Source organism: Desulforhopalus singaporensis, assembly GCF_900104445.1.
Lineage (GTDB): Bacteria > Desulfobacterota > Desulfobulbia > Desulfobulbales > Desulfocapsaceae > Desulforhopalus_A > Desulforhopalus_A singaporensis.
Window position 1 is genome coordinate 173,015 of sequence record NZ_FNJI01000002.1, and the last position, 57,671, is coordinate 230,685.

At 54.5% G+C, this 57,671-nt stretch carries 47 protein-coding genes (2 of these 47 running past the window's edge); 22 read left to right on the plus strand and 25 right to left on the minus strand.

Annotated elements, in window-relative coordinates; translation table 11 throughout:
* The 4 genes from BLQ17_RS01890 to BLQ17_RS01905 form a co-directional block, all read left to right on the plus strand.
* Positions 1-588, plus strand: partial view of a ketopantoate reductase family protein gene (locus BLQ17_RS01890; RefSeq protein WP_092219206.1) — the 3' portion only. It extends 351 nt beyond the left edge of the window; the window shows 588 of its 939 coding nt (coding positions 352-939); its start codon lies beyond the left edge, outside the window; it ends in the stop codon at positions 586-588.
* Between the two features lie 80 nt (positions 589-668).
* A complete protein-coding gene (locus BLQ17_RS01895) occupies positions 669-1,175 on the plus strand; it encodes a ferritin family protein (protein WP_092219208.1) in 507 nt (168 codons plus the stop codon).
* A 127-nt stretch (positions 1,176-1,302) separates the two neighbouring features.
* Positions 1,303-1,980 (plus strand): metal-dependent hydrolase, encoded by a 678-nt coding sequence (locus tag BLQ17_RS01900; protein WP_092219210.1) that lies wholly within the window; start codon positions 1,303-1,305, stop codon positions 1,978-1,980.
* Positions 1,981-2,039: 59 nt separating this feature from the next.
* Positions 2,040-2,495: a tellurite resistance TerB family protein gene (locus BLQ17_RS01905; protein ID WP_092219213.1), complete on the plus strand. Its 456-nt coding sequence runs from the start codon at positions 2,040-2,042 to the stop codon at positions 2,493-2,495.
* 104 nt (positions 2,496-2,599) lie between these two features.
* Here BLQ17_RS01905 and BLQ17_RS01910 read toward each other — a convergent pair whose 3' ends face one another.
* The 7 genes from BLQ17_RS01910 to BLQ17_RS01940 form a co-directional block, all read right to left on the minus strand.
* Positions 2,600-2,812, minus strand: coding sequence for a dodecin family protein (locus BLQ17_RS01910; RefSeq protein ID WP_092219215.1), 213 nt, complete (start codon positions 2,810-2,812; stop codon positions 2,600-2,602).
* A gap of 378 nt (positions 2,813-3,190) precedes the next feature.
* Positions 3,191-3,871 (minus strand): hypothetical protein, encoded by a 681-nt coding sequence (locus BLQ17_RS01915; RefSeq protein WP_092219217.1) that lies wholly within the window; start codon positions 3,869-3,871, stop codon positions 3,191-3,193.
* 340 nt (positions 3,872-4,211) lie between these two features.
* Positions 4,212-5,444: an ABC transporter permease gene (locus BLQ17_RS01920; RefSeq protein ID WP_092219219.1), complete on the minus strand. Its 1,233-nt coding sequence runs from the start codon at positions 5,442-5,444 to the stop codon at positions 4,212-4,214.
* A gap of 12 nt (positions 5,445-5,456) precedes the next feature.
* Positions 5,457-6,146 carry an ABC transporter ATP-binding protein gene (locus BLQ17_RS01925; RefSeq protein ID WP_176761034.1) on the minus strand — a complete coding sequence of 230 codons (690 nt, stop codon included), beginning with the start codon at positions 6,144-6,146 and terminating at the stop codon, positions 5,457-5,459.
* Positions 6,130-7,569, minus strand: coding sequence for an efflux RND transporter periplasmic adaptor subunit (locus BLQ17_RS01930; RefSeq protein WP_092219223.1), 1,440 nt, complete (start codon positions 7,567-7,569; stop codon positions 6,130-6,132). Before BLQ17_RS01930 ends, BLQ17_RS01925 begins: the two co-directional genes overlap by 17 nt.
* Positions 7,570-7,579: 10 nt before the next feature.
* Positions 7,580-9,160: a TolC family protein gene (locus BLQ17_RS01935; protein ID WP_143005413.1), complete on the minus strand. Its 1,581-nt coding sequence runs from the start codon at positions 9,158-9,160 to the stop codon at positions 7,580-7,582.
* A 43-nt stretch (positions 9,161-9,203) separates the two neighbouring features.
* Entirely contained in the window at positions 9,204-10,178 is a 975-nt protein-coding gene (locus BLQ17_RS01940; RefSeq protein ID WP_092219331.1) for a radical SAM protein, read from the minus strand.
* Between the two features lie 208 nt (positions 10,179-10,386).
* Here BLQ17_RS01940 and aroC point away from each other — a divergent pair, with 208 nt between their 5' ends.
* Positions 10,387-11,484: a chorismate synthase gene (gene aroC, locus BLQ17_RS01945; protein WP_092219227.1), complete on the plus strand. Its 1,098-nt coding sequence runs from the start codon at positions 10,387-10,389 to the stop codon at positions 11,482-11,484.
* 372 nt (positions 11,485-11,856) lie between these two features.
* A complete protein-coding gene (locus BLQ17_RS01950) occupies positions 11,857-13,944 on the plus strand; it encodes a chloride channel protein (protein WP_092219229.1) in 2,088 nt (695 codons plus the stop codon).
* 34 nt (positions 13,945-13,978) lie between these two features.
* Here the strand turns inward: BLQ17_RS01950 and BLQ17_RS01955 are convergent, their stop codons facing one another.
* Positions 13,979-15,256, minus strand: coding sequence for an MFS transporter (locus tag BLQ17_RS01955; protein ID WP_092219231.1), 1,278 nt, complete (start codon positions 15,254-15,256; stop codon positions 13,979-13,981).
* A 154-nt stretch (positions 15,257-15,410) separates the two neighbouring features.
* Here BLQ17_RS01955 and BLQ17_RS01960 point away from each other — a divergent pair, with 154 nt between their 5' ends.
* The gene (locus BLQ17_RS01960) at positions 15,411-16,292 is read left to right on the plus strand and encodes a DMT family transporter (protein WP_092219233.1); all 882 of its coding nucleotides are present in this window, start codon (positions 15,411-15,413) and stop codon (positions 16,290-16,292) included.
* Between the two features lie 16 nt (positions 16,293-16,308).
* Here BLQ17_RS01960 and BLQ17_RS23630 read toward each other — a convergent pair whose 3' ends face one another.
* The 6 genes from BLQ17_RS23630 to BLQ17_RS01985 form a co-directional block, all read right to left on the minus strand.
* Entirely contained in the window at positions 16,309-16,452 is a 144-nt protein-coding gene (locus BLQ17_RS23630) for an XdhC family protein (RefSeq protein WP_176761035.1), read from the minus strand.
* Between the two features lie 64 nt (positions 16,453-16,516).
* Positions 16,517-17,362 (minus strand): selenium cofactor biosynthesis protein YqeC, encoded by an 846-nt coding sequence (gene yqeC, locus BLQ17_RS01965; RefSeq protein ID WP_092219234.1) that lies wholly within the window; start codon positions 17,360-17,362, stop codon positions 16,517-16,519.
* The gene (locus BLQ17_RS01970; protein ID WP_092219333.1) at positions 17,274-19,586 is read right to left on the minus strand and encodes a molybdopterin cofactor-binding domain-containing protein; all 2,313 of its coding nucleotides are present in this window, start codon (positions 19,584-19,586) and stop codon (positions 17,274-17,276) included. Before BLQ17_RS01970 ends, yqeC begins: the two co-directional genes overlap by 89 nt.
* Complete coding sequence (locus BLQ17_RS01975) at positions 19,586-20,035, minus strand: (2Fe-2S)-binding protein (protein ID WP_092219335.1); 450 nt, start codon at positions 20,033-20,035, stop codon at positions 19,586-19,588. Before BLQ17_RS01975 ends, BLQ17_RS01970 begins: the two co-directional genes overlap by 1 nt.
* Entirely contained in the window at positions 20,025-20,849 is an 825-nt protein-coding gene (locus tag BLQ17_RS01980; RefSeq protein WP_092219236.1) for an FAD binding domain-containing protein, read from the minus strand. The genes BLQ17_RS01975 and BLQ17_RS01980 overlap by 11 nt, the downstream gene beginning before the upstream one ends.
* A 221-nt stretch (positions 20,850-21,070) precedes the next feature.
* A complete protein-coding gene (locus tag BLQ17_RS01985; RefSeq protein WP_092219238.1) occupies positions 21,071-23,494 on the minus strand; it encodes a hypothetical protein in 2,424 nt (807 codons plus the stop codon).
* A 407-nt stretch (positions 23,495-23,901) separates the two neighbouring features.
* Between BLQ17_RS01985 and BLQ17_RS01990 the strand changes: the two genes are divergently transcribed.
* The 6 genes from BLQ17_RS01990 (at position 23,902) to BLQ17_RS02015 (ending at position 32,518) form a co-directional block, all read left to right on the plus strand.
* Entirely contained in the window at positions 23,902-25,098 is a 1,197-nt protein-coding gene (locus BLQ17_RS01990; RefSeq protein WP_092219240.1) for an MFS transporter, read from the plus strand.
* A gap of 336 nt (positions 25,099-25,434) precedes the next feature.
* Positions 25,435-26,583: an iron-containing alcohol dehydrogenase gene (locus BLQ17_RS01995; protein WP_092219242.1), complete on the plus strand. Its 1,149-nt coding sequence runs from the start codon at positions 25,435-25,437 to the stop codon at positions 26,581-26,583.
* The gene (locus BLQ17_RS02000; RefSeq protein ID WP_092219244.1) at positions 26,583-27,776 is read left to right on the plus strand and encodes a two-component system sensor histidine kinase NtrB; all 1,194 of its coding nucleotides are present in this window, start codon (positions 26,583-26,585) and stop codon (positions 27,774-27,776) included. The genes BLQ17_RS01995 and BLQ17_RS02000 overlap by 1 nt, the downstream gene beginning before the upstream one ends.
* Complete coding sequence (locus tag BLQ17_RS02005) at positions 27,776-29,110, plus strand: sigma 54-interacting transcriptional regulator (protein WP_092219338.1); 1,335 nt, start codon at positions 27,776-27,778, stop codon at positions 29,108-29,110. The genes BLQ17_RS02000 and BLQ17_RS02005 overlap by 1 nt, the downstream gene beginning before the upstream one ends.
* 406 nt (positions 29,111-29,516) lie before the next feature.
* Positions 29,517-30,698 carry an iron-containing alcohol dehydrogenase gene (locus BLQ17_RS02010; protein WP_092219246.1) on the plus strand — a complete coding sequence of 394 codons (1,182 nt, stop codon included), beginning with the start codon at positions 29,517-29,519 and terminating at the stop codon, positions 30,696-30,698.
* A 92-nt stretch (positions 30,699-30,790) separates the two neighbouring features.
* Entirely contained in the window at positions 30,791-32,518 is a 1,728-nt protein-coding gene (locus BLQ17_RS02015; RefSeq protein WP_092219340.1) for an aldehyde ferredoxin oxidoreductase family protein, read from the plus strand.
* A gap of 76 nt (positions 32,519-32,594) precedes the next feature.
* On the opposite strand, the gene BLQ17_RS02020 is transcribed toward BLQ17_RS02015, so the two are convergent.
* Positions 32,595-34,010 carry an FAD-dependent oxidoreductase gene (locus BLQ17_RS02020; protein ID WP_092219248.1) on the minus strand — a complete coding sequence of 472 codons (1,416 nt, stop codon included), beginning with the start codon at positions 34,008-34,010 and terminating at the stop codon, positions 32,595-32,597.
* A gap of 152 nt (positions 34,011-34,162) precedes the next feature.
* Positions 34,163-38,629: a glutamate synthase large subunit gene (gene gltB / locus BLQ17_RS02025; RefSeq protein ID WP_092219250.1), complete on the minus strand. Its 4,467-nt coding sequence runs from the start codon at positions 38,627-38,629 to the stop codon at positions 34,163-34,165.
* Between the two features lie 554 nt (positions 38,630-39,183).
* Between gltB and BLQ17_RS02030 the strand changes: the two genes are divergently transcribed.
* From BLQ17_RS02030 to BLQ17_RS02040, 3 genes are all read left to right on the plus strand, one after another.
* Complete coding sequence (locus BLQ17_RS02030; protein WP_092219252.1) at positions 39,184-40,608, plus strand: serine/threonine protein kinase; 1,425 nt, start codon at positions 39,184-39,186, stop codon at positions 40,606-40,608.
* A gap of 126 nt (positions 40,609-40,734) precedes the next feature.
* Positions 40,735-42,720 carry an acetate--CoA ligase gene (acs, locus tag BLQ17_RS02035; protein WP_092219254.1) on the plus strand — a complete coding sequence of 662 codons (1,986 nt, stop codon included), beginning with the start codon at positions 40,735-40,737 and terminating at the stop codon, positions 42,718-42,720.
* A gap of 159 nt (positions 42,721-42,879) precedes the next feature.
* A complete protein-coding gene (locus tag BLQ17_RS02040) occupies positions 42,880-43,341 on the plus strand; it encodes a flavodoxin family protein (protein WP_092219256.1) in 462 nt (153 codons plus the stop codon).
* Positions 43,342-43,443: 102 nt separating this feature from the next.
* Here the strand turns inward: BLQ17_RS02040 and BLQ17_RS02045 are convergent, their stop codons facing one another.
* From BLQ17_RS02045 to BLQ17_RS02065, 5 genes are all read right to left on the minus strand, one after another.
* Positions 43,444-44,481 carry an omptin family outer membrane protease gene (locus tag BLQ17_RS02045; protein WP_176761036.1) on the minus strand — a complete coding sequence of 346 codons (1,038 nt, stop codon included), beginning with the start codon at positions 44,479-44,481 and terminating at the stop codon, positions 43,444-43,446.
* 433 nt (positions 44,482-44,914) lie between these two features.
* On the minus strand, positions 44,915-45,427 hold the full coding sequence (locus BLQ17_RS02050) for a rhodanese-like domain-containing protein (protein ID WP_245694941.1): 513 nt from the start codon (positions 45,425-45,427) through the stop codon (positions 44,915-44,917).
* Between the two features lie 2 nt (positions 45,428-45,429).
* Positions 45,430-45,894: a DoxX family protein gene (locus tag BLQ17_RS02055; protein ID WP_092219262.1), complete on the minus strand. Its 465-nt coding sequence runs from the start codon at positions 45,892-45,894 to the stop codon at positions 45,430-45,432.
* A gap of 347 nt (positions 45,895-46,241) precedes the next feature.
* The gene (hypD, locus tag BLQ17_RS02060) at positions 46,242-47,327 is read right to left on the minus strand and encodes a hydrogenase formation protein HypD (RefSeq protein WP_092219264.1); all 1,086 of its coding nucleotides are present in this window, start codon (positions 47,325-47,327) and stop codon (positions 46,242-46,244) included.
* A complete protein-coding gene (locus BLQ17_RS02065; RefSeq protein WP_092219266.1) occupies positions 47,320-47,556 on the minus strand; it encodes a hypothetical protein in 237 nt (78 codons plus the stop codon). The genes hypD and BLQ17_RS02065 overlap by 8 nt, the downstream gene beginning before the upstream one ends.
* A 348-nt stretch (positions 47,557-47,904) precedes the next feature.
* On the opposite strand from BLQ17_RS02065, the gene BLQ17_RS02070 reads away from it, so the two are divergent.
* Positions 47,905-48,093, plus strand: coding sequence for a tautomerase family protein (locus BLQ17_RS02070; protein ID WP_092219268.1), 189 nt, complete (start codon positions 47,905-47,907; stop codon positions 48,091-48,093).
* Between the two features lie 178 nt (positions 48,094-48,271).
* Here BLQ17_RS02070 and BLQ17_RS02075 read toward each other — a convergent pair whose 3' ends face one another.
* On the minus strand, positions 48,272-50,248 hold the full coding sequence (locus BLQ17_RS02075; RefSeq protein WP_245694942.1) for a helix-hairpin-helix domain-containing protein: 1,977 nt from the start codon (positions 50,246-50,248) through the stop codon (positions 48,272-48,274).
* 134 nt (positions 50,249-50,382) lie between these two features.
* On the opposite strand from BLQ17_RS02075, the gene ltaE reads away from it, so the two are divergent.
* The gene (ltaE, locus tag BLQ17_RS02080) at positions 50,383-51,402 is read left to right on the plus strand and encodes a low-specificity L-threonine aldolase (protein ID WP_092219272.1); all 1,020 of its coding nucleotides are present in this window, start codon (positions 50,383-50,385) and stop codon (positions 51,400-51,402) included.
* 10 nt (positions 51,403-51,412) lie between these two features.
* Here ltaE and BLQ17_RS02085 read toward each other — a convergent pair whose 3' ends face one another.
* Genes BLQ17_RS02085 through BLQ17_RS02095 form a run of 3 tightly spaced genes read right to left on the minus strand, consistent with a single transcriptional unit; the run spans position 51,413 to position 55,364 of the window.
* Positions 51,413-52,777 carry a protein kinase domain-containing protein gene (locus BLQ17_RS02085; protein WP_092219274.1) on the minus strand — a complete coding sequence of 455 codons (1,365 nt, stop codon included), beginning with the start codon at positions 52,775-52,777 and terminating at the stop codon, positions 51,413-51,415.
* 29 nt (positions 52,778-52,806) lie between these two features.
* Positions 52,807-53,532, minus strand: a complete 726-nt coding sequence (locus BLQ17_RS02090; protein WP_092219276.1) for a metallophosphoesterase family protein — start codon at positions 53,530-53,532, stop codon at positions 52,807-52,809.
* Positions 53,529-55,364: an ABC-F family ATP-binding cassette domain-containing protein gene (locus BLQ17_RS02095; RefSeq protein ID WP_176761037.1), complete on the minus strand. Its 1,836-nt coding sequence runs from the start codon at positions 55,362-55,364 to the stop codon at positions 53,529-53,531. Before BLQ17_RS02095 ends, BLQ17_RS02090 begins: the two co-directional genes overlap by 4 nt.
* Before the next feature lie 234 nt (positions 55,365-55,598).
* On the opposite strand from BLQ17_RS02095, the gene BLQ17_RS23360 reads away from it, so the two are divergent.
* The 4 genes from BLQ17_RS23360 to BLQ17_RS02115 all read left to right on the plus strand — a co-directional run.
* Positions 55,599-56,537 carry a M23 family metallopeptidase gene (locus tag BLQ17_RS23360; protein ID WP_092219278.1) on the plus strand — a complete coding sequence of 313 codons (939 nt, stop codon included), beginning with the start codon at positions 55,599-55,601 and terminating at the stop codon, positions 56,535-56,537.
* Between the two features lie 66 nt (positions 56,538-56,603).
* Positions 56,604-57,032, plus strand: coding sequence for a bactofilin family protein (locus BLQ17_RS02105; RefSeq protein WP_245694943.1), 429 nt, complete (start codon positions 56,604-56,606; stop codon positions 57,030-57,032).
* A gap of 38 nt (positions 57,033-57,070) precedes the next feature.
* Complete coding sequence (locus tag BLQ17_RS02110) at positions 57,071-57,316, plus strand: hypothetical protein (RefSeq protein ID WP_176761038.1); 246 nt, start codon at positions 57,071-57,073, stop codon at positions 57,314-57,316.
* Positions 57,313-57,671 carry the 5' portion of an ATP-grasp domain-containing protein gene (locus BLQ17_RS02115; protein WP_092219282.1) on the plus strand. 427 nt of this gene lie beyond the right edge of the window, so 359 of the gene's 786 nt are visible here — the first part of the coding sequence; it begins with the start codon at positions 57,313-57,315; its stop codon lies off the right edge, out of view. Before BLQ17_RS02110 ends, BLQ17_RS02115 begins: the two co-directional genes overlap by 4 nt.

Here is a 57,671-nt window from a genome sequence, read left to right on the forward strand (position 1 = left end):
ATCATCCCCAGAGAAAATATTCTTATGGGGATCACCTTCATGTCCGGGACAGCGCTCACCGAGGGCAAGGTCAGCAAGGGCGCGGGGAACAAGACCTACATCGGTGAAATCAACGGTACCTTCTCCTCGAGGCTGGAGAAGATCAACACCATGTTCAACCGGTGCGGAATAGAGACCCAGATGGTGAAGAGGATAATCGGCCGTCTCTGGTGCAAGGTGCTCACCTACTCTGCGATAAACCCGGTATCGGCAATACTCCAGGTTCCCAACGGGGTTCTTGTCTCCAGGATGGAATCGATCACCCTGATGAAAAGACTTCTGGATGAAGGCCAGGACGTAGCACGGGCGCATTCGATAGAACTGGTCTATCCCGACCTTTACGAGCTCCTCTTTGACGCGTGCGAGAACAGAGCCAACAATCTTTCGGCGATGCTCCAGGACATTCTCAACGAGCTGCCGACGGAGATCGACGCGCAAAACGGTGCCATCGTGAGATACGCCAAAGAACGCAACATCAGCGTCCCTACCCACCAGACCATGGTGGAGCTCATCAAGCTGCAGGAATGTTGGAAACCGGAGTCGAGATAACTGCCTAACGATCCGCCATGGGACACCATTTTGCAGTTGTCACCACCACAATACCTGCGACACAACAAGGGAGAATCCCAATGACATCACAGGAAATTTTTACCAGCGCGCTTGTTTATGAAAGGAAAATTCGTGACCTTTACCGGCAGGCGGTCACCGTCATAGACGACCGGCGGGGCAGGCAGATCTTCGACGCCCTGGCCAGAGACGAACAGTCCCACGTGGATTTTCTTGAGTACAGCCTTGAACAACTGAAGAAAAACGACAATATCGACATTGAAAAGCTGCAGACTCCGATCCCGACCAGAAAGCAGATAGAGGCGGACGTCGACAAACTCAGGACCGCCATCCCCGAAAAAATGCTCGGCGATGTCAAGAGGGTGCTCGCCAGCGCTTTGAAACTGGAAAAGGAGACCTCTGCCTTCTACCGGGACGCCTGTGCCAAAACCGAAGGGGAAATAGAGAGTATACTGAAAAAATTTCTCGACATTGAAGAACGCCATGTGGATGTGGTACAGATAGAGCTTGATCACGCATCAAACAGCGGGCTCTGGTTCAACTTCATGGAAGTGGACCTGGAAGCATAGCCTGGTGCTTGGTGCTGTTTAATGGTGCTGTGATCCAGCAACAGCAGTGGCACCAGACAACCCAAAAGACCATGATAAACTACAGATTCCATCTGTAACTTTCAATCATCTGCAGCAGGAGACGGTAATGAAACTGCGATATTTTTCCCATTCTTCCTTCCAGATAACCACCGACCAGGGGGTGATTCTGCTCATAGATCCCTTCCTGGACGGCAACCCGAACTCTCCCGTCAGCTCGGACGAGGTCAACGCCGACTACATTATCCTGACCCATGGTCACGGCGACCACCTTGGCGACTCGTTCAAGATAGCCGGTCGTACCGACCCGCTGTTCATCTGCGTCAACGAACTTGCAAACTACGTTGCCGCCAAAGGGTTCAGGGCGCATAATATGCATATCGGCGGAGGCTATAATTTCGATTTCGGCAGGCTCAAGTTCACCATCGCCCACCATGGCTCGATGACACCGGACAACACCTACGCCGGGGAACCAGCAGGCGTTGTGCTCACTTGCGGTTCAACCTCCATTTACCACACCGGGGATACCGGTCTTTTCTACGATATGAAGCTGATAGGAGAGATGACCAGGATCGACTACATGCTCGCACCCATAGGGGACAATTTCACCATGGGAATCGACGATGCGGTAAAAGCGGTGGAACTTGTCGACCCCAGAGTCGTTATCCCGATGCACTACAACACCTTCCCGGTTATTGAGGCGGACCCTGAAGAATTCAGGGAAAAAGTCACCGCTATCGGTAAAAAAGCGCGGATCATGTCATTTGGTGAAGAAATCGAGCTGTAAACCGTTTCACCCTAAACCAGATCCATCCGCCGGTATATTTCAATTTTCATGGAGTAACAATGCTTGGTGCCATAAAAAAACTGTTCGTTAACAAAACAGCCAAAACTCCTCCGGCAATAGAAGATCCCCAGATCCCGTTCTGTGTGCTGCTGCTCGAGGCCGCCCACGTTGACGGAGAGTGTTCTGACCTGGAAAAAGAGCACATGATTGCGACCCTGGTAAAGGAATGTGGTATCACCAGATCGGAAATAGACGACTTCCTCGACAAGAGCGATACCGAGCGCAGGGAGTCTGTGGATCTGTTCAGGTTCACCAGGTACCTGAATAACACCATGACCAAAGAACAGAGAATCGAGATGATGGAAGCGGTCTGGCGCATTATTCTCATCGACGGTCATCTCGAACAGCACGAAGACCACTTCGCCCACAAACTGGCGAACCTGCTGCGCCTCACCCACTCGGAACTGATAGGGGCAAAACTGTCAGCCCGTAAACAGCTGGCAAATCAGCACTAGCCGTTTCGGGCTGACCGGACAGTATCGTTCTCCAACCGCTGAAAATTCCCGTTTTGATCAAAACTTACAACCATCCCGACGAGGAGGACGATCATGGGAACAGATCATTCGGAGAGAATTTTAAAAGAAAGTTTCACTTTTGCCCTGTACGTTACTCCCTTGCCGTCTTCAATCTTGAGGTCAAGGGTTTCAACCTCGGCAATACGGAGATCGCGAAGACTCAGGCCGGCGGACTTGATCGCATTCTGTGCGGCATCTTCCCAGCTGTCAGGGCTTGAGCCAACCATTTCAATAATTTTGTAAACGCTTTCAGACATTGGCATTCTCCTTGGTTTGAGGTGAGTAAGATACTTCCCGCCACATGCTGCCCAGTAGTGGTAGCCCGGAGCAGCAGTTCACACCAGAATACTTCCGTACCGATTGAATTTGTTTGAAATGTGTCGAAAATGTTTTAATGACTCATTGTATCGTGAAGCCGCGAAAAAATGAAGGTGAAATTCGATCGAGTCGATCCGCCCGCAGATAATTGTTCCGCGGTGCACTATTTGGGGCCGGTCTCTTTTCAAAAAGATTTCAGGTGGTACCGGGACTACTGACAGCGGGAAGAGCGGCGATGGTTACCAGGCCAGACGGGTGGGACCACCCGGTCCGGCCTCCCTGGTGGAGGCCGGACCGGGCTGCGAAAAAAAGCGGGACTATCTCGTAATAACCGTTGTCCAGCGGCCATCGGTTGTCTTCATCGTAGCCGTATTGCCCCCGGTTACAGTTCCGACATAAGTGGAACCGGTATCGTTGTACATGACGAGTTGCTGTGATTCGACGTCAAAACGCCATGTTCCGCCGCCGACTTTATGCTCGCCGCTGCTGGTATAGAGGTCGTAGGAGTGTCTTCCCAGGGTATAAAAATTATACTGGCCGGTATAACTGCTGGTGCCGTCGAATCTTTTTCCCTCCGCGTTCCAGACCCCCTGGACCTGCTCGGCGGTGAGACGAACCTCTCCGTCGCCGCCAGAGCCGCCGCCGGCAGCAAGTCCTATTCCCAGACCGATAACCGCTACCGCGCCGGCGCTGATGCCGACTTTAGCCGAGGTTGACAACCCTGCCCAGGTACCCTCGCCATCCTCTTCCTGTTCGCCATCCGCTTCCTTAGAGGTTGCAACATCCGCCTCCCCGGTGACGACGGCGTCCGCTTCCTCGGTGGCGACACCTGCCGCGTCCTGCTCTTCTATCTGCGCTTGTGCGGTCGGCGTTTCACTTTTTTGGGCAAAGAGATTTACGGGCTCAAGACTCTGCAGGAGAAACAGAGCGGAGACTGCCAGCACAAAGATTTTTGATTTTGCTCCCCAGTGATTGAGTGACGCATTTGAATTTTTCATAATCATGTTTTCCTGAATAGAATTTATTCTTCCAGACCCGGAAACCATGACAGGTCGAGGTTGGGGTGTGTGCGGAGTCAAATCGATGGTGACAGGGAAGCTGTCAACATCAATTCGGCGCCGCCGCAGACGCCGCAAGATCGGCCGGCCTACAAAGGAACCCGTTCCGACAACTACGCAACTTGCCGGAGATTTCGCTTCTTGAGTTTACCAAAACTTTTACCCGCTGCGGGTGCACTGTGGTATGATCCGGGTCAGGCCTGCTAAAACGTGTATTTTAATACTAAATTCACCTGCTAACTTCAACATCAAAAAATATCGTAACCGGGCTAGGTCGGGGTTACACCTGACGCAGAGCCTCGGCGGGCTGCAGTGAGGCGGCGGTAAACGCCGGATGACTGCCGAACAGCAACCCCACAAGGATGGCGGTACCGGGTGCCACCACCAAGCCGGGCAGGGAAATGGCAACATCCCAGCCGACAAAGAACTGGATCAGGTATGACAGGACTATCCCGGACAACACCCCGAAAAAACTCCCCGAAAGAGTCAGGACCATGGCGCCAAGCAGGTAAAATCCGACAATCCTTGCCCGGCTCGCTCCCAGCACCATACGCAGCCCGATCTCCCTGGTCTGCTCGGCGATGTTGGCGAGCATCATGTTCATTATCCCGATTCCGCCTACGATAAGAGAAAGACCGGCTATGGTGACCATGATCACGGAAAAGATCCGCTGCTTTTCTTTTGCGTCGCGGAGCAATTTTACCGGCACCACCAGGTTGATATCGCGCACCCCCCGGTGATTGGTTATGAGGAGCTGGTTCACCTGCCCGGCAAGAGAGAGAATCTGCTGTTCTTTGACGATGTTCAGCGTCACCACCATACCGTCAAGGAGTTCCCGGCCGCCTACCACCCGGGTGTAGGGGACGGTGGCAACCGGACAGAACAGTGAGTTGTCAAAATCAAGGGCGCTAAGACCGGTTCCTTCGGTGAGAAGACGCCCCTTCTGGTGCAACAGTCCGACCACCGTTGCCGCCCGTCCCCCATACCTGATCTGTACCGGAGGGCGTGTCCCGAGCCGCACCGCCAGTTCGTTGCCCATCAGACAGTTGTTTTCCTGGTTGTCGAAATCGGCCTGAACCAGGTTGCGCCCCGCTTCCCGGTAAATGTCCTCGGCAAGCTGCCATAAAGGAGTTATACCGACAACGGTGGCCACCTGAATCCTGGTCTTAAGTCCTATCTCGACGCCCTCCTGCTTGACATACCCGGCCGCGCTGCCCCTGCCGCCAAGCCAGGTCGACACCAGCTCAAGATCATCCTGGGTAATGCCCGTCAACTTCCCTGAGTTTGCCCCGTCAGCGGCGGATGTGCCAAGCGGCTCGATTCTCAGCGTACTCATGCCGAGGGAGTCGATGGTCATCACCACCCGCCGCTTTGCCCCCTCGCTGATGGAAAGCATTGCCACGATCGCGGCAACCCCGATGGCGATCCCGAGGCTTGAAAGAAACGACCTCAGCGGCTGCCGGACCAGGCATTTCCAGGCATCCGCCACATCGACCTTGAGAATATAGAGCATCGCGACTCCGTCTCACCGCTTATCCAGGGACAGAAAGCGGGTCCCGTATGATTTGAGGCTGTGATCGTGGGTAACCATAACCACAGCGCACCCCTGTTCAGACTTTTTTTTCAGAAGATCCAGCATGTTGAGAGAATTTTTCCGGTCAAGGCTCCCGGTAGGTTCGTCAGCGAAAATAACCCGCGGCTCGCGGACCAGTGCCCTGGCGAACACAACCCGCTGCAGTTCCCCGCCAGAAAGAGTCGCCGGGTACCTGCCCCCATCCTTGCCCAACCCGACATACTCAAGAATATCCATACATCGCCGCCCAATCTCCGACTTTGTTATCTTCGGTCCGTAACAAAAAGGCAGGGTGACGTTCTCAAACACCGTTCTATCCATGAGCAGATGGGGGGTCTGGAACACGAAGCCGAAACATTCGCCCCGCAGACGCGATGACTCCCCTGCGGATAAGGTCGAGTAAGGGTTGCCGTCAAAAAAGACCTCCCCCGAGGTCGGCTGGTCCAGCCCGCAGAGAATATGCAGCAGCGTCGACTTGCCGGCACCGGACGTTCCGGTAATCATGACAAAGTCGCCGGGGGAAACCGCAAGGGAGACGCCGTCCAGCACCTCTTTGCCGCTGTTGCCGGAATCAAATGTTTTATGGATATCTGTGGCTATAAGCACGACCCGGTAAGACTGAAACTCAGAATCCCTCCGCAAGGATAATATCTCCGGGCTCAAGCCCGGAGACAATTTCAACCAGCATGCCGCCCCTCCTGCCAAGCTGCACCGCAACCTCATCCGCAACAGTTTCGCTCAGCCGTTTGACGAACGTTTTGTCGTCACGGTAAACGATGCTGCTGATCGGTACGGCAACCCGGTCCTCTACCCGGTCGTAGACGATCTTTATGGTCGCCGACATACCGACGTGTACGCCCGAGGAATCACCTTCCAGGCTTATCCTGGCGGGAAAACGGCGGATATGAGCGTTGTCGTCATCCACTTTTGCCAGAGAGGCTATCCTGGCGACCTTTCCCGGAAATATCCGGTCGGGAAAAGCGTCTATTTCAATTTCTGCCGGCATATCCGTGGTGAGCCTGGTGACGTCGACCTCCCGGACCTGTACGTCGGCCACAAGTTCGAAGGTCCCGGGGATGGTCAGGAACGTCTGCCCGAACCATACCGTGTCCCCCAGCTGAATCTTTCTGCGGCCTGTCTCCCGGGCCACCTCGGCATAGAGGATGATCCCGGCAGCCGGGGCCGATATACTGCAGTTTTCAACATCCTCCACGGCCCGGTCCAGAGCCGTCCGGCTGCTGTTCATTTTTCGGCGATATTTTTCCACCTCCGCCATTTTATTGCCTATGTGCAGCTCAGCGGTACGGCGCGTTCTCTCAAGGTTGCTTTTGGCACCGCTGACCATGAGCTCAGCCTCCCGCACCATCTGCGGCCAGGCATAGGTGTCGAAATTATCAAGCTCGGTCTGCGCCACCACCACCTGCTCTCTTGCCGTCGCGTCCTTATCCTTGGCCTTATCCCGCTCGCTGACGCTCACATGACCCTTCTTCAGAAGAGCGCTCATATCGTCGAGTTCCTTGCTGCATATCTGCTGCTGCCGGAGGGCCTGGCCAAGCTTTTGTTCCAGCATTTTACGCTTGAGCGGGCCGGAACCCTTTCTGATATTCATCGCTTCAATCTCGGCGATTTCAACCTTGCGGACCGCTTCCTCAATTTTTCCCGCCTCTTCCTCCTGCTGCAGAGTAAGCAGTTTCTGGGCGGCGAGATATGTCGCCTCGGCGTCCCGGTAGTCCTGCTCCGCCTTGATTTGAATATCGACGAACGGCTTGGGATCAAACCGGGCCACCAGGTCTTTCTTGCTGACCGTACTGCCTTCCTTGATCAACCAGACAATCTTCGCCAGGTTCCCCTGGATCCTGGAGGTTACCGGGGTTGTCCTGGCCGGACCGATAACCCCCCGTTCCACTATCTGCAGCGGGAAACTGCGGCGTTTAACGACATGCTGCACCCCGCCGACTCCGTCGCCATCACGCTCCCATAAAAACAGGTAGACCAGTCCGAGAGCGGCAACAAGCAGAAGCAGAGCGGACAGAATCAGCGGCGGACGGACCATTATCCTCTTCATAGCCGGCACCTCAATTGCTCTCCCCCGCCAACTCCTCTGTTGCCAGGGCCAGGCTGACCCACTGCCTGTTCAGGGTCCCGAGACTGTAGGCCACCTTGAACGCCGCGATGTTCGCGGCGACCAGGGAACGCAGGGAAGTTATCTCGGCATTGGAGTACTCGCTCTGCGCGTCGATCACGTCGAGATTACTGCCAAGCCCCTTTTCATATCTCGACCTGGCAAGCTCCAGCGCCGCTTCGGCCTGTTCCTGTTTCATCCCGCTGAGCCGCACCTCCCGCTGTTCGGAGTAGTAGTCCTCAATGGCCCGGCGAGCCTCCCTGTAAATCCGGTTCTTCAGCCGGCTTCCCTGGCGCCTGAGCTTATTGCTGACCATTCTGCCGCGCACAAGCGCCTGTTCTTCACTCAAGGTATCCAGCGACGAGAGCAGCTGGAGCTGGACCGACCAGTTGGTGATATCCAGCTCAAGCACCTCATCGGCGGAGTCCCCGCTTCCTTTCTGTTCAACGGTGAAGCTGAGCCCCACATCCGGCAACAGATTACGCCTGAGTCGAGACAGTTCCTCCTGCTGTTTGTCGATTTCAACCAGGTGCGCCTGCCAGTCGTACCTTTTTTCCAGCAGCTGGTCTTCCCATTGCTCTGGCATGACCGGGGAAACTTTGCTGATGCGGTTATCGACTGCAATGTTAGTGTCATCTGAAAGGCCGAGAATGTCACGATAATTATCCCTTGCCGTCTGCAGTTGCCGCTGCCGCCGCTCCACATCGCTTTCGGCATCGAACACCGCCATTTCGGCCCGATAGACATCGATCTTCGACACCAGCCCCACTTCCTGTCTGGAACCCGCCATCTCCAGATGGGCCTGGCTGCGCGACAACGATTTTTGGGCCGTCTCCAGCAGCTGTTCTGCCAGAACCAAATCATAAAAGCTCTGGATGGTATTTAAAATGATCGTCTGCCTGTCTCTTTCGCCCCTGATGGTCTCCAGCTCATTGTCCAGCTCAGCCCGGGTCACATCGCTGCGGTTATACTGTTTTCCCCAGCGCCGCAAGATTCCCTGCGCCACCCGCACGTATGCTTTGGCGTTCTTTGAGTTCTCGATAACATAGTCGGAACCCTCGTCGATGGAATTGCCCACTATACCATATGCGACCGAGGCGCCGATATCCGTTTCCCTGCGCATTTCAATCCCGACCTGCTGCGCCCCGATACCCTGGGTGACCCCAAACGAGGTCAGCGGCACCACCTTGGTATCAAACCTGTGTTCTGCACTCTCTACATCCATCTCGCTGAGCCTGATACGGTCTTTGAGGTCAAGGGCCATGTCGCTGTTGGCAAGGGCAATTTCAAGGGACTCAAGAATGGTCATCCGGTCGGACGAAAGGGTACCGCCCCTCGACTCATGGAGCGACAGAATCGACAGTAAACAGCAGATGGTGATAATTTTGGCAAGACGTGACATCACAGGGATCGTAGCCGGGATAGAGATGATAACGGATCGTAAAAAAAATAAAACCTGCCCGCACTCTGCGCGAGGCTGGCGATAATTCGGTTGAGAGTAGCACCACACCCCCTGGGATGCAACTTTTTTCACCGGTGTCCCCTGTTCGCAGGAACGGTATGGTTAAACGGGGGACCTATCTCTGTTTTTGATCGGAGCGGATCAAAAGCCGGGCCAGCAGCGAGCCGAGATCCTTTCGCTCAAGACGGCGCAATCCCGCGTCTTCAGCAAGCTGCATCGCTTTTTCATACATCCGCTGCGATATCGGGTGGCTGCAATCCTCCGGCCCGTCCCCGCCGCTATATTCTCCGCATGGACGATACTGGTCCATGATGTTGAGGTAACAGTCCCTGGAAATGGTCCGGGCAAGAAAACGAACCAGCTCCCTGGTATCCTCAAGCCCGTTTGGCATCAGCAGGTGACGGACCAGAAGGCCGCGTTCGGCAACGCCCGACGGACCCACCACCAGGTCTCCCACCTGACGCTGCATCTCGACTATGGCCTGCTTCATCCTCACCGGATAGTCGGCGCAGCCGGTATGCGCCGCGCTGCTTTGAGCGCGGAAAAATTTTGCGTCGGGCATATAGATATCGACAACGTTTTCCAGCAGCACCAGACTGTCCACCTTTTCATAGCCGCTGCAGTTGTACACCACGGGGACCGTAAGGCCTGAGCCGACCGCGACGATAAGCGCCTCAAGGATCTGCGGGATCACGTGGGTGGGAGTGACAAAATTGATATTGTGACATCCCCTGTGCTGCAGCAGGATCATCAACTCCGCAAGCCCGGACGCATCAACTTCGGTGCAGTCAGGGTCGGAATCCCTGCTCAGGCTGTAGTTCTGGCAAAACCTGCAGAGCAGGTTACATCCACAAAAGAAGATGGTTCCGGAGCCCTGTGATCCGACCAGGCAGCTTTCCTCGCCGAAATGGGGACCATAACTCGCCACTCTTGCATATCGGCCGGTTCGGCATACCCCCGCTTCTCCCTGAAGCCGGTTCACTCCGCACTCCCTCGGGCAAAGAGAGCACGACTCCAGGAGCGCAACCGCCCGCTTGGCTATCTGGCGAAGTTGGCCGGTGTTATACAGTTTTACATAGGAACCGGTCATGATCTTTTCCTCAATCAATACCTCCGCTTTACAAAACATCATTTCATAACCATTGTAGCATGGTTTATGATATTATTTATGGATTTGTAATCCGACGGCTTCGCGGTTCTGTTCTGCTGCGGAACACTTAACCTTTTTTACCGCATCATTTTCAGGCCGCTGCTGCGAAAAAAAAGCAGAGCGGTCGGAGAAAAACAGGAGAAACAACATGTCGAGCAGTTTTGGTACGCTTTTTAGAGTCAGCACTTTCGGAGAATCCCACTGCAAAGCGGTAGGAGTTGTGATTGACGGCTGCCCCCCAGGGCTTTCCCTTACCGAAGACGATATCCAGCCTCAGCTGTCCAGGCGACGCCCCGGCCAGAGTGCGATCTCAACAGACCGACAGGAGCCCGACCAGGTGATGATACTCTCCGGTACGGAAAACGGCAAGACCCTGGGGACCCCCATCAGTCTGCAGGTTGCCAACAAAGACCAGCGCCCCAAGGATTACAGTTCCATGCGTGACATCCCCAGACCGTCCCACGCCGACTACACCTACCAGGCCAAATACGGCATCCGCGCCTCTTCAGGCGGCGGACGCTCCAGTGCCCGGGAGACCATTGGTACGGTGGCTGCCGGCGCGGTGGCGGACAAAATACTCCGCGAAACATACGGTATCGAAATTGTCGCCTGGGTCAGCAGTGTCGGGGAGATAGAGTCGCAAGCCGCAGACCCCGAGACCATAACCCGGGACCAGGTGGAACAGACTACCATCCGCTGTCCCGATAATGAGGCGGCCTCGCGCATGGAAGCCTATGTCGCCGACCTCAAGGAGATGGGCGATTCCATCGGCGGTGTCGTTAATTGTGTCATCAGGGGTGTTCCGCCGGGAATCGGCGAGCCCACCTTTGAAAAACTTGAGGCTAAACTGGCCCAGGGGATGCTGGCAATCCCCGCCACTAAGGGATTTGAAGTCGGTTCCGGTTTTTCCGGTACCCGCCAGCGCGGTTCAATCCATAACGACCCTTTCACCTTCAAGGACGGCAGGCTTGGCACGGTTACCAACAATTCAGGCGGCATCCAGGGAGGTATCGCCAACGGCGAACCGATCACCCTGCGCATCGCCTTCAAGCCACCGGCAACCATTTCCCTGCCGCAGGACACCGTCGATTTTGTCGGAGAGAAAGCGGTGCTTGAAGCAAAAGGAAGACACGATCCCTGCGTGGTGCCGCGGGCGGTGCCGATTGTAGAATCGATGGCGGCCCTGGTGGTGATGGATATGGTGCTGAGGCAGAAAGCGCGGCAAGCTTTCGCCCACATGTTCTGACACCTGCAACCGGCCTGCTGCAGCGTTACTGCGTGATGCTGCAGCAGCCACCCTGGCAAAACAGAGAAGCGGCCACGAAAAAGTGTTCCACTCCTGATAGTTACCACACGCAAGGGAGGATCTGGCTATTTCCTCCCAAAAAGACGACTTGCCAACCTGCCACTCACCTGGGTCATGAAATAATCGCCCCGGGAGCCGATGGCCCAAATAATGCTTGAATCTCATCTCTAAACGAGCTAAAAAAAAAGGTTTGGGTGCAATTGCCCGCACGGTTTCATTGTTTTCGTGGTAATTGTTTTTATTAGATACGTCCGGATAGATATACGATTATCGTTGTATCTTTTCCGGCGATATTTTTTTGTGGATTGACAAATGACTCCCAAACGTTCATCCTTCAGCTGGTATCTTGACCGCCTTGCCCCGCCGGAAGGGCTCCTACTGCTTATTCTGAGTGTAATCGTCGGTGCAACCACCGGCCTTGCCTCGGTATTTTTCGTCGAACTGATCTTCGGCATCCAGGACTTTTTCTACGGCAATGTCGTCAGTTTCATTCCCGGTATCGGCAAATGGATCTATGTAATCGTCCCCGTAATCGGCGGTCTGCTGGTCGGCCCGTTGATCCTGTTCGCCCAGGAAGCCAAAGGCCACGGAGTACCAGAGGTTATGCAGGCTCTCGTGCTTCGCGGAGGACGCATCCGCCCTCGGGTCGCAGCTGCCAAGATCACCGCGTCGGCACTCTGCATCGGCACCGGCGGCTCCGCCGGACGCGAGGGTCCTATCATCCAGGTCGGCGCCGCCCTCGGCTCGGCTCTGGGGCAGGTCCTGCATCTTTCCGACGAACGTATCAGAAACCTCGTGGCCTGCGGAGCCGCAGCGGGAATTGCCGCGACCTTCAACGCGCCTATCGCCGGCGTCGCTTTTGCAATCGAGGTGCTGATGTGCGGTCTGCAGATGCGCGCGTTCGGCAACGTGGTCATCGCCGCAGTCTCCGCTGCGGTTGTGAGCAGAACCATTATCGGCGATAAATTTGCCTTCCAGGTTCCCGCCTACCACATCAACAGTTCCTATGAGATGGTGCTCTACCTGATCCTGGGGCTCACCGCCGCCCTGGTGGGGATCATGTTCATCAAGATGCTCGACTTTTCGGAAAATCTCTTCGACGACTGGAAAATGCCGCAACTTGTCAAACCGTCAATAGGAGGGCTGTTGCTCGGCCTTCTCGGCCTGGTGTACATGAACCTGCCCAACCTGACTTTTCCCGCAGGTTCCGGAGCCCACGGCGGCGGTCTGGACACCCCCATTCCGCATATGTACGGTGCGGGCTTCCCATTTATTGAAGCGGCGATCCAGAACAACGCCGCCGTATGGATACTCGTCGTTCTTATATTCCTCAAACCGCTTGCGACCTCGTTTACCCTGGGTTCCGGAAATTCCGGGGGTGTTTTCGCGCCGTCACTTTTTATCGGTGCCATGCTTGGCGGGGCCATGGGACATCTTTTTTCCAACCTGTTCCCTTCGATCGTCACCAACCCGGGAGCCTTTGCCCTGGTCGGCATGGCCGCACTCTTTTCGGCGACCGCCCGGGCACCGCTTACCGCAATGCTCATCGTGTTCGAGATGAGCAACGACTATTTCATGATTCTGCCGCTGATGGTGGCAGGAGTTACCGCAAGCTATTTTTCCCAGTGGCTTCACCCCGAATCAATCTATACCATCAAGCTTGCCAAACGCGGTGTCCGGTTCTTCGAGGGACGCGATATGGACATAATGCAGGGCGTCAAGGTGAGCGAGGTTATGAGGAGCAAACCGGTTACTATCCACAAGGATGCGTCCTTTTCCGAGGTGATGGCTCTGTTCCAGGAGACCAACCTGCTCGGTTTCCCGGTGCTCGCCGACAACAACAAGCTGTGGGGCATCATCACGCTGCAGGACATTCACCGGGAACAGTCAAAAGAAAACTTCAGTTCCAAGGGCCTCAAGGTATCCGATATTGCGGTTGAAGAAGCGATAACGATCTTCCCCGACGAACCGATCTGGCTCGCCATCCAGAAGATGTCGCCGAGGGACCTGGCGAGGCTTCCCGTGGTCTCAAGGGATGGCAGCAACAGTCTGTGCGGAATTATCAGCCGCAGCGACATACTTCGCGCCTACGATGTCGGTCTGGTACGTAAACAGCGGGGCCATATCGTCGAGCATCAGGTCGAACTGAGAAAAGCGAAAGAAAACGGATATGTTGATTTCGTCCTCAAGGAAGAGGACAGCTGCAACAACGCCCGGCTCAAAGACCTTGACCTGCCGGAAACCATCAACATGGTCTCGATCAAGCGCGGCGGGCAGATGATTATTCCCAGAGGGGACACCACCCTGAATCCCGGAGACGTCATCACCGTCTACGGAAAGCTCAAGGATATCGAAAAAATAAAGGATCTTTTGAACTCCTGCGTGCTGAAAGCGCAGTAACATCCTGACAGACAGGGCCCGGCCTGGACGGTTCTTAATCACCGTCCAGGCCGGGATCTTCAACCCTTGCCAGCAGCAGACCGCCTGCCGCGAACAATACCAGAATAGACAAGAGCCCCCAGCGGCTCTGACCGGTGGCAGCGGCCACAAGGCCCATGAGAAGCGGTCCGCTGATCGCCGCAAATTTTCCGAACACATTGTAAAACCCGAAGAATTCAGCACTTCTTTCCACCGGGATCAACCTGGCAAAATAGCTCCTGCTCAACGCCTGCATCCCGCCCATGGCGGAGGCGATCAAAAAAGCCACCGCCCAGAACAGACAGCTCCGCACCAGCGGTTGCAGCTCAAAGCTGAGGCAGAAGCCCATGACGGTTGCAACGATGTAGATGGCGATCCCGCAATAGAGCATGTTTTTTACTCCGAAACGACCCGATAACCAGCCATAGACGATGGTAGAGGGAAAAGCCACAAGCTGGATAAAGAGCAGCACCACCAGCATCATTGCCGGGCTGAACCCGAGATCTATTCCGTAGGCGGTGGACATTGAGATAAGGGTTCCAATACCGTCGATATAAAAAAAGTACGCGGCGAGAAAAACAAATATCTGGTGGTGGCTGCTGATCTCCAGAAAGGTTGCCGCCACCCGCCTGAGTCCGTAAATGACAGAGCCGTTGCCATCGGCAGTACGGTATCGCTGCCTGACGTTGAGTACCAGCGGCACCGACAGCCCCAGCCACCAGAGTGCCACGACAGCGAACCCCATCCTGGTCTCGTGCACCGGCAGTCCCCCGGAAATTCCGGCAGAAAATATCAGCCCGATGATGAGAACAAACGGCACGACGCTGCCCACGTAACCGTACCCGTACCCCAGCGCCGATACGCGGTCCATCCGCTCATAAGTGGCCACATCGACGAGAAATGCATCGTAGAATATATTGGCGCCTCCCCAGCCGATCCTGGCGATTACCAGCAGGAATAGACAATAGAGCCACTGGTTGGCCCCGACGGTTGTGAGAAGCAGGGTAAAACCAACCCCCAGCCCCAAAAAAAACAGTAAAAACTGTTTCTTTCTCGCGCCGTGATCCGCCATCGCCCCGAGTAGCGGGGCAAGCAGCGCCAGGACCAGTGCGGACAGGGAATTGGCAAACCCCCACCTGGCGGTCGACTCCGCCCCGCTCATCGTCACCGCCACCACATCCTTGAAAAAAATCGGCATGAGAGCGGTTATGATCACCAGCACAAAAGCCGAATTGCCGACATCATAGAGCACCCAGCTCAGCTCTCCTGCACTCAGCTTGAACCTCTTTTTCATCCGCTCCCCCTCTTGTTTCGTGCAGCAGCCGCCTGCTACCGGTGTCTGGAGATCCGCAATCGGTACGGACTTGACTTAAATAGCCACAATATGTATATGCTCTGCTCAGACCACGTCTTTTCCGCAAATTTTCAATTTCATCCACCCTCACGTCATGCACCTTCTTACCTGTCTCTCTTTAGTGTTTACCACGTTTCTCTGGGGAGGAACCTTCGTCGCCGGTCGGCAGCTTGCTGGCTCGGTTGCCCCCGAACATGCGGCGTTTCTGCGGTTTGTGATCGGTTCTGCGGTACTGCTGCTCCTTCTTCTGGCAAAAGAAAAACGTCTGCAGCTTCCTCCTCCAAGACTGTGGCTTCCTCTTTTTCTGCTGGGACTCACAGGGGTTTTTGCTTATAACGTCTTTTTCTTTAAGGGGCTGCACTATATAAGTGCCGGCCGCGCATCGCTGTTTATCGCCTCTACCCCCCTGGTGATAACCCTGCTCGGCGCCGCCCTTCTTCTTGAAAAACTCACTTTTGCCAAAGGTTGCGGGGTGATCACATCTCTTATGGGCGCGGTCATTGTCATCAGCAACGGCCATCCGGCAGAACTATTCTCCGGTATTTTCGGCCCCGGCGAATTTGCCCTCATCGGCTGCGTAATAAGCTGGTCGGCATATTCCCTTATCGGCAGATCGGTGCTCAAGTCCATGACGCCGCTCTCTTCAGTATGCTACTCATCAATAATCGGCACCTTGCTGCTGCTGCCTCCGGCGATACATACGGATCTTTTTTCCCGGGTAGGCTCCCTCACTCCCCGGGACTGGCTCAACCTCAGCTACCTTGGAATACTCGGCACCGCTGTCGGATTCTCCTTATATTATCGGGGAATAGAAAAAATTGGGGCCACCCGGGCGAGCGTCTTTATCAACCTGGTGCCGGTCTTTGCCCTGCTGCTTGCGTGGGTGATCCTCGACGAGTCGATAAAACCAGCGGTCCTGGTCGGCGGCCTGCTGGTGCTGTGCGGGGTGACTATCGCCAATTACCGCCGCCAATGACATGCTGATCAGGACTCTATTTTTTTACATTTTTCATATGTTCTGCCGATCCGCCGTTCTTTACCACCATTATGGCCCCTCTTTTTCCGCGACTTGCCCCGCTGTGGGCAACAACGGATACTAGGGCCGCTGGCTCTTTCGCCTGCAAGGCTTGTGACAAGGCCTGAATTACTTTTTTTCCATACCTGTTCCTCTAGAAACCTGCTGTTGGCTGGTGACACCACTTATCTGATCACAGCGCAGAAATTCTCATGCAGACTGCCGCAGACAACGTTTCGTCCGCCCGCAATCGCTGCCAGCCGCTCACCATTTTCCCTGTCTTGTTGCGATTCGACCTTGTTTATATAGAGGATCTCTTCGCCGCGCGCCTTGCCGAAAAGCCCCTGGTCCGACTCGATCATCTTCTTGAGATGATGTACTGATACCAGGTCGCCTTCCGCTGCGCCCGTGAGCTCTGTAAATATCTGCAGCCGGTGCACCAACTGGTCAGAGACCGGCTGGCCGACACTTTGTATATCTACCACCCCCACGGTATGGGTTGCAAATTGCGGCACCACAGGTTCGGTTTTACGCCAGCCTTTGAGAGCTCTTTTGGCCGAGCCGTCGGCCTCGATCAGGACCAGGTCAAATTGCGACACTCTCCGGGCGAGCAACTGCAGGTCGCAGCCCTTTATCTTGTCCTGTCCAACCAGTTGCGGATCGAGGACTCCTGCCACGAAAACCCCTGCTCCTGCACGGGGGCTCCCGCCAAACAGCGTCCCCTCCAGGTCAATTTCATCATAACAGGAGGGGGGCGGGACAAAAATTCTGGTAGTGGTTGTCACCAGTACCTTTTTTCCCAGCGCCTTCCCCTCTGCCGCCAGCCTGAGCATCAGTGAGGTCTTGCCGCCTGCCCCGACAAGCGCGACAATCAGCCTGCCAGGTCCGGTTGCCAGCCCGAAACAGTCAAGAAATTGCGCCCCCTTGGTGGTTACCATGAGGTCATACCTGTTTTTGCCCGCCCGGCCCAGGCGCCAGGAGAATTTTTTCGGCGGTTGCCGGCAGCTGCCGACATCGGTATCCGGTGGCATTGTAGATCGCCTGGACAATGGCCGGAGCCGGGGTGTTGCAAACCACTTCGCCGATTGATTTGGCGCCGAACGGACCGGTGGGTTCATGACTCTCTATGAATTCGACCCTGATTTCCCCCACATCCTGACGGCTTGGAATCTTGTATTCCATAAAGGAGCCGGTGGCAAGCCTCCCCCTGGCCGAATAGCGGACATCTTCGTAGAGAGCGAGTCCTATCCCCATGACGATCCCGCCCTCCACCTGAATGCGCGCCAGGTTTTTATTGAGAACAGTTCCACAGTCGACCAGTGCGACGTAATCGACAACGTCGCACTGCCCGGTCATAAGGTCAACCTCCACCTCGGCAAACCCGGCAACAAAAGGTGGCGGAGAAGTTGCCCCCCCGAAAGTTCCGGTGGCGACAAGCTGCTCTTTTCCGGCAAAGGAACAGAGCTTGCCGGCAAGTTCAGAAAGTGTCAGCGACTCGCCTTTTGCCGCCAGGAACCTGCCGTCTCGGTATTGCACCTCATCCGGGGCAACCTCCAGCAGACGGGCGGCGCTCAGACACATCTTTTCCTTCATCTCCAGAGCGGCCCGCAGTGCCGCATTGCCGGTAACATAGGCTCCGCTTGAAGCGTACGCCCCGGGATCGTAGGGCAGGGTATCGAGATCAAAACTTGTCACCACCACCTGCTCCAGTTCCACTTCGAGCACATCGGCGGCCAGCTGACACAGGACGGTATCGGATCCCTGGCCCATATCAGAAGCACCATGGGCCAGGGTAAAAAAGCCGTCTTCATTAAGCTTCAAGGTGACGGAGCCGGTATCGATCCCGGCAATGCCGGACCCCTGCATGGTAACTGCCATTCCGTAGCCGCGTCTTTTGGTTCCGTCCACGGACGTGCGGCACGGGTAGTTCTTCTGCCAGCCGACCAGCTCCTTTCCCCTTTCGATACAGGCGGCAAGGGAGCTGGATTCCAGTCTTGCCGGGTGGCCGGGAGCCGACCCGCACAGGGCGCCGTGACACTCTTTTTCCCTGATCAGGTTATGCAGCCGAAGTTCGGCCGGGTCCATTGCCAGCTTCTCGGCAAGCTCGTTTATGGCCGACTCAAGGGCGAAGGTTCCCTGGGTCGCCCCGTACCCCCGAAGCGCTCCGCCGGGAGTCTTGTTGGTATAGACCGCATGTCCGTGATAACGCCACGCCTTTGCCGCGGCGTAAAGCGGCATGGTTTTCTGGCCGACCACCCAGAACACCGTCGGGGCATGTTCACCATAAGCCCCGGTATCGGAGAGACAGTAGATGTCGACCGCCTTGATGTTACCCTGCCTGTCCGATCCCAGCCGCACCGTAAGCTCCATCGCATGACGGCTGGTGGTACAGCAGAAACTCTCATTGCGGGTATAAACCAGACGGGCCGGTTTACCGGTCTTAACGGTCACCATTGCCGGGAAAATCTCCACCGCCGCCGTCTGCTTTCCTCCAAATCCGCCGCCGACTCGCGGCTTGAGAATTTTTATCCTGCTTCTTGGTATATCCAGCACCCGGGAGAGCAGGCGCCGTACGTGAAAGGGAATCTGGGTGGAGCTCATCACCTGCAGCCTGTTGTTGACATCGAAACAGGTGGTCGCACGATAGGTCTCCATCATTGCGTGCGCCTGGGCCTGGGTCCGATACCGGCTTTCCACCACCACCTCGCAGGACGCCAGGACCGCTTCCACATCGCCCTGGCCAATGGTGTCCGCTGCGGCAATATTTTTGGACGCAACACAACCGATATCGAAATTGGTGTGCGGCTGACTCCTATGAACCAGTACCGGGTTGCCGATGGCTTCGGCCGGGTCGAGTACCGGGGGCAGCACGTTATAGGTCACCTGAATCTTTGCTATCGCCTCAAGGGCCGTCTTTTCGTCCACGGCGGCGACGATCGCCACCTCGTCTCCGACATACCTCACCCACTTATCGAGAATTCTGCGATCATAGGGGGACGGTTCGGGAAACGACTGCCCGGCCAGGGTAAAAGGCGTATCGGGCACATCTTCATAGGTGAGGATACACTCCACCCCGGGAACAGCCAGCGCCTGTTTTTTATCGATGGCGACGATTTCAGCCGACGCATGGGGACTCCTCAGAAGCTTTACCGTAAGTGCATTGTTGTTGATATCGAGGTCGCTGGTATAGGCCGGAGCTCCCTTGACAAGAGCTATCCCGTCTATCTTTGGTATTTTTCTACCGACGTGGCGCATCATTTCACCCCCATAAACTTCCTGACGGCCCGCAACTGCCCCTTGTAGCCGGAACAGCGGCAGAGGTTCCCGGCAAGATAATGATTTATCTCTTCATCCGTGGGGTTTTTCAGCTCCCGTTTCATGGCAAGTACGGTCATGGTAAAACCGGGACTGCAGAATCCGCACTGTTCAGCGCCTTCAGCGACCATGAATTCGGCGAAAGCCCCGGCTTCCTCGGCGACAGCTTCGATGGTTGTTATTTCATGTCCGGAAACCCTGCCGCTCAAGGTTGCACAGGCAAGTACCGGGCTGTTGTCGAGCCATACCGTGCACAGGGCGCAGGAGCCGGTTTCACATCCCTCCTTGACCGAAAGATACCCGTACCTCCTGAGCGTCCTGGCGAGAAATTCACCCTCTTCTATTTCAAGAACCACGTCCCGGCCATTTATCCTTGTGTCAATCCGCATCATTTTCCTCCTCCGGCTCCCGGGTGTGCTGCAGTTGCATGAGCGCCCTTGCCACCAGCACCGGACATATCTTCTTCCGGTAGAGCCCGCTCCCCCGGGGATTGTCTCCCAGCGGCACCTCCCCGGCCGCTATTGTCCCGGCCTCGCCGGCGGTTTTTTCGGACAGTCCGTACCGCTGGATATGGTCTGCGGCGCCGTCGGCGAAGACAGCCCTGCCGGGCCTGCTGCCGACAGCTATACGAAATCTTTTTTTCCGCCTGGCCGCCGCTACGTTCAACACCGCATAATCGGTCGCCGATCTCCTGACGCTGACAAAAGCACCGTTTATGCACGCCGTGGAAAGCACGATCCTGGTCAGGATGTCCCGCACCCCCCTGCCCTCAAGGTAATCCTTGAGCATCATCCTGCCGTGGTGATGAAAAACCAGCTCGGCGTCAAGCGCCATCAAGGCGGTTACCGGGTCTGAAAAGGCAAACCTGCCGGCCACCGACCCGCCGATGGTCGCCCCGCGGCGAAACTGTACCCCGACTATATGGGCAACACTTCGCCCCAACATTCCGCCGGCCAGGGAGTTGATGTGGGGGTCGGTCTCAAGATCCCGCAAGCTGGTCATGGCACCTATTTCAATAACGTTTTTCGTCCTGGTTATCCTGTTTAACCCGAGCCTGGTCAGGTCTATTGCCGTCCCGATCTTTCTGTTGCCAAGACGAAGATAGCCGCAGCCTCCCAGCACCATGCTGGTGGGATCGGCAAGCAAAAGAGTATACGCCTCGTCAAGATCTGAAACAAAGACATGCTTTTCTATCTGGAGCATAGGAAGTTACACCGCTGATTTTTTTTGAGTCATAGCCGAATATTTCACCGGTTGCGGCGGCCTGCCGGAGGTGAACATAAGATATTCCGGCCAGCCGGAATTGACGGCCGCTACCACCAGTATAAAGGCTTACCCCGGGATATGCACCAAGAAACGTTCCCCGTGATCCAGGGCCCTCGGCGCCGAACCGGTCGCGTGTTACAACAGTCAGGCGGCTGCACCTAGTTTTGCTGCCGCTGACTGGCGATGACCGCAAGACCGATATGAAGTAACCGCTCAAGGGACAGGCTGTCCAGGGTTTCTTCTAATATTTCCTTTCTTGCCCGGAGGATAAAATCACTGCACAAGCCGCCCGGCTCCAGTTCGCTTCTCACCGCTTCCAGCAACGGGTTCCTCTTTTTTTCAAGTTTACGGCAGTCCTCAAACAGAACGTCCAGGCCTTCCTGCAGGTGGTGGTTCTTCAGGGTCGTGCGGTAGTAGTGTTCCAAGGAGCGGTTGAACTCACACGCCTTTCCCGTTGGCCGCAGCGGACGGTTGGCGGGGGTGGAGGCGGCTGAGCGTATCAACTGCTCGGAGACCCCGGCCGACTCGCCGCAGAGCTTACTCTCAAGAGAGCCAAGCTCCTGCTCCATGCCAAGGGAACTGACGAGATCGGCCCCGTCTTTTCTGATAAGCTTGACAAGGGCCAGCCTGTAATCCCGTACCTTTACCTTTACATACCCCTTATAGCGGGTGCTTGGCCGATGGGAACAGACCGTCGCGAGGATCTTCTGCATAAACAGGTTGCCGCTGTCGCGGTAAACATAGAAGCTGGGGATGCCGATGGCGCTGCAGAAAAAAATCTGCCGCCGCTCGCTCTCAATCGACGGTTTGTCGGGGATGTCCCCATGGACGACCTTCGACTCGAGCACGTATCTGCTGGCCAGGGCGGTGACAAGGTTCTGCATGGCCACGGCCCCCGCCATATCCGACTTCAGCGACGGAAACAGCGAGTAGCTTCGTCCTTCAAATCCGGCATAACCGCATTCGCTGAAAATTCGCTGACGATAAGGCAGATATGTGGTCATAGCCGCATCGAAAACTCCCAGACCGGCAAGCTCTGTTTTCAATTTTTCCTGGTTTCCCATGATACCGTTCAGGGCCGGACTCGTCTCTGTCGACAAGAGCGTCACCAGATAATCCACCAGGCGGAAATCCGGAATTATGTCGCCTTTCAGGCCCAGTAGCCTGGCAAGCAGAGAGTCGGCCCAGGCTGAACCGAATGGGGTGACGGTCCGACCCAGAAAACTTATATCGGCTTTCTTTTTCCAGCGTCGCCAGATCATCCTCAGATGGGTGAAATCGAGCTCGTGGGGCAAAAAGCCGAGCATTTTTTCCGGGTGGAAATCCTTGAAATCAACCCCGAATGGAGCGGCGCTGTAGGCATCGACAAAAAGAGGCAGGAAATGTTCGATAATTTTAATGACCAGGTCGCCGAAATACTTTTCGGCTCCCGGGGTAAAACAACCGTTATCCTTTTCGCCAAGGCTCGTGAGCAACCGGCTGCCGAGGGAAACGTGGGTGCCGTTGTTGGCCAGACAGGTGTTGGAGGTGTTGGGCAGAACACACAGGTTCCGGGTTATTATCCCGGCATTTTTCAACTTGTTGATGGTATTGAGCTGACTCCTTGAGAGGGTATCGTGGCAAAGTTCCATATACCGGTGTTTCTCCTCACCCCGATCCCAGCCGGACAGGCACGGGCTGATGAAAAGCTGCCGATAAAACTCGTCGGGGACGACGTTGTTGAGAAACTTCTGCCGCACCGGGGCATGGGGCGCCGCATAGAGAAGACACTTCTGCCCGGTCCGCTCCAGCCCGAGACTCTTGTTGGCATACTGCACCAGCAGCTGGCAGAACAGAAGCGTCCGCGCACTCTCCCTGGCGGCCAGCTCGCCGATTTCGCCATTCACCGCCGATGGTATGGTAAAGCTCAGTATTTCCGGGGAGATATTATCGCTGATAAAATTATCAAGCAGGGCTCTGCCGGTGTCGAAAAGAGACGTGGCAATCGTTTTACGACGACTGATTGCGTTGGCAAGGGACAATTTGAGAAGATAGCTTACCGGAAACCGCAGCTGTTTTTCCCCATCATGGTCACAGTAGAACCGGTCGAGATCCCCCCGCTGCGGCGAATGGGCCAGCGACTTGTCGGCCAAAAAATCCCTGGCAACAAGCTGCCTGGTCCACGGCGTCAGCCGGTGCCTGGGAAACCTCACCCAGCTGTTTTCCCAGACTCCGGTCTCATTCTTGTCCATAAAATCACGCAGCGACCCGAGACAGGCCCCCGACAGGTCACCGATTTCGGTACGTTCGACGATATTTTTGTAATAGGTTGACTCACCAATGGTAATCGGCAGGTCGACCCGGCTGCGGTCACCTTCGACAGCCACCTGCAGCTCGTACTCCATCCCCGCACTGGAGTCCGCCGCGCCAAACGGTTCCCCCCCGAGCCGGACCAGTTCCCGCCTAAACCGCGCAAACTCAGACTGGATCTGTTCGGGACCGATATCAACGGCAAACTCCTCTCCCCTGTTGACGGCACCATCCGCCATTTCCTGCGTCAGATTCAACAGTGTCGCCTCCTGATCCACAACACTCTTTTGCATTTAACAGCCACCCCCTTTCGCCACCGCATCGCCGGAGACCACCGGGTACAAAACCCAAGACCGCTGTTATCCGGTCCGTCCGCACCACAGGCCAACTCCTGAGCAGCTGCGGCAGCGGAGCATACGGGAACCAAGACCAACCTTATACACCGGATCGACCTTAAGCAACAACCGGATCGGCCAGTTGTCTGATATTTTCGCCAATTTTCGCTGTGGGGTCAACAGGCGCAGCTCACCATTACCCCAATCCCCAAAACTGCAGCAGGAGTTCGCCGATAATTCCGGTTGCCATACCAGGAGAAGAGAAGTAATACGTTGGTATCGGTTTCTCCCCGATATTACGTGAACTATAACAAGCCGCATCGGCCGGGGGAAGCTTTAGACAAGAACGGTAAAGGGTAAATTTTATGACCAAGATCACCCGTGAAAATATAAGCGGAGCAGACAGATTCGATACCCCCAAGGTTCTTCTGTTGTCCATCTGCCATTTTGTCCATGATATCTACTCAAGCTTTCTCGCACCCCTGCTGCCGTTCATCATTGAAAAATTCGGTCTCTCCCTGACCCAGGCGGGATTCATGTCTACCGTCATGCAGCTGCCGGCTTTTCTCAATCCGTATATCGGCAAGGTGGCCGACCGCACCAGTCTGCGCTACTTCATCATTCTCGCCCCGGTGCTTACCGCAGTTCCCATGTCCCTTCTCGGAGTCGCCCCGAGTTACGGCGTTATCCTGCTGCTGCTCTTTTTCGCCGGCATCAGCGTCTCACTCTTTCATGTGCCGGCCCCGGTCATCGTCTACCGGGTGGCAGGTACCAGAACCGGTCGGGGCATGAGTTTTTTCATGACCGGGGGCGAACTTGCCAGGACGCTTGGCCCGATAACAATTGTCGCGGCGGTGTCCCTGTTCGGCTTTGAGGGATACTACCCCATCATGATCTTCGGGATAGTGTCGTCTTGTGTGATGTTTCTCAAGTTCAAGAATATGCCGGTTGTCATTAAGCAAAAAGAGGCTCCTTCCATCCGCAGGACCTGTATTGAGATGAAAAACCTGCTGCTGCCGCTCACCGGAATTCTTTTTGTAAGGGGGTTCATGCACGCATGTCTCACCGCTTTTTTGCCGGTCTATATCATGCAGAAAAACGGCGACGTGTGGCTGGCGGGAATCGGTCTGTCGCTTTTTGAAACCGCAGGTGTAGTCGGCATACTTACCGTGGGCGGGCTGAGCGATCGGTTCGGCAGAAAAAAGCTTTTGCAGTTCTGCCTAATCGTGGCACCGTTGTCTTTGCTGCTGTTTTCTTTCAGCCAGGGCTGGCTCCAGCTGCTCTTGCTGCTGGTGACCGGGTTTTCCCTGTTGTCAACGACCCCGGTTATGCTGGCAATGATCCAGGAGAATTCCCGGGAAGGCTCTTCTGCTGCCAACGGGGTGTTTATGATGGTCAGCTTTCTGGCCAGGTCGGCGGTGGTCGTTGTGGTCGGTTTTGTCGCCGACAAGGTGGGGTTGGAGACAACCTACATCATCTGCGGGCTGATCGGTCTTACCGGTATTCTTTTTGTCAACACCCTTGAAGGAACCAGCCCGGTGCTGCAACAGGAACGGGAATGAGACGGCGGATCCTGGCAACGGTGATCCGTTTTCCCCGCAGAAGACGCAACCGCCGGGGATGACAGTCTTATTTTCAGAAATCTGCGCTAAGGCCTTAGCCCTGACCCTGCAGGGCTGCCCGGCACCCACCGTTCCGGCCAGCCGGAGAAAAACCGAGGCACCGCTTTTTTCCTTAAATGTGTCATAATGTCACATCTTATTTTGACACTTCTCCGTAACGATCTATAATTACATTAACTATTATTTCGGCACATTTCTTGTATTAGAAAACCACGAAAACTTTTGGCCCAAACAGGGAGCAGCGCTTTTCAATACGCCTATTACTCAAGGACTGGTATGGATATTACAAAATTTGCTATTCCGGAAATAATTTTCGGCAGAGGCAGCATGAATCATGCGGGACAATGCGCTTTACGGCTTGGCGCCAAAAAGGTTTTTCTGGTCAGTGACGCAGGCATCGAGCATGCGGGTTGGGTCCAGCGCCTCATGGATATCCTGGAAAAGGAGGGAATCAGATGGATCTATTATCCTGGGGTGACCTCCAACCCAAGAGATTTCCAGGTTGAGCAGGGTGCGGAATTTTACCGTAAAAACGGAGCGGACGTTATCATCGCCATCGGCGGCGGCAGCGCGCTTGACACCGCAAAAGGCATAGCAATTATCGCCAGCAACGGCGGTAAAATACGGGACTACGAAGGCGCCAACCGGGTCCATCGCCCCCTCCCGCCCATGGTGCTGATCACCACCACCGCCGGATCGGGGTCCGACATTTCCCAATTCTGCATTATCACCGATGTGGAAAGGGGAGTGAAGATGTCGATCATCACCCGCACCCTGGTGCCCAACATCTCCATCGTCGACCCGTTGATCCTCAGGACCAAAAGTAAAACCCTCATTATTCAATCGGCAGTCGACGCACTGGCCCACGCCATAGAGTCCTATGTCTCGACAATCGCCTCCCCGTTCACGGAGATGCATTCACTCAAGGCAATCGACCTGATCATCAGATATCTTCCCCACGCCGTTGCAACCCAGTCTCTTGACTCGCTGGAACAGCTCTCCATCGCCTCGGTCAGCGCCTCGATGGCGTTCTCCAACGCCAGCCTCGGCGTGGAACACGCCATCGCCCACTCCCTCGGCGGCCACTTCGATATGGCCCACGGGGTGATCCACCCGATACTCCTTACCGGAGTGATGCGCTATAACATCGACAGCGCCAGGGAAAAACTTGGCGACATCGGCAGGGTCATCATCAATAAAGATCTCGGGTCCGCTGAAAAAAACGCTCTTGCCGGCATTGAAAAACTCGAACAGTTTTTTTCCTCACTCGATGTCTCGCTGCGGCTGCGGGATGAGATATCCGAGGACAAAAAACACTTTCTCAAACCCATTTGTAAACTGGCGGTCAACGACGCCTGTAATCTCACAAACCCCCGTCCTGCCTCATGGCAGGAACTGCTTAAAATCTGTGAGGAAGTCTGGTAATGAAAACTATTACATCCCTTGAAGATCTTATCGGCATAGAACACTGCAAACTCGGTTTCTATCAGGAGCTGCAGCAGAAAGTCGAGCAGCTGAAAAAATCCAATACCGAACTTGAGAAAAAACGAAAGGAGATCCAGGCGGTGCTTGACGGCATCACCGATCTCATGCTCGTACTCTCCGACGATCTGAGAATACAAAGGGTAAACCACGTTTTTACCAAATGGTTTCCCGGTATCGACCCGATCGGCAAACACTGCCATGAGATTTTTCGGCAGAGCGGCGAAAAATGTAAAAAATGCCCCGCCGTGCGTTCCCTCGACCTCAACGAAATTGTCAAGGACTGCCGTATCTACAAGGTAAACGGTGAATACAAGCATTTTGACATCGTCGCCTCCCCGCTCAAGACAGGCCCCACCGGCGAACGGAAAGTCCTTATTTTCAAGAGGGACGTAACCAGGGACAAGAAACTGCAGTCCCAGTTCAATCAGGCGGAAAAAATGGCCACGGTGGGAGCACTTGCCGCGGGCGTTGCCCACGAGATCAACAACCCCCTGGCTGCCATCAGCGGTTTTGCCGAGGGACTGCAGCGTCGGATAAGAAAGATAAAAGATGATATAGATCCAGAGATTGCAGAGGATTTCACCGAATATACCGAGACCATTCTCAAGGAATGCATCCGCTGCCGGGATATCGTACAGACACTGCTCACCTTCAGCAGGCCGATCGCAGCAACTCTTTCGCCAATCAATATCAATGGCTGCGTAAACGACACCCTGTTTATTCTCAAGCACCACTTCAAAAAGCAGCGGAATGTGACCCTGGTAACCGAGCTGGCACCTGACCTGCCGCTGATCATGGGCGACGAGTCCCAGCTCAAGCAGGTGATAATAAACCTGTTCAGCAACGCCTACGACGCGACCGAAGACGGCGGCGAGGTCCGAGTTGAGACCAGGCCCGGCGCCAAAGGCGGGGTCGAACTTGTCGTCAGCGACACCGGATGCGGAATTGCCAAGGAACATCTGGACAAATTATTCGAACCGTTTTTTACCACCAAAAGGGTCGGCAAGGGAGTTGGCATCGGCCTTTCCACATGTTATTCGATCGTAAACAACCACAACGGTGAGATAACCGTTTCAAGCGAACAGGGAAAAGGCGCCTCGTTCAAAGTATTTTTGCCGGGAACAGAATTGTGATAGACCAGGAACAGTGCACCATACTTGTCATTGATGATGAAAAATCGATCCGCCGGCTGCTGGAAAAAGAGCTGGCCAGGGAAAACCGCAAAATTCTTACCGCAGAGGACGGCAGGAGTGCCAAATCAATCCTCAAAAACCACTGGATAGACGTTATCATCATGGACCTGCGGCTCCCCGATGTCATCGATCTCGAACTTCTTGTCGAGGTAAAGGAGACGGTGTCTTACGTGGAAGTCATCATGATTACCGGCCACGGCGATATCGACAGTGCGGTGGAAGCGATGAAATTCGGCGCCTATGACTTTATCCAGAAACCCTTCAACCTGGAGCGGCTGGACCTGATTATCGACAAGGCGCACCAGCGGGCACTGCTGGCCAGGGAAAACAGAATATTGCGCCACAGCAGGGACTCGGACCGGGACCAGGTGCAGTTTATCGGTAATTCGGCTGCCATCAGGGAAATCAAGTTCCTGATAAACAAGGTTGCTCCGGCCAAGATTCCGGTACTTGTAACCGGAGAATCGGGCGCCGGAAAAGACGTGGTGGCGAGGATGATTCACGAACGGTCAACCTGCGCTGAAAATCCGATGATCATCAAGAACTGCGCCTCGCTTCAGAAAGAACTCGCCCGCAGCGAACTGTTCGGGCACATGAAGGGATCGTTCACCGGGGCAACCGACACCAGGGAAGGACTTATGGCCTATGCCCATGACTCCACCCTCTTTCTCGACGAAATAGGGGAACTCCCTTTAGGGGTACAGGCATCGCTGTTGCGGGTTCTCGAGACCCACACCTACCGGAGAGTGGGGGAAAAAGAAGAGAGAAAGGTCAACATCAGGCTGCTCTTTGCCACCAACAGAAACCTGGCCCAGGAGGTCGAACAGGGACGGTTCAACGAAGCGTTCTACCACCGTATCAACGCCTTTACCATCGAGATCCCCTCACTCAAGGAGCGTAAGGAGGACCTGCCCCTGCTCGTTGACTATTTTCTCATGCGCCTGAGCCCTGACAACAGCCGCTATACCGTGGTGGACAGCGCCATGAACTGTATCCTGCGATACAGCTGGCCTGGCAATGTCCGGGAACTGAGAAACGTCATTGAGCGATCGATCATTCTCGCCGAAAACAATATCATCACCGAAAAATGCCTCCCCCGTGAACTTCTCTCCATCGCCGAAGAAGCAACAGAAGACCTCTCCCTGGAGTCCATGGAAAAAAAACATATCCTGAAAATACTCAACTTCTTTGACGGCAACCGTCAAAAGACGGCAGAAACCCTGGGCATAAGCAGGAAGACTCTTTATCGCAAGCTGTCAGGATACGAATACTGACCCCACCTTCTTTTCGTCGGCACCAGGATAAAATTCTTGCAGACGCAAGACGACCAAACCGCCGATTTTCTTCTCCACGACAAAGACCTGTTTTCGGACAGGTCTTTTTGACCCATGTCACGCCAACACCGTGTCATTTTGACCCACACCTGCGTAACATATCGAAATGTATCGGTTATAAAAATTCTTTTCGCAAAATGAGCAGCTCCAGCCATTTTTCTCTCGGCTTCATTGTGACATTATGGCTCTTTGCCTTACCCCGCAAAACCCACAACGCACTGTAATTGCGTCTTTATTTATAATGGCATGCAGATTGCTACTTAGTTGGTGCGCAGAGATTGGATCCAAGAGGTTACAAAGGTACACAACGAAGCAAGACAAATCTTACCCAAAAGGAAGGTACATTATGGCAATTCGTGAAGAAGTATACGGTTATTTCATTCCCAGCGTAACTTTGGTAGGTGTTGGTGCAGCAAAAGAAATTCCTGTAAAGATAGCTGCGTTAGGCGGCAAAAAGCCTCTTATCGTCACTGACAAAGGTATTGTCTCGGCCGGTATCGCAAAGCAGATCACCGACCTGCTCGACCAAGCCGGAATGAAATATGTCGTCTTTGACGAAACTATTCCGAACCCGACCGACACCAACGTCCATGACGGTGTCGACGTGTACAAGAAGAATGACTGTGACTCTCTGATCACCCTTGGCGGCGGAAGCGCGCACGACTGCGGTAAAGGTGTTGGACTGGTTATTGCCAACGGCGGTAAGATTCAGGATTTCGAGGGTGTTGACAAATCCACCAACGCAATGCCTCCTTACGTTGCCGTCAACACCACCGCCGGCACCGCATCTGAGATGACCAGGTTCTGCATCATCACCGATACCGCAAGAAAAGTAAAAATGGCGATTGTTGACTGGCGCGTCACCCCCGGCATTGCCATCGATGACCCGATGCTGATGGTAGGAATGCCGCCCGCGCTCACCGCCGCAACAGGTATGGATGCCCTCACGCACGCCGTAGAAGCCTATGTATCCACCATCGCCACCCCGATGACCGACTCCGCCGCGGAAAAGGCAATCGAACTGATCGCCAAGCACCTGCGTCCGGCGGTCGCCAACGGATCCGATATCGAAGCCAGAGAAGGGATGTGTTACGCGCAATATCTTGCCGGGATGGCGTTCAATAACGCAAGCCTTGGCCACGTTCATGCCATGGCCCATCAGCTTGGCGGCTTCTACGATCTCCCCCACGGCGAGTGCAACGCCATCCTGCTGCCCCATGTGAGCAATTTCAACCTCATCGCCAAGATGGAGCGTTTCGCCAAGATCGCCGAGTTGATGGGAGAAAACACCGCGGGTCTCTCCCCGCGCGAAGCAGCGGAACTGGCACTGGTTGCCATCCGCAAGCTGTCGGCAGACATCGGTATTCCAGCCGGCTTGATCGAGCTTGGCAAGCGTTACGGCAAGGAAGTAAAAGCAGCGGACATAGCGACCATGACCGCCAACGCACAAAAGGATGCCTGCGGCCTGACCAACCCGCGTATCCCCAGTGACGAAGACGTGCAGGCGATCTATACCGCCGCCCTGTAATTATTACCCCAGTACCCGGAGACCTGTAACCCATGTGGCCGGGGTGCACCGCCCACTGCACCCCGGCTATCTATTTAAACAGAGGAGTGAAAATGGCTGAAAAAATATTTCGCGTAGATATGACAAAACTGCGCGTAAAGGTAGAAGAAGTTCCAAGTGAGTGGATGGGACTCGGTGGACGAGGTCTCACCTCGACAATCGTTGCCACCGAGGTTGAACCCACATGTCATCCCCTGGGTGCCAACAATAAGCTGGTTATCGCCCCCGGTCTTCTTTCCGGAACCCCGGCGGCAAATTCCGGGCGGCTCTCCTGCGGCGCCAAAAGTCCACTGACCGGAACCATCAAAGAGGCAAATGCAGGGGGAACATCGGCCCAGATGCTCGCCAAATTAGGCGTAAAGGCCATCATAATCGAAGGCCAGCCGCAAGACGACGGTTGGCACAGCCTGCATGTAACTGAAGACGCCGTCACCATCAACCGCGAAACCGAACTGGTCGGCAAGGGAAACTACGAAGTAGTATCCGTTCTGAACCAGAGACTTGGAGAAAAATGCGGCGTCATCTCCATCGGCCAGGCAGGTGAGTTCAAGATGAGCGGTGCCAACCTGTCGGTAAAGGACCCGGGATCGAGAATAAGATCAAGCGGCAGGGGCGGTCTCGGTGCCGTTCTCGGCAGCAAGAAAATCAAGTTTATCTCGATAGAACCGTCAAACAACAAGCTTGAACTGGCCGACCCGGAAGCATTCAAGACCGCCAACAGAACCTTTGCCAAAGCGCTGGCCGACAACCAGATCAGCCAGGCGCTGGCGCAGTACGGCACCAACGTTCTGGTTAACATCATTAACGAATCAGGCGGGTTGCCCACCAGAAACTTCACCACCGGCCAGTTTGACAAGCATGAAGAGATATCCGGTGAAACGATGCACGACACCATCGTCGAACGCGGTGGCAAGCCCAAGCACAACTGCCATCCTGGCTGCGTGATCAACTGCTCGCAGATTTACAACGACAAAGACGGCAACTACAAGACCTCCGGCTTTGAATACGAATCCATCTGGGCCATGGGCGCAGACTGCTGTATCGACAATCTCGACCATATTGCCGAAGCGGACTACCTGATGGACGACATCGGCCTCGACTCGATCGAGACCCCTGTCGCTTTTGCTGTGGCCATGGAAGCCGGCGTACTGGAATTCGGTGACGGCCAGGGAGTACTTGACATCCTCAAGAACGATATTACCAAAGGGACCCCGCTCGGACGTATAATAGGCAACGGCGCCGGGAGTGTCGGCAGAAGTTTCGCCGTTACCAGGGTACCGGTTGTCAAAAACCAGGCTATTCCCGCCTATGACCCCAGGGCCATCAAGGGTATCGGCATCACCTACGCCACCTCGACCATGGGCGCGGACCATACCATGGGATACACCATCGCGACCAATATCCTCGGTGTCGGCGGGAGTCTCGACCCGCTGAGCAAGGAAGGGCAGGTGGAGTTGTCGAGGAACCTGCAGATAGCCACTGCGGCGATAGACTCCACCGGGATGTGTCTTTTTATCGCTTTTGCCGCGCTCGATGACGAGGCGTGTCTGCCGGCCCTGATCGACATGATCAATGCCCGATTCGGCATTTCCCTGACCGCGGACGATGTGACCAACCTCGGCGCGACCATCCTCAAGACCGAACGTGCGTTCAACACCGCCGCCGGCTTTACCTCAAAAGACGACCGGCTGCCGGAATTTTTCAAACATGAGCCTATCGCACCGCACAATGTGGTCTGGGACATCGACGATGCCACCATCGATTCATTCTGGGATTTTTAACAATCCCCTGTAACCAAGAGCTGCAATCACTCCTCGCTGTGGCGGGTCCCAGGACCCGCTGCAGTGTTTTTGCCCCTCACACCTTGAGGAAACCGAGAATACTCTCCCCCGCCTTTCTGCCTTCCGCTATCGCCGTCACCACAAGGTCGGAGCCACGCACCGCATCTCCTCCGGCGAACACTTTCTCACAACTGGTCTGGAACAGCAATTTACCTTCACAAGAAGTCTTTATGAGCCCGTTGGCGGTGAGTTCGATGTTATGCTGCATGAGCCATGGGGGAGGGCTCGGTTTAAAGCCGAAGGCCATGATCACGCAATCAGCCTCCAGAACGGTCTCTGTACCACCAAGCGGCTCAGGCTTTCTACGCCCCCTCTCATCAGGTTCGCCGAGGGCGGTTTTCACCACGGAGACGCCGACCACGTCGCCGTTTTCGTCTGTTTTAACAGCAAGCGGCTGCAGATTCCAGAGGAAGCGGACCCCTTCATCTTCGGCATTGGCGACCTCCCTGACCGAACCCGGCATATTATCGCGGTCCCGCCGGTAGGCGCAGACCACCTCCGACGCTTGCTGCCGCACCGCGGTACGCAGACAGTCCATCGCCGTATCCCCGCCGCCCAGCACCACCACCCGCTGGTTCTGCAGATCGATATAGGGGTAGTTGTTGCGCCTGCCCCCCATAAGATGATCGGTATTGGCGATCAGGTAATCAAGCGCATCGTAAACCTGCGGCGCATTCTCCCCCGGAAGTCCCGCCCGGATGCAGGTGTATGCGCCGGTACCGACAAAGACAGCATCATACTCTGCCAGCAGCCGGGCAAATTCGAGATCGACTCCTATCTCGACCCCGAGGTTGAATTTTATACCCATCCCGGTGAAAATTTCCCGTCGGAGCGCCATCACCTTTTTCTCCAACTTAAAAGAAGGAATACCGTATGTCAGCAATCCCCCTATTTCCGGGTGTTTATCAAACACTACGGGATTGACGCCGTTGCGGGCGAGGATGTCGGCACACCCCAACCCCGCCGGGCCGGCGCCTATCACAGCCACTTTCCTGGTGCTGGGAGCAACTTTTGAGAGATCGGGCCGCCACCCCATCTGAAAAGCCGTATCAACTATATATTTTTCAATGTTACCGATGGTGACCGCACCATAGTCGGTGTAAAGGGTACATGCTCCCTCACATAGACGGTCCTGGGGACAAACCCTGCCGCATACCTCCGGCAGACTGTTGGTCTGGTGGCACAGTTCGGCCGCCTCGACGATCCGTCCCTGGTTGGCCAGCTGAAGCCAGTCCGGGATATAGTTATGAACCGGACATTTCCATTCACAGTAGGGATTGCCGCAATCGAGGCAGCGGTCGGCCTGCATCTGTACCTGATTTTTCTGAAACGGGTTATAGATCTCCACAAATTCGTGACGGCGCCTGTCTATTCGTTTTTTCTGCGGATCGACCCGTTCGACTTCGATAAACTGAAATACATTCTGATTCATACCAACCCCGTTTCTTTTACCGGTGTCACATGGACACCGCACACAAACAATAATAGTCTTTGCCCGGCCCTCTCAGGTTTTTACTCCGCTGGTCGTAACCCGGCTGCAATAATCGCTGCAACACTTGACGCCGTATATGTTCCCGGCCAACCTCAGAACACTACGGCCAGTGTTTCTTTGGGCGAATTGCCGCGGCGGCCAAGCAACGACTCGACATCGGTAGTCCTTGGCTTGACCAGCTTGAACAGCTCGGCGAAGTGTTCATCAAACCCCGCCAATATCCTTTCCGCACGCAGACTTCCCGTCTCCTCGAAATGGCGGTTGACGATTGCCCGCAGGTGCTCACGAAGAACCGCCCTGTTACCCAGCTCCAGCACCTCCACCAGCTCTTGGTTCACCCTTGACGCGAAAGCTCCGGATTCATCGAGTACATAGGCGAATCCCCCGGTCATCCCGGCGCCGAAGTTGACACCGGTCTCCCCAAGGACGGTTACTATCCCGCCGGTCATATATTCACAGCCGTTATCGCCCAGCCCCTCCACAACCGCTTTGGCCCCGGAGTTACGCACCGCAAACCTCTCGCCCGCTGTTCCCGCACCGAAAAGCGTCCCGCCGGTGGCCCCGTAGAGACAGGTGTTGCCGATGATGACCGCCTCGTGGCTCTTGTAGTTCACCCCGACCGGGGGCCGGATTACAAGTTTGCCGCCGGCCATGCCCTTGCCCACATAATCGTTGGCGTCGCCGGTGAGAATCATCTCAAGTCCACCCACGTTCCAGGCGCCGAAACTCTGCCCGGCGGTTCCGTTGAAAAAAAGGGTCAGTGGATGATCGGCCATCCCCTTGTTACCGTACCGCCTGGCAATTCTGCCGCTCAAAAGAGCCCCCACGGAACGGTCTGTATTGCTTATGGAAAAGGTTCCGGTTGCGGCCGTTCCCGCCTCAACCGCCGGACCAAACCGTTCACCAAGCTGCAGGTTGAGAGCTCCCTGGTCATCGGGAACATTGTCTTCCTGAAAGTACAGAGCCGACCCCGGCACCGCCGCGGCCGACTCGAGCAGGGGGGCAAGGTCGAGTTTGTGCTGCCTGGCGGTACTTCCTGTAAGCTCTGCCAGCAGATCGGTCCGGCCGATGAGGTCGGTGAGCCTTGTCACCCCCAGTTCCGCCATGATCATCCGCGTCTGTTGCACCACGAAACGGAAATAGTTCATAACCATCTCCGGTACGCCACCAAAATATTCCTTTCTCAGGGTTTCATCCTGGGTGGCGACCCCGGTGGCGCAGTTGTTCAGGTGGCAGATGCGCAGGAACTTACACCCCAGCGCGATAAGCGGACCGGTGCCAAAGCCGAAACTTTCCGCCCCCAGGATGGCCGCCTTGACGATGTCCATGCCGGTTTTCAGGCCGCCGTCCACCTGGAGACGCACCTTGTGTCGAAGCCCGTTGGCGACCAGTGCCTGCTGGGTTTCGACAAGGCCGAGTTCCCAGGGGCTGCCCGCATACTTGACCGACGTAAGCGGACTCGCTCCAGTTCCTCCGTCGTAACCGGAAATGGTGATAAGATCCGCATAGGCCTTGGCCACCCCGGTGGCGATGGTCCCTACCCCTGGTTCGGAAACCAGCTTTACACTGATCCGGGCGTCGGGGTTGACCTGTTTGAGATCGAAGATAAGCTGGGCGAGATCCTCGATGGAATAGATATCATGATGGGGCGGCGGGGATATCAGGGTTACCCCCGGGGTGGAATAGCGCAGCTCGGCGATCTGCGCCGTAACCTTATGTCCCGGCAGCTGCCCGCCTTCCCCGGGTTTGGCACCCTGCGCCATCTTGATCTGGATGACATCGGCATTGACCAGGTAGTGCGGTGTCACGCCAAATCTTCCCGACGCCACCTGCTTGATTCTGGAAACCCGCTCGGTGCCAAACCGTTCCGGATCCTCCCCCCCTTCGCCGCTGTTGGAAAAACCGCCGAGTCTGTTCATGCCGATTGCCAGAGCCTCATGGGCCTGTTGGCTGAGCGCCCCGATGGACATTGCCGCAGAGTCAAACCGCTGATAAAAATTTTCCGCAGCCTCGACCTCGTCAATGTCAACTGCCTTTTCAGTCGTCCTGATTGCGAGAAGGTCGCGCAAACACGCCACCGGGCGATTATCCACCAGGCTGGCGTATTGCTGGTAATCGTCGTAACTGCCGGTCCTCACCGCCTTCTGCAACGCGGTGACCACGTCGGGGTTGTAGGCATGATACTCCCCCCCGTAGATATACTTGAACAACCCTCCCCGGATAAGGGGCTTGTGTTTTTTCTTCCAGCCGTAATCGGCGAGCATTTGCTGGTCTTTCTGGATATCATCGAACCCGGCGCCTCCGATCCGGCTGGCCATGTTCCCCAGAAAACAGTCGGTCACCTCACGGCCAAGCCCCACCACCTCGAACAGCTGCGAACAGCGATAGGAGGAGATAGTGGAAATCCCCATCTTCGAAAAAATCTTCAGCAGCCCTTTATCAACGCCCTGCCGGTAGTTGCAGATCGCCTCTTTCAGAGTTGTTTGCACCATCTTCTCCTCGACCAGGTTGCCGAGGGTTTCGTAGACGAGGTAGGGATAAATTGCGGTGGCGCCCATCCCCAGAAGTACGGCAAAATGGTGGGAGTCGCGTACCGAAGCGGTCTCGACGATGATGTTGGTGTCACACCGCATTGCATTTTCCACCAGCATCTTCTGCAGCGCGCCCACCGCCACCGGAGCTGGTATAGGCAGGGTGTCCGGAGCTATATTCCTGTCGGAGAGGACCAGCAGCACGGCCCCGTTTTTCACCTCCTGTTTCGCCCTTCTCAACAGCTTTTCCAACCAGGTCCGCAACGAACCGTCCGCCGGATAGTTGAGATCGAGGACCACATGTTTATAGTGGTCCTGGTCCAGCCCAAGAAGGCGTCTGAAATCTGAATAAACGAGCACCGGCGACAGAAACATCACCCGGTGGGCATGGCCCCTGACCTCATCGAACACGTTCTGTTCACGGCCGATGCAGGTTGCAAGCGACATGACATGACGCTCCCGCAGCGGATCGATAGGCGGATTGGTAACCTGGGCGAACATCTGCCTGAAATAGTCGTAAAGACTTCTTGCCGTAGTCGACAATACGGCCATCGGCGCATCGTCCCCCATGGATGACACCGGCTCCTGCCCGGTCTGGCCGAGCACCTGGATGACCTCTCGTATCTCTTCGCTGGTTACCCCGAAAACCTTCTGGTACAGCAGCAGCCGGTCCCTGTCCAGCTCACGGCCGCCGCACTCTTTTGACGCTTCCTGGTCAAAACGAGGCAGCAGGTAGCAACATTTCTCCATCCACTCGCGATAGGGATGGCGGCTCTTCAGTTCCCGATCAATATCCCACGAACTCCATCTCTTGCCGGTCAGGGTGTCGATGACCAGCAGCTCTCCAGGTCCGACCCTGCCTTTTTCCACCACTTCGTCCGGCTGGTAGTCCCATATCCCCACCTCCGAGGCAAGGGTCATGAGATTATCGCTGGTGACGACATAGCGCGCGGGCCGCAACCCGTTTCTGTCGAGTCCGCAGGCGGCGAACCGTCCATCGCTCATCACGATTCCCGCCGGGCCGTCCCACGGCTCCATATGCATGGAATTGAAGTCGTAAAAAGCCTTGAGGTCCGCATCCATGTTGGGATGATTCTGCCACGCCGGCGGAATCAGCAGACGAAACGCCCGGAACAGATCCATCCCCCCGGCCAGGAGAAGCTCCAGCATATTGTCCAGCGCCGACGAATCGGAACCGGTCTCGTTGACAAAGGGAGCCGCCTCGGCCATGTCCGGTAACAGCGGCGACCTGAACTTGTACGACCTCGACTTCGCCCACTGCCGGTTGCCGGTAATGGTGTTTATCTCCCCGTTATGGGCAAGGAACCTGAACGGTTGGGCCAGCGACCATTTCGGCAGGGTATTGGTCGAAAATCTCTGGTGAAAAAGGCATATTGCCGACTGCATCCTGATATCGGCGAGGTCGGGAAAAAAAAGCGGAAGATCCGCCGGCCGGCACAGTCCCTTGTAGACAATGACAAGATTTGACAAGCTCGCTATGTAAAAATCGGGATCGTCGTCAATACTCTTTTCGATCTTTCTCTTGGCGATATACAAACGTCGCTCAAGGTCCCTGGATCCCCAGCCGAAAGGACCGTTGAATACCACCTGGGCAATGCGGGGCATGGTCTTCTCGGCAAATTTACCGAGCACGTCCTTGTTGACCGGCACATCGCGCCACCCGAGCAGGGTCAGGCTCTCATTTTCCAGTTCGGCAGCCACTCGATCTTTCGCGGACGCAGCAAGCTGCCGGTCAGGGCTCAGGAAAATCATCCCCACGCCGTACCTTGCCCCGATATTCCAGCCGTTTTCTCTAGCCACGGCTTTGAAGAAGCTGTCCGGCTTCTGCAGGAGCAACCCGCATCCGTCGCCCGTTTTACCGTCGGCACCAATCCCGCCGCGATGGGCCATCCGGGCAAGAGATGAGATAGCGGTACGGACAAGTTTATGGCTGGCGACACCTTTCATGTGGGCGATCAGCCCAAAACCACAGTTATCTTTTTCTACCGCAGGGTTATACAAGGCCATCGTGCACTCGCGTCTCCTTCTCTCCGGGAAATGGGGCATTCCCCATGCAACGCCCCTTGTTGATAAATAGATCTGCTCGCATCGCTACCATTGTACCATAATCATATGTGACAGACGAGGTCCTGATAACGATGCATTTTGTAACCAGACTTTCCGCAACCACCCGACTTTTCCCACTATCCTCACCCTCACCCGGCAGCCATCGTTTTTTACCCAAAGATGGAAGGCTCCCTGTAGTTTATGCACCGAATTTTTGACAATCCAGGCGACGAATCAGGTACCCATGTCGTGGACATGCCAAGGCGAGAGGAGGGTGATCCTTCATCCGGGAAAATAGTTGTATTAGTGGTATTTTCATAAAAAATCACCCGCTCAAATAAAATCCCTTTACTTTATCTTTAAATTTTGTTTATGATAATTTATCATCGTGTGATACATCAGATATCAGATACCTGAGAACACAGAAGCAAGAGGGCAAAAAACAATCTTTAAAGAGTAAGAGGGTAGCATCGCAGCAGCTGAATAACCGTTTACACCTTTGCCAGGACAATACATTGAAAAACCACGCACACACCATACTGACCTTTCATCTGTCAAAAGAAGAAAGGTCCATTGTCAGGCACCGGGTTTCAGACCTTACGGCAGAAACGGTGGATGTCCGTGCAGCAGAGAGAGATATATGGAACAACACATCCATCCGACAAACAATCTGTCTCGCCGTTTGCAAAACCGGAGAAGATCATAAAAAGAATTGCCATACCATCAGGCGTATCCGCAATCTTATCGGTGAATCGCGGCCCCTTATTGTTGTTATCAAACAGGATCATATTCGTAAATTAAAAGATTTCATAAAAGCGGGGGCCGACGACTTTATCACCTCCCCCATGACCATGGACCGGTTCCGACCGGTCTTCTCCTTTCTGCTGGAGATGAACATTACCGCTGGCGAGGCCACCGCCACTCCAGGTGATAAAAGCGATATACAAAGAGGTTCCCGGCGGCTTTTGCGCCGCAAACCGCTAGGGCAGAAATGGCTGCCGCGCAAAAAGCTCGGCAAGGGCGGATGGAATACCGTGTGGCTGGTCGAGGACATCAACAGCGGCAGATTGGCCGTTGCCAAGGTGCCCTGTTCCAGGCTGCTGAATATCCGGATTCTGCGCACTGCGGCCATCATGAAGAAACTCGGCCATCACCGCAACATTGCCGCGCTGCTGGAACTTGTAAAGCACAACGGCAAATTCGTATTGATCCAGGAGTATGTGCCGGGGCTGTCCCTTACAGACATATTGAAGCAGCCGTTGAGTCAGGGAGAAAAAGAAAGCTATCTGATGCAGCTGCTGCATGGAGTCTCCCACTGCCACAAATACGCCATCCTGCATCGCGACATAAAACCGGACAACATCATCATCACCGGAACCGGCGTCCTCAAGCTCCTCGACTTCGGCATTGCACGGGACCTCTCCTGGCAATCAACCAGCAACAGCTCAGAGGGTACCGTGGAGTATATGCCGCCGGAACAACTTGAAGGAATAAGCTGTATCCAGAGCGATATCTGGTCAATAGGAGTTATTCTTCATATTTTCGCCACCGGCACCCTGCCCTGCTGCCACCTGAGCGGAGGCCACCCGAGCGATATTCTGTCGGCCTCGTCCATCACCAGGCCGAGCGAACTCAATCCCCTGATCTCCGAATGGCTGCAGCAGGTCATAATGACCTGTTTACAAAGAGATCCCAACAGGCGCTATGGTAACGGGCAAGTTCTGCTCGATGAGCTGGCAGCTTTTTACCCGGTCATCAAGCAAGCAGAACAATTTCCCAGGGCCGGCTACGGCCTGCTGCCCTCTCTTTCTGCGGTCGTGCAGAACACCCGACCAAAAACCAGACGGATTCCGGGACTGGCAGGTATCAGCCCCCCCTTCTCCTTTCTAGCACAGCTGAAACATGCTGTGTCGTTCGCCATACCGCGGCGGCAGCCCTGAGCGTTCCCCGCACTGCAGTACCAAGGACAACATGCTCCGAGTATGCCACCCTGAACAGTTATGGGCCAGCAAGGCCTTTTGCAGACGAAGCTCCTTTTTTAATCTACATTAACGGAGGTACACGAAATGACCGAGGTGCAACTTAAAGAAATTTACCCTGTTCCTGAACATTTCCGCGAAAAAGCACACATAAAGAGCTTTGAACAATATCGGACCATGTGGCTTGAATCGGTAAATGATCCTGAACGCTTCTGGGGATCGGTCGCCGACAGGGAGATCACCTGGTTTAAAAAATGGGACAAGGTTGTCGATTACAATTTCGGCACCAGCGGCGACGACCACTACATAAAATGGTTCACCAACGGCAAGCTCAATGTCTCCTACAACTGCATCGACAGGCACCTGGCAGAAAAAGGCGGCCAGACCGCCCTTATCTGGGAAGGTAACAGTCCGGATGAAAGCAGGACCTTCACCTATCGCGAACTTCATACCGAAGTATGCACCTTTGCCAATGTGCTCAAGAAAAACGGGGTGCAAAAAGGTGATGTCGTCACCTTTTATCTACCGATGATCCCGGAACTGGCCATCGGCATTCTTGCCTGCACCAGGATCGGCGCGATCCACGCAGTGGTCTTCGGCGGCTTTTCATCGGAGGCCCTGGCGGACAGAATCAACGACAGCAAAAGCTGTCTGCTGGTGTCCTGCGACGGCTCGTTTCGCGGCAACAAAGCCGTCCCCCAGAAGGCCAACGCCGATCTGGCGATAGCAAAATGCGACTCGATCCAAAAACATCTCGTGATAGAAAGGGGTGGGCGGGAAAATATTCCGGTCGACTGGAACGACCAGATCGACCTCTGGTACCATCAGGAAGTCACGAAAGTAGACGGATACTGTCCGGCCGAAGAGATGGATGCGGAAGATCCTCTTTTCATTCTTTATACCTCTGGGTCTACCGGAAAACCAAAAGGAGTCATGCATACCACCGGAGGGTATCTGACCTATGTAGCCTTTACCCACAAGATGGTGTTCGACTACCATGACGGCGACATCTACTGGTGTACCGCCGATATAGGCTGGGTCACCGGCCATTCCTACATCGTTTACGGCCCCCTGGCCAACGGCGCTACAACCATAATGTTTGAAGGAGTGCCCAACTATCCCGACTTCAGCAGGTTCTGGCAGATCGTCGAGAAATATCGGGTGAACATCTTCTACACCGCCCCGACAGCGATAAGGGCGCTTGCCAAGCAGGGCGATAAATGGGTCGACGGGTGCGACCTCTCTTCCCTCAAGCTGCTGGGATCGGTGGGCGAACCCCTGAACCCGGAAGCGTGGAACTGGTATTACCAGAAAATAGGCAGAGGCCAGTGTCCCATCGTCGACACCTGGTGGCAGACCGAAACAGGCGGAATTCTCATCTCTCCGCTGCCCGGAGCCATCGACATCAAGCCGGCCCAGGCCACGGTGCCATTTTTCGGGGTCGAACCGGTAATCGTCGATGACGACGGCAACGAACTTGAAGGAGAGTGCGAAGGCAATCTGCTGATCAAGAGTTCCTGGCCCGGACAGATCCGGGGAGTGTATAAAAATCCGCAGAGAAGCTACGAAACCTATTTTGCGAAATTCCCGGGAAGATACTGCACCGGCGACGGCTGCAGGAGAGATCGCGACGGCTACTACCAGATAACCGGACGGGTGGACGACGTCATAAACGTATCCGGCCACCGCATGGGCACCGCGGAGATCGAATCGGCGCTGGTATCCCATCCCTATGTTGCGGAATCGGCGGTTGTCGGCTACCCCCACCCGGTCAAGGGACAGTCGATATATGCTTTCGTGTCGCTCAATGCAGGAGTGGACAAGAGCGATGCGTTGAAAAAAGAACTCGTCGCCCTGGTAAGAAAAGAGATCGGCCCCATTGCCACGCCGGAGATGATCCAATGGACCGACGACCTTCCCAAGACCCGTTCAGGAAAAATCATGCGACGGATCCTGAAACAGATCGCCCAGGGAAACTTTGACAAAAAACCGATGGGAGACACATCGACGCTGGCCGACCCGACAACGGTCGACACCATAATCGAGGAAGCACAGAAACTTCTGAACGCATAATAAAAGCGGTATGGCCGGACAGCATCTGTTCACTGCCGGCTTACACCGAAAGCGTTTTCTGCTTCACCATGGTACCGCGCAAATGGTATTTTACAGGTAGTCACCCGGAACAGGGGAAGATTCTCAAGCCAAACAGCACAGTGGAGGGAGCTTTTTCCAATGAATAAAAAGACTATCCTGATAATTTACCATTCCCAGACCGGTACCATGGAAATTATGGCGCAGCGGCTGACCAGCGGGGCCAGAAAAGAACCAAATGTCGAAGTGATATGCAAGAAAGCCTGTGACGCCGACCTCAATGACCTTCTGAACTGCAACGGGATTGCTATCGGCTCTCCGGAATATTTTGGTACGATGGCCGGGATGATAAAGGATTTTTTTGATCGAACCTATGAAGGAGCGAAAGACAAAACCATCGGTCTTCCCTTCATACTCTTCGTCTGTGCTGGAAACGACGGGCGGGGTGCCATAACCCAGATCGAAAGAATTGCCGCCGGCTACAAATGGGCCAAGGCCCAGGAAGCGGTCAGGGTCGTCGGAAAACCGACGGAAAAAGACCTTGAGCAGCTCGAAGAGCTTGGTCACGCCCTGTCCGCCGGGGTGGATCTGGGTATTTTTTAATTACTGCGGGATATCCCGGCCACCCCCCGTGGCCGGCCCCGCAGGTGGCTGCATTATCATGCTGACAATACGGTAAAAGCGGGACCGGACAAGACGGAGCCGTTAGAAATTGGCGCCAAGGCTCAGGTACACCGAGGTCTGTTTCGATTCCGACTCTACCCTGTTGGAGAGGAAATAGCCGGTCTCGACATACGACTGGTCCATGGTCCCGTCAACATCGATATCGGTATGCTGGAAGCCGAGGAGCATAAACCAGCGCGGAGTGAAATTGTACTTGCCCGAAGCATTGAATATCAGTGCCGTACCATCCATATCGCTTTTGCTGATCTTGCCGCCGAACTCGCGCATCAGGTGGTGGTCTTCGTCTTCTGCGCTGGCAAAGGGCGAGAACGCAAACGATGCATCGAAGCTGAACTTGTCACCGACACCAAACCCGGTCCCGAGAAGAAGATAGGGAATGGAATATTCGATATCATAGGTGATGCCAACCCGGCCGTCGCCTTCAAAGTAAAACCCGGGAAGTCCCGAAGGCGAGTATTGCGTGATCAGGGCTCCGTCAAAGCTGAAATCCTGATACTGATAGCCGGCTCCGCCGTAGAGAACGAACCCGTTTTTATTAACAAAAATATAGGATAAATCGATATTTATAACAAAAGCGCTGAAGTCCTCTATGGACGACTCCGAATAGACGTCCAGCCGGGACGGATCGAGATCGGTGAGCCAATCCGAGTCTTTCATCTCGTCGTCGGGGTCGGAGAGATCCATCTTAAAATAGCCGCTCAACCGCCATTTATCATGGAACACGGCCAGGCCGTCAATGCGGCCAAGAACCACATCCAGGGGCCACTCAAGCTCGCTGAAAGGGAAATACCCTCCTGAGGTCTCACCGTCAAATGTTACCGGATAGCCTATCTGATAAGTGGTGTCACCACTCATCATTTCCGTTCCTACGCTAAGAGACGACACCGCCCTGTTCGTTACAGTCGTCTCCGGCATTGACGCTGCCTCCGCAGGCGTTGTCTCCGCTGGCGTTGTCTCCACTGGCGCTGTCTCCGCAGCTTTTGCCGCAACCGGAAGACAGAGCAGAACGCAGGAACAAATTGTTAAAAGCTGTTTCTTTCGATCGATACTTGCTTTCATAAGACCTCCCTTGTTTGCCTTTGCAAAATACATAGTTACCACATGTTTCACCCACCTTACCCACTTCATTTTACAGACAGGACCACATCTTTACCAATAAAAAAAAGACAGCCGCTTTTCCGGCAGGCAACAACCATACCATCGGTTTTTTTTTTGCGCTTCTTCTCAGATGTTTTAAAAATCAGCTGCAGGATAAGGATTTCCAGGTAAAACCAATCTCGGGACCAGCCCTAAAACCAGCTCCGGCTTTCATGCCAGTCTACATGATATTCACAAAAAAAAAGGCACCAACCCCGGTAACAAGAGGAGATAAGGTTCTGCCGACAAATGCAATACCGATACAAAAGAGCTTGGTTATACAACAAAACAAGGCGCAGTGGCGTGACAACCACTGCGCCTTGGAGACGACTGCACAAACCAGCGCAACATGTCGTTACTCGGCAACAACGTCATACCCGGCACCCTTCCAGGCATAAATCCCGCCCGGATGCCTGAATACATTTGTATAGCCAAGTTTTTTCGCCCACAATGCCCCGTTATGGCTCCTGGTGCATTTTACAAAACCGCAATAGATAACGATCTTTTTGTTTTTGTCAGGTCCGAGCAGTGCGGCAAAATCTTCCGCGGACTTGCCCCCGGTCTGTTCCTTGTCCCACTTATCCATCTCGGGAATTGGGAAAAGAAACTGCTTGGCGGTGGGAATATGGCCTTTTTGATAGCTCGCCTCAAACGGCATGGTATCGATAACCAGCAGATCGTCGCCAGCCTGCAGCAGGTCATTGAGCTCTGACGTTGTAATAATATCATAGCCGCCTCTCATCACTTCCCTTACCAGCTTTACCGCCCCTTGCTCCTTTTCCACTTCATCCTTGAATTTCGATCCGAAAGCAAAGCCGTTGGCCGCAAAGGCCAGGGCAACAACAACCATCACCACTACTTTTTTCATTTTCATCTTTCTCCGGTAATATATTTTTTTCTTGTCGCCGGAAGATACAAAAGGGAAAAACCGACGACCAGCAGCATGACAATATCCCTTGCCAGTGATAGCCGGATGGAACCAAACGCTTCCCGCTCGGGATCTTCCGGCCCGAAACATCCGCAATCTATATCGAGTCCGGCCCATATCGCGTAGCAGAGGATTGCAATAAAAAAGAGCAGTAATGCAAACGTCGCCGCGACACAGCCGATATTGCCACGAAACAGTCCGAGGGCGAGCACGATTTCCCCCAACGACACCATCAACGCAACAGGCAATAGAAGCGGCTCCCAGAGGAGTCCGTAGGCGGCAATGATCTCGGCAAACCCGCCAAAATCGAACAGCTTGGACACCCCTGCATAGAAGAAGATGCATCCTATAACCCATCGCCCGACACACTCTGACAGCCGGATTATTTCTTGTGCACGATCTTTCATTTAAAAAAAATTTCCCTTGCAGAACTTATCCATTTCCTTGCAAGACTGCTGCATCAGGCCAGGGTAACGTGGGGACAACATGAAATATTTTCACCTGTTTGTCCAATAGTTAAAACCTATGAAAGACAGCTTTTGGTATTGCGGCAGCTTATGGGATTTTGCTTGAGGAAAAAAGGACTAATAAAAAGTGCAGCAGAGCTCAAGAGGGTATACCGGTGTTTCTTCAACACCAATATCCCGCGGCTCCGGCAATAACAAAACCGCGTTTTCTGGATACCTTGCCGCGGCCAACTGCAGGCAGCCAACCGAATTGGTGCCTGCCTGAATCGACTCATGGGGGATGGGCGCTAGGTGTTTCTGGTTTCCTGGACGTTGTACTTGAAATAGGAGTGGCATATCCCCTCGTCCGAGATCATGCAGGGGCCGATCGGGGATTCAGGAGTACAGACCATGCCAAAAGCCGGACAGTCGGGAGGCAATCCCCGGCCGCTGATGATGGCGTTGCATTGGCACATGCACGATTCCTGTCCCTCTTTGAACCGTACGTTGAACCGTTTGGTCGCATCGTAGAGGGAGAGCTCGTCACGGATCACGAAACCGCTGCGTTCAATGGTTCCCAAGCCGCGCCAGTCGGTATCGGTGGTGAAGAACACCTCCGACACCATGCGCCTTGCTTTTTTGTTCTCATCGCTGGAATAGATGAACGCAGAGGTGTCGTCAAATTCGGTTTCATTGTTTCTGATCTGTGTCACCAGACTGACCAGCCCTTCGAGGATATCGACAACCTCAAAACCACCTATATAACAGGAAAGTTTGTGTTTCTTGGCAAGCTCGGTATATGCCTGGTTATCAGAAATGGTGTTCACATGATCGGAACAGAGCAGTCCCCTGATATTTAAGTCGGGATCCAGCATGAGATGATCGATGGTGGGCGGCAGCAGCCTGATGGACGGGACGACGCAGAAATTTTCAACCCCGAGTTTTGCCGCTTCAAGTATCGTTTCGGCAACCGCCGGAGCGGTGGCCTCGAACCCCACTGCCGGGTAGACCACGGTGAAATCGGGTTCTCGTTTTGCAAGGTCAAGGGCATCCATCGGCGAGGTGATAATTTCAACCCGGGCACCTTTTCCGCGAATTGAGCCAAGGGTATCCTTACTGCCGGGAATGCGCAGCAGATCCTCGCACGCCGCTGTTATCACCTTGGGCTGCATGCCGATTTTAACAAAGGCATCAATATGCCCGGCTGGCATGACGCAGGCGCTGCAGCCCGGCCCGGTAACCAGCTCCAGATCTTCTGGTAATTGTTCTCTTATTCCGGCTCTTAGTATTGCCCGGTTCTGAGTACCACAAACGACCATGAGCCGAATAGGCCGGTCCACCAACTCATGTAACTTTGCAAACAACTCTTTTTGACGATCAAGATCTTCAGTCACGGTCCAGGTCCAGCATCCATTCTGTTAACGACTTGGCCGGAAGTGAATAGTTTTCATCTTCCGGTTCTACAATTTCCACACCGGGAAACTGTGATTTCCTGGTGTCTGTTATTACTCGTTTTCTGCTTTCCTCGTCAACTCTTTTAGGTTCCCGATTTCTTTCTTTTCCCTCTCCGTTTTTCTTTTTCGCTGCATAGTACCAACGAAAAATCCGCGCAAAGCGGACCATACCTGCCGCCAAAAACGCAAAGGTAATCTCTTATACTACAAAATTTTTTAAAAATCACAACAAAGACGCGACACTCTTTCTCCATCCGCCCTGACCCCGCTAAACCCAGGACCGCACCCAGCCCTCGCACAACCGATTGACCACCACCTGGAAACAGCTTTTTTGGTTACTTGCCGGACCCGCACGGCTGTCCGGAACAGTATTGGTACGGCCAGAGGATTTGCTTTTCGCCCGAATTAGCTCTTTACAAAAAATAGAGGCGGTGACACAATGTGCCCAACTGATGCACCGTGGCCAGAAACCTTGCCACCGTAAACGTTAAAAAGATCCATAAGTGGAGGTATATTCATGCCGTATGTCAATATCAGGGTTGCAGGAACACTGACCAAGGAACAGAAAGCGAAAATCGCCAAGGGTGTTACCGAAGTCATCTGCAACGAAGCCAACAAACCCCCGGAGAGCGTTCTGGTCATGATAGATGAGCTGGCACCGGAAAACATTGCCAAAAAAGGCGAGCTCCTAGACCCGCCCGCATAAAAGCCGCCCCCTCCTCATGGTGCTGCATCCCAGGAGGGGGCGTCCGTTTTTTTGTCGGCGCAAGCGCCGTCACCGCTACAGCGCCCCGGCCGGAGCCGCCGGGTGCGCACTCATCACCGGAGCTGCAAGAACCGGGGGCCGCCCCAGGTTCTGCTGCAGACCATAAGCACCAGGATCGTCAGCTTTCAGCTCCTGCCACCATACCAAGGTACTCCTGTTCGCTGACAATTTTCACCCCCAGGGTACGGGCTTTCTGCAGTTTTGCCGCCCCGACTTTCTCTCCACAGACCAGCAGGTCGGTCTTGGTGGTGACCGAACTGCCCACCTTCGCCCCCAACACCTTGGCCTGGGCCTGCATGTCCGAACGGCTGCCCCGGCTCATTGTCCCTGTGAAAACAACAGTTTTCCCTTCAAGGATTGCACCACTTCTGTCACCTCCCTCTTTTTGCCTGGAGGTGACGATCAGATTAAAGCCCAGCGCATAAAGAGCCTCAAATTCCGAGCGAACCGCCGAAAACCCCTTAATTATCTCATCAGCACTCTTGTCACTGAACCCTTTCACCTCGACGATTTCCTCCGCCGTAAGCGCAAACACCCTTGTCAACGGAAAAACTGAAAGCAGTTTCTCGCAGTTCCCCATCCCCATGCGATGTACGCCGAACGCCGCGAGAAACCTCCAGTCTTCGATAGGTTCGACAAGACTGCGCTGCAGCTGCTCCACCATGTTTTGAGCCTGTTTCGGGCCAAAACCCAGTGCTACCAAATCCTGTTCTTCGAGGCTGTATATATCCCTTATCCGCCTGGTGCCGCCCTGGTATATCCTGCTGACGGACGAGGGTCCGAATCCGTCGATATTGCCAAGAGTCTTGAAAAAATGTTCTATGCTGTTGGTTATCTGCGCAGGACAGTCGAGTATGTTGAGACACGTCAGGTAGTCGCCTTCCCAGACCAGATCACTGCCGCAGCTCGGGCATGACTGCGGCAGCACCACCTCTTTGGGTTCGACCACTTCCTCAATCTTGGGGATGACCTCTCCGCTTCGGGAAAGTCTGATCATCGCCCCGGCCCCTATCCCTTTGGCGAGCACCATGGCGTAATGGTGGGCGGTTGCTCTTTTGATGAGGGCGCCGCTCAACCTGGTCGGTTCGATCTCGGCGACCGGATTGACCCTGCCGGACCTTGAGGTCTGGGCAACCACCTCGATCACTCGCACCTCCCTGGTCTCGGTATTTCTCTTGTAGGCAATCTGCCACCGGTGGTGATGCCTGGTCGCCCCCATATATTCCTTGATCGCATCCTCGGTCATCTCGAAAACGATGCCGTCGACGTCATAATCCAGTTGAGTCCACAGCTTGTCCACGATGTCATTGAAATCACGGCTCAGCTCCTGCCATCCCCCTACCCATTGGGGCAGCTGGGCGAAAGGGTAAAAAACCGCCGCCCCGCAGTCAATGGCCTGCGCCGCCGGTTCCTCCAACTCTTTTTCCTTAATAAGAGACGCCTGAAAATTTCGGGAGTTGTCAAACAATGCGGCCAGATGACTGGCAAAATAGCTCCGGCTCACCACTATTTCACCCGCACCCTGCCCCCGTTCGCCGGTGCCGGCGACCTTGAGCCCCCGCTCAAACGCACGGGTAATATCGGTGCCTCTCCTGCCGTCACCCCTGGTATACAGTTTTTCCCCGTCATCGTAGGCGGCAAAGCCATCAAGCTTTGGAGTAGCCCTGAAACGCAGCCGGTCAAAGGCAAAACCGAGTTCGGCGGCCGCCTTTTCAATACGCGTGGCCCACCTGGTAATAGTTTCAAAGTCATACGCCTTTTCGGTGGAGAGCATTCGCGTCGGCAACTCCACGCTCTTGGCTAAAGCGAGCGGTTCCGGCTCAACTCTGTGCAGAAAAGGGTGCTCGGGATGCCTTTTTCTCAATTCGGCAACATAGGTAAAATCGTAACGGCCGTCATCGATCAGGGGTTCACCTGCCCGGTAGAGCAAGTTGGCCGCCATTATGAACTCGAGCAGTTCTTTATCAGTCAGCGCTGAAACGTCGCGCCCCCCCTCCGCTATATCCGTCACATCCCGTTCATCAAGAGCTGCCAGCACATCGTTATCTCTTAGAATTTGTCGTTGTGCAGCACGTAACCCAACACCTTTTTTCATCGCATTTTCCCGTCTGGTCCTGTACATATTTATCACTTGGCAAGGTAGCCCGCACCATCTGGCGAGACACCACCAATCGTCAAATTTGCTCAAGGTAATACTATGTTTTTTCTCTCTATACAACAGGATCGACCATGGAAAAAATAATTGATATGCGCAGCGATACGGTCACCAAACCGTCAGAGGAGATGCGCCGGGCGATGATGGACGCACCGGTGGGCGATGACGTATACGGGGATGACCCCACCGTCAACCGCCTCGAAGAGATGACCGCAGAACTGCTCGGATTTGAGGCGGCACTGTTCGCCCCAAGCGGCACCCAGGCAAACCTGGTTGGCATACTCTCCCATTGCGGACGGGGCGACGAATATCTGGTGGGACAACAGGCCCACACCTACCGGTACGAAGGAGGAGGAGCGGCGGTGTTCGGCTCCGTTCAACCGCAGCCGATAGAGTTTGAGCCGGATTCGACCCTCGATCTTGCCAAGGTCGCCGAAAAGATAAAACCGGACGATTTTCATTTTGCCAGGACCAGGCTTCTCTGTCTGGAAAATACCCAAAACGGTAAATGCCTGCCGCTTTCCTACCTTGCAGAAGCGAGGCAGTTTGCACATTCCCACAACCTTGCCCTTCACCTGGACGGGGCGAGGCTTCTCAACGCCGCAGTCAAGCAGCAGGTACCACCAACCCGGATCACCCGTCATTTCGATTCGGTCTCCCTCTGTCTCTCAAAGGGTCTCGGAGCCCCCGTAGGCTCCCTGCTCTGCGGCACCGGAGTTTTCATAGATGAAGCGAGGAAGTGGCGTAAAATGGCCGGAGGCGGCATGCGGCAGGCGGGAATTCTGGCCGCAGCCGGAATCTACGCCCTTGAAAACAATGTCGAGCGGCTTAGCGAGGATCACGATAACGCCAAGAGGCTCAGCGACGGGTTGCGGACCTTTGATGAATTGACGGTGGATGGCGATCCGCAGACCAATATGGTCTTTGTCAAGATAGCCCGGGAACGGGGTGACAACCTGGCAAATTTTCTCAGCGACCGGAATATCCTGGTCACACCCGGGGAAACAGTACGGCTGGTTACTCATCTGGGGATAGACGGGCAAGACATAGACCGGTTCCTGGAAACCGTCTCCAGTTTTTTCACCAGCTGCTAATCAGGATATGTCATGCACCTGCGGTCCCGGAGCTCACAGCACACACGGAGGCGACACCGTCACGGTCAAGTCTTTCAAAAAAACTTTCCACGACATCAACCATCCACGCCTGTTTTTTGGTGCAGTAGTCACATGACCAGAGCCAGTGGACGGTATGGTCAAAGAGCGGCCAGCTGGAGCTGGGCGCCCCGTGAAATGGCGGGCTGAGAATGGTGCGCAGCTCATCCATGGTGGGAAGACGCCAGCTGTCCCTGCCCTCCCAGGAACCGGCGTTGAGGTAATCGATATATTCCTGTGCCTGCCGCCAGTCGAGGGTGAACCCGGAGCCGCGCCGCTGCCAGTACAGGTCGGTTGTCCGCTCATGGGCGACCATGGGGCTGACAATTCTGAATTGCGGGACCGTATAGAATAAGGGGTGCAGCAGTACATCGAGATCGAGCACGGTGCGGACGTCCTTGTACATGACCCGCCGCCCCTCGCTTCGTACCCGCGCGGGAGCAGTTGTCCGGACCAGGAACTGGTCTGCCCTCTTCTTTGTCTGCGGCCAGTCAGGACAGGAGAGTTTTTCTGCCGCAAGCCGCATTTTCTGGCAGCTGGCGAAACGGTCATCGGGATTTCTCGCAATGGCCCTGAAAATAAATTCATCCCACTGTCCATCGACCTCACCGTTTATGGCTGACGGAAGAGGGATGTCCGGGGCGCGATAGTCAAAAAGCAGTCCTGTCAACATCCGGTAGGCCAGCACCCCCAGGCTATAGATATCGGCGCGTCCGTCCACAGTCCGTGGATTTTTTTCCTGCTCCGGGGCGGCATAATAGGGTGATCCCACCTGAATCCCCGGAATTGCCATTTTTTCCTCTCCCCTTACCCGGGAAAAACCGAAATCGATGATCTTGATCCTGTCGTCACTGGTGATCATCAGATTGTAGGGTTTAATATCACGGTGGATGATTCCTGCAAAATGAAGCCGCTCCAACCCTTCAAGGGTCTGCAGAATATACGACCTGGTTTTCGCGCCGCTTATCATCCGGGAAGGACTTTCCACTTTGTACGACTCTCCGATAAAGGCGCCGATGGAATGGGCAAAATACTCCATAACCGTAAACGGCTGCCCGTCATGCTCGTCGCAATCGAGGATCTTGGCCACATGTCCATGGGAAAGCCCGCCCATGATCCTGGCTTCTTCAATGAACATTTCCCGCAGCCTCTTTTTACCGACAAGATCTTCGAAGATATCATCTCTTGGCTGCAGGATCTTGAGGGCGACGAGCCGATTGGTGATCGGCGCCCTGGCCTTGTACACGCTGCTCATGCCGCCCCGTCCGAGCCGACCGACAATCTGGTATCTCCCTATGTACCTGCCTGAATGATCCATCTGCCCCCTACCTTGAACTCACCGATTGATCAAGCCAGCCGCAATGCATAAATATCTGGAAAACCAAGACCTCGGATCTTCTCCATTGTCCGCTTGAAGTCATACGTTACACACCGTACTTCAACCGTTGCATCATCGCTGTCCCAGACAATGTATTTGGCCCGGTTGTCATTGTCCCTTGGCTGCCCCACGCTGCCACAATTAACGATATACTTACTGTCCTGCCCAAGCGCTGTTATCCCCTCGGCAAGACCCTTCCTGGCCACCGCCGGAGGGCGCACCCCGACCAGCTGCAACCGGTGGGTATGGCCGACAAAAACCAGCCGCAACGGGAGTCGGTCAAAAAGTTTTACCAGGGTTTCGTCATCCTGCCGGTGCAGGTAGCGAAACACATTATCCTTAGGGAAACCGTGGACGAAGTGGGCTCCTGCAAATTCCAGAAAAGCCGGGAGGGTTCGGCAAAACCGAAGACTTTGGGCGGAAAGCAATTTTTGTGTTGCCCTGTTGTTTTCTGCAGCCAGAAAATTAAACCAGGCCCGGCCGCGATCATCGTTTAAGGCAAACTCATGATTTCCAAGAATACAGCGGTAGCCGCTGTCGCGGACCAGGGCAATTACCTTTTCCGGGTCCGGCCCATACCCGACCATATCCCCCAGACACACAACAGCAGCCGCCCTCTGACCGTCCAGATCACGCACCACCGCGGCAAGAGCCTCGTAGTTGCCATGGATATCGGACAGGACCGCAACCCTCATGCCTGTTCCCCTTTTTTGGCCTCCAGTTCGTCCCAGCGGCTGTACAACCGCTCCACTTCCCCCTGTGCCTGCTCAAGCTTTACCCAGCACTGTTCCAGCTCCGCCGCATCCGCCATCACTTCTGGCAGTTCCATCTGCCGCTGCAGCTCTTCAACTGTTGATTCGGCGTCGCTGATCCTGTCTTCTATCTGATCATACTCCCGCTGGTCCATATAGGAAAGCCGGCCAACAATCTTTTTGGCTTTAGGCTGCAGCTGCTCTTTTGTCTTATCCGCCGACTCATCATTTTTACGTTCCGGCTCAAGGTCGTCAATCCACTGCTCATAATCCGCATAATAGGCAACCCCGCCAGCCCCGCCGAAGCCGAGGATCCGGTGACACACGCGATCAAGAAGAAACCTGTCATGGGTTACCAGCACGAGCGCCCCCGGGAACTCGGTAAGACTCGCCTCCAGTACGTCAAGCGACGAGATGTCAAGATCGTTGGTGGGCTCGTCGAGCAGCAGGATATCCGCCGGTTGCCGCATCAGTGACGCGATCAGGATTCGCGCCTGCTCTCCCCCGGAAAGCTGTCCAACCGGAGTTTCGAGCTGATCGGGCCGAAACAGGAATTTTCTGGCCCAGGACACAACATGCAGCGACCTGTCCCTGAAGACAATCGAATCACCGTCCGGAGCAAGGGCCCGCCGCAGGGTAACATCCGGATCGATGGTCTCCCGGTTCTGCTCAAAACTGACCACACGAACCCCATCGGCCCCTGTCAAGGTTCCACTGTCAGGCGCAACGCCGGTCTTTTGGGCCACCCCTGCAAGGATCTTCATCAGGGTCGATTTGCCGCATCCGTTTCGCCCAAGAAGTCCCAGCCTGCTCCCAGGCGACAGGGTAATATCCAGCCCTGAGAACAGCGACTTGTCGCCATAAGCCTTCGACAGCTGTTTGGCCTCAAGGAGCTTCTTGGTTTTTCTCCCGGTAGCCGCAAAATCTATCTGCACATTTGCTAGCGCCCGGTTTCTCGCCTTGACCTCAGCCAGATCACCGGTCAGTTTGTGCGCCTCGTCTATCCGGTATTTGGCTTTTGTGCTTCTCGCCTTGGGGCCGCGCCGGAGCCATTCGATTTCCCGCCTCGCCTTGTTGGCGAGCCGCTCCTCCTGCTGCTGCTGGCCGGCAAGGAATTTCTCCCTGGCTTCGACAAATTTTGAATATGGGCCGTCCACCTGAAAGATTCCCTCCGGGTAGACCGCCGACAGCTCGATGATACGATTGGTGCAGTTTTCAAGAAAACGCCGATCATGGCTTACCAGAAGATAGGAGCAGGCTGACTTCTGCTGCTCAAGCATTTTCTCAAGCCAGAGAATGCCCTCGATATCGAGATGATTTGTCGGTTCGTCCATCACCAGGATATCGGGCTCGGTCAGCATCATCCTGCAGATCGCCAGCCGTTTTCGCCAGCCCCCGGAGAGAACACCGACCTTTACCGCCGGATCAACAAATCCCGCCCGGCTGAGAAGAGATTGAATTCTGCTGTACTTCTCCACATCTTCGATGGGTTCTTTCTTCAGCGGTTCAAGCAGATTGTCAAATATCGTCGAATCATCGTCAAACAGATCATCCTGGGCCAGATAACTTTTACGGACAAACTTCTGGCAAACGACCTCCCCCCCGTCCGGCTCCTCGAGATCGCAGACTATTTTCAACAGAGTTGATTTACCCGACCCGTTAGGGCCTATTACCCCGATCCGATCTCTCAGGTGAACGGTGAAATTGATGTCCGCAAACAACTTCTGGGCACCAAAGGACTTGGACAGAGACTTACAGGTTAGAAGATTTGACATAAAGATACTTTCACTTTCCGTTAACTTATGAAGCCTGATCAAAAGTTTATTATTCAGTTTTAACAATCAGTTACACAGGAGGTCACGACTCATGTGCCTGCACTTTATAGTTGAATATTTCATCACTTGCGAGTATAAACTTATAAATTTTATCGGCTTCAGACAGATAAAACCACATACTGGAGACAGGATACCTTCTGTCTTTCGGTTAAACAACAGTTTTGGATTTTAATAATGGACGAAAGGCTCCATATAATAATAGCAGGCGAAAAAGGAAAGATTCTCGCACTTTTGTGCAACAGGAAAAAACTCTATCTCTGGAGCGCAGCCGGCGGGGCAATTCTGCTTTTTCTCGTCCTGGCGAGCTTGTTCTCGTTCTCTTTCTACACCAAGTATCACAACACCTCGCAACTGCTGGCTGAAATCAACCGGCAGACCAGGACGCAGGACAGCATTATAGAAGACCTCAACCTCAAGGTCGCCGCCCTTGAGACCGACAAGGAAAACCTCAAAGCGGAATTTGAAACGGAAAAAGAGCTGCTCATGACCAACGCCGTGAGCGAGCTCACCGAACGAAGCGAACTTATCGAGCGTATTGTCGGATCAATCGGCGTCAAATTGCCGGAATATACAAAAAATTCCGATAAAAACAGTGGCGGGCCCTTTATCGCCGAAAGCTGGGAAGAAACGGACGACCTGCTGTTCAAGGCCGACAAATACGTCAATGCAATCCGCTACCTGCCGATTGGCAGACCTGTGAGCGGCTCAATCTCCTCCCGTTTTGGCAAACGCAGAGATCCACTCAACAGCCGGACATCCTTCCACGAAGGGATCGACTTCAGGGGAAGACTTGGCGAAAAAATCTACGCCACTGCCGACGGCACCGTAAAAAAGGCTTTCCGTAACGGCAGCTACGGCAAGCATGTGCTGATCAATCACGGCAACGGTTATACGACTTCATTTTCCCATATGCACAAAATCCTGGTAAAAAAAGGGGATAAAGTAAAACGCGGCCAGGTTGTCGGCCTTGTCGGCAACAGCGGAAGATCCACCGGCCCTCACCTGCACTACGAAATCACCTTGAACGGCAAGCCGATCAATCCCTACAAGTACCTGAAGGTTGCAAGACTACTTAAAGTAACCAGCAAAAAGACCCATTTTAAGTACAATTGACAATCGACAGCCAACACTCTAAGCCTTACGCCTCAAAGCAGATTACAGACGGATCGGAGAATTATCATGGGGATGTTTTCAAAAACAGCCGACGCAGAACAGCAGATGAAACAGGTCGAAGGTGAAGCCATATCTTCAATTATCGATAAAAGCATGACCATTACGGGAGAAATTTCCTTTAAGGGAAAAGCGCGGATCGACGGCACGATCAACGGTAACATAGAGGGTGAACACCTCATCCTGAGCGAAACCGGGAAAGTAACCGGAGATTTATCGGTCTCTTCCCTGAACTGTTATGGCTCGGTTGAAGGCAATATCAAGGCGGACATGCTGATCGCAAGAAAGCAATGTTCCATGGTCGGTAAATTCGTTGTCGGCAGTTTGACGGTAGAACCCGGTGCAGCAATTGAAGGAGAAATCAAGGCGGCAGTTCAGGGCAACAACCTCTCCGCAAAACTTCTGGCGACCACCTCAGATAAATCCGAACCTGAATGATACGCATCAGGTCCAGTTCACGATCGTTAATGACGCGCATGTCCAGACATCAACACCCCCAGGTGGTCAACCTGTTAAAATGCCCCTACTGCGGCAATGAGACCAGTTTTTTTGAAATTTCCGACGATGTGATAACAACCACCCACTACGTCCAGAATCAGGACGGCAGCTTCACCATCGAAAACAGAAGCTCCCAGTCGCTGGGAGATGTCAAACTTTTCTGCGGTAACTGTGAGGAAGATCTCAGTTCGTTTCACCAACGTTTTTCGGAGATGATCTTTTGAAGGAGTGTCCTGTAATCATCAGAGATAACGGAACCTTTCAAGAAAATTTTTGCCAGTTGACCAGAGATGATATCGTATGCGGCAGGATCAGGCTACGGTATGGCGAAGAAACGATACTGACCCGCCTCACCGAACTCGGTGTCAGGTTCATCCCGTCCGCAGCCTGCCAGCTGGCGAGCCGGTCCAAGGTCCTCCAGGCTCGTATTTTCAAGAAATTTTTGCCGGAACACACGACAGCTGTCTACAACAGACACGATCTCCTCTCAACAATATCGCTGTTCAACAAACACGGCATAGGCCGTGTGGTACTGAAACAGGACTGCAAAGACGGCGGCCTGGGCGTTCACCTTTTTGA

Coding starts and splice junctions, on each gene's coding strand:
- BLQ17_RS02085 (WP_092219274.1), bottom strand. CDS start 52,777: ATGGATCATTCAGGCAGGTACATAGGGAGATACCAGATTGTCGGTCGG.
- BLQ17_RS02055 (WP_092219262.1), bottom strand. CDS start 45,894: ATGAAAGATCGTGCACAAGAAATAATCCGGCTGTCAGAGTGTGTCGGG.
- BLQ17_RS01905 (WP_092219213.1), top strand. CDS start 2,040: ATGCTTGGTGCCATAAAAAAACTGTTCGTTAACAAAACAGCCAAAACT.
- BLQ17_RS01895 (WP_092219208.1), top strand. CDS start 669: ATGACATCACAGGAAATTTTTACCAGCGCGCTTGTTTATGAAAGGAAA.
- BLQ17_RS02090 (WP_092219276.1), bottom strand. CDS start 53,532: ATGAGGGTTGCGGTCCTGTCCGATATCCATGGCAACTACGAGGCTCTT.
- BLQ17_RS01930 (WP_092219223.1), bottom strand. CDS start 7,569: ATGAAGAGGATAATGGTCCGTCCGCCGCTGATTCTGTCCGCTCTGCTT.
- BLQ17_RS02065 (WP_092219266.1), bottom strand. CDS start 47,556: ATGGTCCGCTTTGCGCGGATTTTTCGTTGGTACTATGCAGCGAAAAAG.
- yqeC (WP_092219234.1), bottom strand. CDS start 17,362: ATGCCACCGGATACCGATGTCGGCAGCTGCCGGCAACCGCCGAAAAAA.
- BLQ17_RS01940 (WP_092219331.1), bottom strand. CDS start 10,178: ATGACCGGTTCCTATGTAAAACTGTATAACACCGGCCAACTTCGCCAG.
- BLQ17_RS02010 (WP_092219246.1), top strand. CDS start 29,517: ATGGCAATTCGTGAAGAAGTATACGGTTATTTCATTCCCAGCGTAACT.
- BLQ17_RS02020 (WP_092219248.1), bottom strand. CDS start 34,010: ATGAATCAGAATGTATTTCAGTTTATCGAAGTCGAACGGGTCGATCCG.
- BLQ17_RS01960 (WP_092219233.1), top strand. CDS start 15,411: ATGCACCTTCTTACCTGTCTCTCTTTAGTGTTTACCACGTTTCTCTGG.
- BLQ17_RS23360 (WP_092219278.1), top strand. CDS start 55,599: ATGGACGAAAGGCTCCATATAATAATAGCAGGCGAAAAAGGAAAGATT.
- BLQ17_RS01980 (WP_092219236.1), bottom strand. CDS start 20,849: ATGCTCCAGATAGAAAAGCATGTCTTTGTTTCAGATCTTGACGAGGCG.
- aroC (WP_092219227.1), top strand. CDS start 10,387: ATGTCGAGCAGTTTTGGTACGCTTTTTAGAGTCAGCACTTTCGGAGAA.
- BLQ17_RS01985 (WP_092219238.1), bottom strand. CDS start 23,494: ATGCAAAAGAGTGTTGTGGATCAGGAGGCGACACTGTTGAATCTGACG.
- BLQ17_RS01995 (WP_092219242.1), top strand. CDS start 25,435: ATGGATATTACAAAATTTGCTATTCCGGAAATAATTTTCGGCAGAGGC.
- BLQ17_RS02110 (WP_176761038.1), top strand. CDS start 57,071: ATGTCCAGACATCAACACCCCCAGGTGGTCAACCTGTTAAAATGCCCC.
- BLQ17_RS02045 (WP_176761036.1), bottom strand. CDS start 44,481: ATGAAAGCAAGTATCGATCGAAAGAAACAGCTTTTAACAATTTGTTCC.
- BLQ17_RS02040 (WP_092219256.1), top strand. CDS start 42,880: ATGAATAAAAAGACTATCCTGATAATTTACCATTCCCAGACCGGTACC.
- BLQ17_RS01990 (WP_092219240.1), top strand. CDS start 23,902: ATGACCAAGATCACCCGTGAAAATATAAGCGGAGCAGACAGATTCGAT.
- BLQ17_RS01975 (WP_092219335.1), bottom strand. CDS start 20,035: ATGCGGATTGACACAAGGATAAATGGCCGGGACGTGGTTCTTGAAATA.
- BLQ17_RS02070 (WP_092219268.1), top strand. CDS start 47,905: ATGCCGTATGTCAATATCAGGGTTGCAGGAACACTGACCAAGGAACAG.
- BLQ17_RS01915 (WP_092219217.1), bottom strand. CDS start 3,871: ATGAAAAATTCAAATGCGTCACTCAATCACTGGGGAGCAAAATCAAAA.
- BLQ17_RS02000 (WP_092219244.1), top strand. CDS start 26,583: ATGAAAACTATTACATCCCTTGAAGATCTTATCGGCATAGAACACTGC.
- BLQ17_RS01910 (WP_092219215.1), bottom strand. CDS start 2,812: ATGTCTGAAAGCGTTTACAAAATTATTGAAATGGTTGGCTCAAGCCCT.
- BLQ17_RS01900 (WP_092219210.1), top strand. CDS start 1,303: ATGAAACTGCGATATTTTTCCCATTCTTCCTTCCAGATAACCACCGAC.
- BLQ17_RS02075 (WP_245694942.1), bottom strand. CDS start 50,248: ATGAAAAAAGGTGTTGGGTTACGTGCTGCACAACGACAAATTCTAAGA.
- gltB (WP_092219250.1), bottom strand. CDS start 38,629: ATGGCCTTGTATAACCCTGCGGTAGAAAAAGATAACTGTGGTTTTGGG.
- ltaE (WP_092219272.1), top strand. CDS start 50,383: ATGGAAAAAATAATTGATATGCGCAGCGATACGGTCACCAAACCGTCA.
- BLQ17_RS01955 (WP_092219231.1), bottom strand. CDS start 15,256: ATGAAAAAGAGGTTCAAGCTGAGTGCAGGAGAGCTGAGCTGGGTGCTC.
- BLQ17_RS02095 (WP_176761037.1), bottom strand. CDS start 55,364: ATGTCAAATCTTCTAACCTGTAAGTCTCTGTCCAAGTCCTTTGGTGCC.
- BLQ17_RS02015 (WP_092219340.1), top strand. CDS start 30,791: ATGGCTGAAAAAATATTTCGCGTAGATATGACAAAACTGCGCGTAAAG.
- BLQ17_RS01950 (WP_092219229.1), top strand. CDS start 11,857: ATGACTCCCAAACGTTCATCCTTCAGCTGGTATCTTGACCGCCTTGCC.
- acs (WP_092219254.1), top strand. CDS start 40,735: ATGACCGAGGTGCAACTTAAAGAAATTTACCCTGTTCCTGAACATTTC.
- BLQ17_RS01970 (WP_092219333.1), bottom strand. CDS start 19,586: ATGCGCCACGTCGGTAGAAAAATACCAAAGATAGACGGGATAGCTCTT.
- BLQ17_RS01920 (WP_092219219.1), bottom strand. CDS start 5,444: ATGCTCTATATTCTCAAGGTCGATGTGGCGGATGCCTGGAAATGCCTG.
- BLQ17_RS02050 (WP_245694941.1), bottom strand. CDS start 45,427: ATGAAAAAAGTAGTGGTGATGGTTGTTGTTGCCCTGGCCTTTGCGGCC.
- BLQ17_RS02105 (WP_245694943.1), top strand. CDS start 56,604: ATGGGGATGTTTTCAAAAACAGCCGACGCAGAACAGCAGATGAAACAG.